Raw genomic sequence first — 52,928 nt, 5'->3', positions numbered from 1 at the left:
GTCCTGCAGCAACTGTGCCATGCCGAGAGCCGCTGGCACGAGCTGCACGCGCGGTATCAGGACGAGCTGCAGCGCCTGCGCGAGCGGCAGCGCACGAAGTGCGAGCACTGCGGCGGCATGACGCGCATCAGCGGGCGATGAAGCGCACCGGCATCCGGCGGAAACCCGGAGCCAAAGGCCTCACCCGCAAGACCCCGCTGGAACGCCACAGCTGCCTCAAGCGCAGCCGCCCGAGGACCACCCCGATCCGCCAGTCAGCAAACGGCGAAACCTGCACGCTGCGCCTGCCCGGCGTGTGCTGTGGAGGCACCGAAACTACCGTGTGGGCGCATTCCAACCGATCGAGCGACGGGAAAGCCAAAGGCCTCAAGGCCCGCGACGACGCCGGCGCGTATGCCTGCTACTGGTGCCACATGGTGTACGACCGCCAGCACCCCCGGCCGCCCGGAATGACCCTCGAATTCGTCGAGGCGCGCTTCACGGCGGCCATGCGGGAGTCGCGGCGCAGGCTCGATGCGAAAGGCCTCATATCAGCTGATCCATACCAAGCGACTGATACCGAATGACCGATACCGAATGATAGATATGTGGCAGATGGTATGAGTAGTATCACTGATACCGTATCTGTCATACGCGACATACAGAGGTGGGGATTTTTCTCCCCACCCCTCTCCAGTTTCAGCCCCCCCGGCCAGCGCACCGCGAAGGAGGGGGGAGAAAAATCCCCCCTCCGCCCTCTTGACGCTGCCGCACAGGTATGTCTGATACCCGATGTTTCACATGAGACATTCCATATCTTTCGACTAATACGGTATGACTGATACCACACATACTATTCATATCATCAATACCGTATGAGACATATCGAACCATTCGAATCAGACCGTATAAAACATTGCGTTGAACGCAGATCGTAGGCATGATCGCAAGCGTCTCACACCACACAAACCATATTGGGGAAACCATATGAACGTGCTTTTTGCCTCGGGCAAGGGCGGTACCGGCAAGTCCACGCTGGCCGTACAGATGGCGCGCGAGCGCGCCGCACAGGGCAGGGAAGTCCTGCTCATCGAAACCGACCAGCAGCAGAGCGCCGCCATGTGGGCGGCGATCCGCGTACGGTCGAAATTCATGCCGTCGATACCGTGTATCTCGCTTTTCGGCGAAGGCGTAGCCGACCAGATCCGCGCACAGATGCCAAAGTACGACGACATCGTGATCGACACGCGCGGCACCGGGTCGACCAACGTCGAGATGTATGAGGCGATGACCGTCGCGCACACGCTGATCTCCCCGATCAAGACCTCCCTGTTCGACAGCGCGGCCACCACGAAGATGGACAGCCTGGTCAAACTCGCGCGCGGCTTCAACCCGGCCCTGAAGGCTTTCATCCTGGTCAACGGTGCGTCCACCAACGCGAAGTCGACGCGCGAGCAGAAGATCCGCGAGGCGCTCGAGGGGCTCGAGAACTACGACGGCATCCTCAACACGCGGATTTCCCACCGGCAGATCTTCGAACTGGTCGCCGAGGAGGGCAGGGCGGTCAGCGAGTTTGGCCGCGATCAGAAGGCCATCGCGGAACTGACGGCCCTGGCGGCGGAGGTGTGGGCATGAGCGCGACGACCGAAAACAAGCTGAAGCCACCACCCGACATGCAGGCGTTTCTGGCGCAGGCGAGCGTTAACCCCCCGGCCGTTTCCATCGGGGCGGTGAAGGGCGAGAAGCCCGAAGCGCCAGAAACGCCCCAGACGGCCCTGGAACCCGCCGGGCCGGCTGCTGATACCCCGAAGGCACCGCCAGCGGCCCCAGCGGCCCGCAAAAAGGCCCAGCGGGCGACCAAAGCACCGCCGAAGCCTGCTGCAAAGCAGAAGCCCGCCGCAGAAGCCGCCACCAAGCCACCGGCGCAGCCGCCCCGGCAGGCCTATCCGTGGGAGGGCGCGACGCCCCGTATCAAGCAGACGTTCAACCTCCGCATGCCCGAGGATGACTACCTCAAGCTGAAGTGGCTCGGCGACACGCAGTACGGCGAAACCATGCACTCGATCGCGTTGGCGGCAGTGTGCGAGGCGGTCAACGCACGGCTGAAGGCGCTCGGCATCGAGCCACCGAAGCCGGAATGACAGGCAACCGGAAAGAGGTGAGGGTTTTTAGGGACCTTCCTAGATTTCCTCACCGACTTAGCCACGCCTGATCGCATGCGAGTCTAGGCCCGGCGCGCGCTTACCCACTAGACTGACAAATCCCAAACCCCCCGTCCTGCAAGGCTTTCCGGGTGATCTGTTAGGACACGGCTTAGTCAAAATGACGAAGCCGGTGAAGAAATCGTCCCATTTTTCTCACCTTTCTAGCGCTCCACTGCGCATGCCCAGTTCGGCCGACCAGGCTGCCCCGGCCGGCAGGGGTTGAGCGATAGCTCTCTAGCACACAGCCCCTTTGTGCTTTTTTAAAGAAGGTAAACACTTAAACCTTAAAGACATTGCAGCACGCGGGAGCCGCGCCAGGCAAGGCTTAGCGAGAATAATGGTGAGGGTTTCGGGACGGTTAGGTGAGGGTTTTGGGACGGTTAGGTGAGCAGTTTGGGACGGATGCGGATCGAAGGTGAGACTTTTGGGACGGAAAGGTGAGCGAATTGGGACGATTCGAACAGGGGCAAAGCGAAAGGTGAGAGATTTGGGACGTTTCGTCGAAAGGTGAGAGATTTGGGACGGGCGATTAACGGTGATTTATTGAATTGAATTTTTTCACCATATCGAATACCGTACACGCCATGCAGCCGAACAAGACATCAACCAACTCTGGCGACACGATCGTCGTACGGGCCAACCCGACGCTCGGGGTGATCCCCGAAACCGGCACGCTGACGCCAGTCACGCGCCGGCTTTTCAACGTCCTCATCTCCATCGCCCAACGCGAGGAACCCGAGCAGACAAAACACCAGCGACCGCTGCGGGAAGTCCTGCGACACATCGGTCACCGGAACGATTACAAAGGCATCCAGGACAGTCTACGTGACCTCGTGACGACACCGATTGAGTGGAACCAACCGACACAGGAAGGGGGAACGTGGGCCGTGAGTACGATGCTGGCGCACGCCAAGATCGTCCAGAAGAAAAGCTCGTTCATTCTTCAATGGAGTTTTTCGGAAGCGCTGCGCGAGGAAATTCTTAGGCCGAAACGAAACTTCACAAAGCTGTCCCTCGTCATTCACACGCGCATCCGGTCCGGCGCATCGGCCGCGCTCTTCGAGTACTGCCAGAGGTACGTGACCTGGAATGACGGCGTGATGAAGAAACAGCCGTGGGGGTGGTGGGTCGCGATGCTTTGCGGCACGAAAGATCACGGCGTAACCGAATACAAGTACTTCAAGCGAGACATCCTGCGCCCGGCAATTGCCGAGGTAAGCACGCGCGCGGACTTTACGGTCGAACTGGTCGAGCACAAAACTGGCAGACGCGTCACCGACCTTCAGTTTGTGGTGACGCCCAAACCTCCTAGCTGGGATGCGGACTCGGGCTTGCCGCCTTACGACGAGAAGCTGATTCTCTCGCTGGTCGACCTTGGCCTGAGACAGCACAAGGCCAAACAGATCTGCGAGTCACACGATGCCGTCGTGATCGAGGACGCCATCGAGTACACGAAGGCACGTGTCGCCGACAGGAACCAGCCGCCGGTCAAAAGCATCCCTGCGTACTTCATGAAAGCGCTCGCTGATCGCTACGGGAAATCCAAAGGCGCAGCAAGACCACAAGCCGAACTCGACCTGGCAGATCCGACGGCGGAGCAGGCCAAGCTTCGTGAGGCTTACGCCGCGCATCAGTGGCGCGAAGCATATGGCTACTGGATGGAGCTAGACACCGAGCCTAAAAATGCGCTCATCGCCGAGTTCCTGACGACCGACGTGCCGGCGGTGACCGCCCGCGCGATCAAGAAAGACCTACTCAAGACGATGCCCGCACGTACCGCATTCTCGACGTGGCTGGCGGCAAAGCTGTGGGGCGAACCTACGACGGATGACCTTCTGACGTTCGCGCTTGCGCGGAAGCCAGAGCGCGCTGACGCTGCCGTCTAGGCTCCTAGACAACCCCCCTAGAGACCCTAGACGACCCCTTCGTGCAGATTCGTCTAGCGAAAAGCAGAATGCCCGTGTTAAATTCTGCGTCACACACAAGAAAAGTGACCCCCGGGGAGTACTCCAGCCCAGAAGGCATGTAGCGCATGAGAGTGGAAGAACGGGAGCGGCTCGAAGCCGCGCGCGACGTACAGATATGCGCCGAGAATGGATTTCTTCGTTACACGCGATTTACAAATGGGCGTGACGCTGCGTTGATGCAATTGGCATTCAGCGTGGCGATCATTGCCGACCTCACCGAATGGGGTCACGGCGACCGCTGGTGCTACCAGACCTTCGACGATGCGCGCGCGGCACTCGACGCGTGGAGCGGCGAGGAGGGCACCGAGCCCACCGGCTGGACAAGGCATCCGGACACAGGCCGTAGGCGCCCTGACGGCGACGCCGGGCGCGAGTACTTCAACCCGTGAACGAATACACCGTCGACACCGCGCGCGTCGGACTTGGTCCGACCGGCATCTATGTGCGGGCGACGTTCGATGGTAAGCGAGGCAACTACGATATCGCCGAACTCGATCGCGACAGCCTGCATTGCTGGCTGCGCTCGCGTGGCGGCGAAAACCTGTTCGCCGAGAACGTCGTCCTGCTGCTGCTCGGACATCCATCTGAACCCCGCGGCGCGCCCGTTGAGGATACCCACGCATGATCATCGAAAGCCCTGACGGCAAGCTATGCATATGGACCGTGTACGAGCGGCCGGCCGACGCGCCAGACCAGTACGTCGCGCGCCTGTTCGAACTTGACCAGCCCACCTCGACGGCGTTCTGCTGCGACACGCTCGAGGAAGTGCGGGCGTTGATCACGCGCCTGTATCCGGGCCTGACGTGCCTGCCACGCAGCCCACAGGACGAGCCGCAGATCGTCGAGGTGTGGCTATGACCGAACCGGCCATAAGCGACCTCCAGGTCGCACGGCGCGCCTGCGCAATGCTGAACGACCTCGCCGACGTACTACGTGCGCGGCTGCTCACCGAGGCGGATCCGGAGGAGCGCAAGTTTCTGGAGCATTGCGCCAGGCAGATACCGAATGTCTCAATGCTGCTCGGCATGGCGATGGCAGCGCAGGACCCGAATGCGGCGATCAGGAGGGGCCTGTGAGCGTCACGCCGCTGTTCATCGGCCCCGACGAGCGCGAGGCGCTCAAGGCGCTGCGCGAGCTGGCCCAGCGGCAGCCGGTCGACATGGCCGTCCTGACTGAGGCACTGAAGCACCCCGCCGGCAAGGCCGCGCACAAGGATCAGATGACCTCGCAGTCCGTGCGGCTGCCGACCCACTTTCTGGTGACCTTCAGCATCGAGAAAGGGCATCCGATCGGCACCTGTCGCCATATGAGCATGAGCGTCGGCAAGCCGGACCGCGTACCCAATCCGCATGCAATCTGGATGGTGGCAGAGGAACTCGGCTTCGTCGGCGGACTGGACCAGTGTGTGCACTGGAGCGAGCTGCTCGAGGGCCACGGCACGGCGATCAACGTCGTGCAGCCCATCGCGCAGTGACCGAGCGACGCGTTCTGCGCGTGAGTGCACCACACCTCGTCGCAGGCGCCGTGTGGGAGAGAAACAACCTGCGCTGGCAATGCGTGAGGGCCGCGCCGATCCTGCACTGGATGGTCGGCGCGTCACCCATCGCAGCGCTGGCCGAACTGAAACGAAAGCGGTATTCATGGGAATGGCTGACATGACTGACGAGGTATGCGTGCATTGTTCCGAACCGATCCGCTACGGCGACGCCATAGAGCGGTACTTCAATGGCGTGGCTCATTGGGAGTGCGCAGTGCGCGCCGTCGTCGGTGGGCTGAAACCACCTGAACGGCCTGTGTTCGTGCTGCGGAGGCGACCTGCCACCGGATCCTGCAGGCACCACCCGCAGGCAGGCAGCACACATGGCCGCGCTGGCATGGGTGGCCCGTAACCCGGCGAACCGCCAACTATGATCAGGAGAGAACCATGGCGCTAGGGCCAGGCAAATACGATGAATTCTGCACCGACGCGCGCGTGCGCACCAAAGCTGAGGGCGCGATCCTCCTCATCCTGAACGGCTCCCGCGGCTCCGGATTTTCGGTGCAGGCGGACCTCATGACGCAGCTGCGTCTGGCGGAAATTCTCGAGACGATGGCACGGCAGATCCGCGCCGACCTCGCGGGTGCCGCATGAGCAGTTACCAGATCCTCGAGGCTGGCCGCGCCATCCGCTGCCTGCGCTGCGGCATGACCTCCTGGAATCTGAATGACGTGAAGTACAGGTATTGCGGGAAGTGCAAGGTTTTTCATGACGACGCGCACGTAATGCGAGGTGTCCTGTGAAGCATTACATTCTGATCGACAGGCAGATCCGCGAGGCGTCGCTAATGGAGTGGGCGCGCTGGTACGAGCTGACCGCAAAGCAGGACGACGGCATAGGCGACCGCCGGGTGGCATCAACCCATGTGAGCAATATCTGGGTGTCGACGGTCTTCCTGGGGATTGACCATAATTTTTTCGGCGATGGGCCGCCTATCCTTTTCGAAACCATGTGCTTTATCGACGACGAAATGGCCGACCCCAGCCAGATGCTCCGGTATTGCACGTGGGACGAGGCGCACGCCGGCCATGAACGGATCGTCGACTCGCTACGCGTACTCGAGAGCGAATCAATCAGGATTACCGAAGCGATGCTAGGCATCGTGCGCGCCGGGGCAAGGAAGCCCGCATGAGGGGCTACGCCGTCACGTACCGGCTGCGCTTCATTGACCGGACTTGCGCGGCAAGCCCCGTCCTTCAGGGCGGGGAAGGATAGCGCGGACGGCGCAGCCGTCCTTCTACGGCTTCGGCGGCTTGGCGCGGTCGATTAGTGCGCGCAGCCAGTCGCGACCATACAGGTCGATCTTTTCCCATTGAGCGGGCGTCAGGCGAATCGAGCGCAGCACCAGGCGCTCGCTTTCTGGCTTTGGCGGCCGACCGCCCGGGTGTTTAGGTTTCTCGTCCATGCCGGCATTGTACACCTCAGTAGATGAGGCACAAAAACCGCTTGCGTTGACCAAGTTATTGAGCCACACTATCTACACTATGGAAGCCACCAAGACCCTCAAGTTTCGCATCAAAGACAAGCACGCCAAGGCGATGCTTGCGATGGCGCGCGACGTGAATACGGTCTGGAACTACGCCAATGAAACGCAGTATCGCAGCCTGAAGCGCTATTGCAACCGCCCGAAGGTATGGCTGTCAGGCTTCGATCTGTGCGCGCTCACGGCTGGCTTCAGCAAGTGCGAAGGCGTTGCGGTCGGGTCCGGTACAGTTCAGGAGACGTGCAAGGAATTCGCCACACGCCTGAAGCAATTCAAGCGCCAGAAGCTAAATTGGCGCGTGAGCAATCGCAAGTCGCCTAAATACTCGCTCGGCTGGGTGCCGTTCAAGGGCGCGCACATCAAGCACAAGGCCGGGCAACTTCATTTCAACGGGCTCAAGATTGGCCTTTGGGACTCGTACGGCCTGTCGAATTACGAACTGTGCAGCGGCTCGTTTAACGAGGACTCGCGCGGTCGCTGGTACGTCAACATCGCCGTCAAGGTCAAAGTGGATGAGAAGCGCGTCCCGGAAGGCACAACGACCATCGGCATAGACCTTGGCCTAAAGACGCTGGCCACATACAGCGATGGCACGGCGTTCGCGCCGAAGAAGTTCTATCGCGCGGCAGAGCAGGCGCTAGGCATCGCGCAGCGGGCAAACAAGAAACGTCGCGTGAAGGCTATCCACGCCAAAATCGCGAATCAGCGCAAGGATGCAATCCACAAGGAAACGTCGGCGCTGGTAAAGAAACATGCAGCAATCTTCGTGGGCAACGTTAACGCGAAGGCGTTGGCAAAGACGAGCATGGCCAAGTCCGTGCACGATGCCGCGTGGACGATGTTTCGGACAACACTCAAGTACAAAGCCATAAGGCAATGTGTGGTGTTCGCAGAGGTCAACGAAGCGTTTTCAACCCAGACGTGCTCGTGCTGCGGGGTCATTCCCGCTTGCAGTCCGAAAGGTAGGGCATGCCTTGGAATAAGGCAATGGACGTGCAGTTCGTGCGGGTCAGTCCACGACCGCGACACGAACGCAGCGCGGAACATTGCCCGCTTGGGACATCAAGCGCTAGAAGTAGGAATCCCCGGTCTTTAGGCCGGGGAGGATGTCAATTCCTGCTGCACGAGTACGCGGCGCGCCAAAGGCGGACAGGCTGGTCATCGCACAGGACTGACAGAGTAATCAACGCACAGGGAGGACGGAAGCCATGACATTTTTGGAAAGCTTGCCCCAGGCAATGAAGGCGAACGTCGTCCTCAGTTCAATAGACATTACCGGGCAAACAATGATGAGAAACCGCGAGCGCCTCGCCACGATTTACCAGGCCCGGCGCCCGGGACTTAATGATGACCTTGCAACGAAGGCCGTCGACATTGCGCTCGAGATCCTCGCGCTGCTTGCCACCGACGCCGATGAAAACGCCCGCACGGCGGAGGCTGAATGAGCCACGCAGCCGCCACGATTTTCGGCACCACGCAGCCGCAACCACAGCAGCCACGCAAGCTGATTCCGCTGGCTGACGCGGACCGGGTCGCAGCGGCCCGTAATGCGCAGCTCGCAGCCGAGAAGATCCGGCCACGCATACCCGGATGGAACGTCCGCATCCTGAAGCTGATTAACGGCACCGAGCCGGTCCGCGCGCGCCTGCGTGGCCTGTACGTGATCGCCGACGAGATGACGGCCGCCGCCGCCCCATATGCCGCGTGCAAGCGCGGCTGCAGCAGCTGCTGCCATATGGCGACGATGGTGTCCGAGCCGGAAGCCGACGTGATCGCGCATGCGATCGGCGTGAAGGCGCGCAAGCCGAAAACGTGGCCATTTTTCGACCCGCGAAGTGGCATCGAGCGACCTGCGCTGACAGGGTTCGTCGAGTCATTTCACGGCGGCATCAAGCCGTGTCCGTTTCTGCGGAATAACGCCTGCAGCATCTACGAGCACCGGCCGCTGGCGTGCCGCGTTCATCTGAACATGGCCGCGAGCGCCGAGAGCTGCAAGATGGACGCGCCGCGCGAAACCGCCATGCTGGACCTGCGCAAGCTCGATGAAGCCTACGCTCTGATTGGCCGCAGCGCACGCATGACGGACATACGCGAGTACTTCCCGAATGGGCTGCGCAAGTAGGGGGTTACCAGTGATTCGACAGCAATGGCGCTTCCTGCGCAATTCCGGTTACAACATGTTCGGTTGCATCGTGCTTACAACGTTCGCCGTTCTAGTGTCGCCCTTGCTATGGCTTGCCCAGCGAGAGCGGAAATGAAGATCTAACGATGGCAAACGGCAGCATTACTCTCGGGGCAGTCGCGGCACGCGCGAGCCATATCGAAGTGGCCTGTTCCCGCTGCGAGCGGCGCGGCCGATATCGCCTGTCGAAGCTGGTTGCTTCGCTTGGCGAGAACTTCCCGATGACCGATCTGGGCGCGCAGATAGCGGATTGCCCGAAAAAAAACCGTCCGGTGTGGGAGCGATGCGACTTGTACTATCCCGGCCTTCGCACGATCATGAGCGGCGACGAATGAGGACACGCGACGCCAGAAAACGCAGCACCGGCAAACATACCAGTCCGGTTGATAACTTCTATTATGTAAAATTAGCATAGGAGTACGAATGATAAAGGCACGCGCGGGCGATACGGTCATCCTCGGCCTGTCGCGCCTGAACCTGAAGAAACTGCAGGAAGGCAAGCCGATCATGTTCGACGGCGCGGAGGTCGGTCTGAGCGGCCAGCGTTTCGTCATCGTATTCGGTGAGACTGAATCCGCGATCATTGCGGAACTGAATGCCGTGGGCCGGGAGACGCACTGATGCCGCAAGGGTCCGCATTCGTCTGCCCGCATTGCGGCAAGACGAACGACACGCACGACAACATGCGGAGTGACGCGAAGCCAAAGCATGGCGACGCTTCGCTGTGCATTGGCTGCGGCCAGCTATCGGTGTTCGACCTGCTTGAGAACTGCCTGCGGCTGCCGAGCGACAGCGAAAGCCGCGAGTTTGATCAGGACCCGCAGATCCGGATGTTCAGCATCGCGTGGCGCGCGGTCGTCCGCAAGACACGCCATTAATTACCACCACCACAGGAGCACACCAGACATGCCGATCAAAAAAAACGTCGACAAGCGACTCGCAGTACTCGAAAAACGCATTGCGGTCGAGCACGAGAAGTTCAAGGTCGCCATCGGCGAAGCGATCCATGCATTTCTCGCGGATATCAATCTGACGCCGGATGATCTGGTGCTGCCGGTCGCCCCGGCAAAGAAGCGTGCTGTGGCGAAGAAAGCCACAGCGAAAACGGCCACGCCGAAAGCCACCAAAAAGCGCAAGGCGCCCTTCAAGGGCAAGCAGCCGCCGAAGTACCGGGACCCGGAAACGGGAGCCACCTGGAGCGGTCTGGCGCGTCCACCGTCGTGGATTGCGGGTGAAAAGAACCGCGCCCGTTTCCTGATCCAGTAACGGGCCGCAGAGGCGTGCGATGAACGATGAAAGACTGGCGTCGGCAGCGCGCGCCCTGCTGTCCGACACAAGGCTGCTACAGATCACGCGCGCGCATCGCAGCGCGCGGCCGACCGAGCGCAACCCTGCATGGCTGAACACGCATAACGACCTGGGCTATGTTTTGCGGCTCATTGAGGTACTCGGGAAGGAAGCGCAGTGAGGGCGGAAGCTGCCGCTTCATGTCTCGCTGGTCATCGAAAAGCGGCCAGTGAACGTGCCATCGGGCGGTGCCAGTTTGCCGATTTCGGCACGCCGCGGGTTATCCAGGATCGGACAGATGCCCATGGTCGAATACCCGTGAGTATGCAACCCGATCCACACGCATTCAGTGCGGTCAGGCATGGCTTCCACCGAACCGTATTTCTCATACTCGGCTTCGACCTGCTCCTTCGTTTTGCCCTGGCGGTTATTTACCCAGGCTTCGTTGACCTGCACGAGGACATCCGGCGGCGACGCACCATGCTTGCGCATCGCCTTGCGCATCGGCGAGTCTGGCGTCAGAAGTAGCCGCAGCAGCGCCGCCATGGCGTCCTTGCCGTGATCGGTTTCCCGCTTGAAAAACGCATGGATAAGCGCCGGATCCAAGACGCCGAACGAGCGGACCTCGCCCGGCTCGTCCCCCAGCGTGAGCATGAACAGCTTCGGGGATACCTCGCCGTTCCTGTTGAAATCCTCGACGGCCGTCGAAGCCGTCCTCTCCCACACGGCCTCGAAGTCGGCCCGTTCAATCGCGCGTCCCATGATCAGTCTTCCGGTGTGCGTTCAGACGTCACGCGGCAAGCGCGATCTCGCCGTTGACCCACGACGTGAGCCAGCGCTTAAGCTCGCTTACGCCACCATTGCGATACACCACATGCGAGTTCGCCTTTTTTGCAGCGGCCGTATGCTGGTGGGAAATGAACTTGGTCATCAGCACGACCAGGTCGGCGTTGCGCGCCTTTTCCTCGATCGACGAGCCGCCCGTGTGTTCGACCTGTATGAAGTCGAGTTTCAGGATGCCATCCATCGCGCGTTTGAGTTCCCAGGTCTGCTGGCGCATCAGCCCGATCACCAGTACGCGTGGCAAGCGATCACGCGGTGCCGGCTTCGTCGCCTCGCCCTGCTCGAGCTGGATCGGCGGGACGCCTGGCATGTGCAGGGACATCGGCGTGCGCACGACACCGGTAAGCTGCGAGAGGACCTGCGTCTGCAGGGTTTCGACGAGCGAGCCGACCATCAGGCCCGCTGCCTTCTTCGCCACCAGCAACAGCAGTTCCTCGAGCGACGCGTTGGCCCGGTACTCCTCCACCGCCTGCTCGACCGCCTCCGCCCTTTCCTGCTCGATGCGCTCGGCCTCCAGCCGCTCCGCCGTCTCGCGCTCCTTCGCCGCGTCAATCGCGTCCTGCTCGGCCCGTAGCTGCGCTTCGCGCTGCTCTCGCGCCGCGTGGATTTCGCGCTCGGCCTCCGCGCGGATTTCGTCGAGCGTGGCCCGGAACCACGGCTCCTTGCAACTGACGATCTTGCGCTGGCGGTGATCAGGCAGGTTGTACTGCATGGACTTGCGCAGGCAGTCCAGGTCCTTCATGTCCGGAAAATCGGCCTTCAGTTTCAGGAAACCCTTCGCCACCGTTTTTCGTTCACTACCATTCCACCGCACCAGCGTCGAACCTTTCTGCCCTCCCGTCTTCTTCCTGACGGTGCCGTCGACCGGCACACTGGCCTCGGGAGGTCCCTCAGATTCGCTGTCAGCAGCGAGAACGGCATCAGCCGAAGCCGCTGCCGGCGCAGATAGCTCGGCGATGGTAGGAATGGTGGTGTTCTCGGGAAGCGCAGACGCGGAGGCGGTGGGTATTTCAGCTTCGCCGTTCATGGCATCGCGCTCAGCGGCCATCTCCTCCCATAGCGGGATGACCCATTTCGCATGAGCCATATCGATGACCGGTTTCTGACGGGACTTGTCGAGAGTCGACATACCGCGGCGAAGCGCCTCTATTCGCGAGAGGCCCGCGTCCTCTTTCATTAATCGTAGCGACTCGGCAGCAACGAGGCGCTTTTCCGCATTATTCAGATTGCCGTTGGTTTTATTGCGCGCATATGCATGAGGCATGATTTTCAGTTCCGGTCGTAGAGGGACTTCAGGTTTGAATGCGCAGCGAGAGCCTTGGCGGCCTGAAATGCAGCATCACGTTGCGCTGGTGTTAATTCGGTTCCGGCGGGGTCGGCATAAAAAAATGCACTGGCGACCAGACGCAGTGCATGTGCGAGACGCAGCGCGTCTTCACGGATGATGTTGCGCTTTTCTCTCTCGGGCATTGTTTCGGAAATCGACCCTGGGTATTGCGTTTTTGATTAGTACGCAGAAAAGGCGTCGCACGCAGAAATCGTATGGAGATAGTTACATGTTGTCCATTAATTTAAAAATCTTGCAACAAATCTTACAATTTCTTTGCCCATACAAATAGGAGAGCGAAATGGCGGCAAACGCCTACTGGAAGGCCGCTGAGCGGGGATTCTGATAGAATTATCAGCTACCTCTGTAGACGTCATCTGCGGGAGCCGCTGTTACATTCTGCGGCGCGTTCCCCGACGCCCGCACGGTCGTCACCTGTGAGGGATTGCCCGTAATGACCGTCCCGGGCGACACCGCCGCCTCCAGGGCCGTACGCTGGTTCTCGGAACTGTCACGGGATGAGCCGAACCAGTAGGCGAGCGTCTGCTTCAGCTCGTTAAACAGATAGCCGAGCACGGTGCCGACCGTAATCGCGCTCGACGGGTCCCTGATCAGCGACTCGGAATGCCCGCTGAAGATGAACCAGACCACGACACCCGTAATGGCGAGCAGCAGATAGGTGATGATCTGCCGCGTGTAGTCCTTCGGTTGCGACGCGGCCAGCTGCCGGGCGCTGGCACGGTCCGCATTTTCTGCGGCGTACCGCGCGGTATCTGCTGCAAGCACGTTCTGCTCGCGCTGCATGGCGATCTCGGCGAGCTTCGACTGGTTATCCAGTTCGGCCTGCCGCACCTTCGCGAGCGCATCGGGATCGTTCTTCAGGGCAGCCGTAATGCTGTCGGGGTCCGCCGGCACGCCGAGCGCCGAGGCGATGATCGATGCCGCTGCGCCCACGCCCACGCCGACCACGGTGCCGACACCCGGCACCAGACTGCCCAGTAGTGGTGCGCCCTTGGCGATGGCGCTGGCGACGTCGCCCCAGGTGCTCATGCGAGTCCCATCAGCAGGTTATTTCCCACGCGTTTCGCCCACCCGCGCGAGTTCATCGGCCATCCGGCCATGTCGGTCATGTCGATCAGCCGGTACGCGTTAAAGCGCCCCGTGATGACCGCAGGCGCGAGCGCTGAAACCGCGGCAAGCGTGAGGTTACCGATCACCCCATCCGGGGTCGCGCCGACGGATTTCTGCAGCCATTTCGCCGCCTGGGAGACACCGCTATTCACGGCAGCATCAAACACCTGGAATGCGACGACCGACGGCAACTGGTCCGCATGCACCTTGTTCCAGTAGTCGCGCCGGTAGATGGCCTGCGCGTCGTCGAGCGCGAGGTTGGCGATATCAAGCGTCGGGTAGGACATCGCACTGACGCCGTACTTGGTGCCCTTCAGCTGGCCGACGCCGACCTTGCCGCTGGTCCAGTTACCGCGGTCGGTCGGGTCCATGCTGAGGCCCTGCTCAACGTTGATGAGCTTCGCGAATGCGTCGGGAAATGTGTCCATGCGCCCAAGCATGCCGTCACGACGCCTATGGCGACTGCGCGGCACCCTTTGATTCCTGAATCGTCGCGCACTGGCCGTACAGGTCGACCACCTGCTGCGCGTATGCGGCCACCTGTGCCGCCGTCGCGTGCTCCACAAGGGTCGGCAGCGGTGGACACGCAGGAGGCGGCGTAGCGGCTTCCTGCGTGGCGCATGCCCCAAACAGCAGGCAAAGCAATGCAGCGCGCATCATTTGTGCTCCCTGATCTTGCGGTTGGTGCGCTCGACCGCGCGGTTCAGGCTGGCGCGCGCCGGTTCCGGCAACGCCGCCGCTGCGCTCGAGACGGGTACCTCAACGACAGGACGACGGCGCCGCACGACAGCGGCGGCCGACTTGACCGTCTCGGCGGCCTGGGCTGACTGGTCCGCCGCGGTCGCGGCCTTCGTGCCGGCGAGGGTGGCTGTCTGTGCGGCCGACTGCACGCGCGCCGTGAGCGCCGTGAGCGTGCGCTCATTGGAGTCCTGCAGGCGTTTGATCTCGCCCTGGTGCTCCGCGTTGAGCTGGATGACGATGGCCGACAGCCGGTACTCGCTGAACGCATAGCCCGCGATGGCACCGCCGAGCGCGACGGCCGCTGCCAATGCCCAGCCCTCGGCGTAGCGGATGGCACGCATGCCCCGGCGTGCAAAGGTGGGTGTGCTAAACGGCACCTGGCCTCCCTTGCTGCCTGACCTTGTGGCGCAGCTTTGCAAGTTCCTCGTTCTGCAACAGGATGGTCTCCGCCTGCTGTTTCAGGCGTTCTTCCATCGCGGCCATCGTGCCGTGGATTGGCATCAGTTCACGCAGCATGTTGTTGCGCTCCTCGTAGGCCTCGTCCGAACGTTTCTCGGCGATCTCGACGCGCTTGTGCGACTTTTCCAGTTCGTCGGACAGGCGCTCGAGGATGTCCTTCTCGGCGCTGTCGCGATGGCGCAAGAGGCTGTCGCGGGACAGCCACTTCCGAAGCTGCAGCGCAGCGATTGCCACCGTGGCCAGTCCCCCGCCACCGATCCACCCCCACACGGGTGTCGTCGCTGTGCTGATTTCGCTGATGGGCATGCGCGTGCCTCACGTGCCGGACGGGTACGGTGGCCGTGGCGGCAGCGGCTGCGTCGGGTCGCCGGTCGTCGCCGACACGATGGACCGCAACGCCTTGCGGTAATCCCGCCATTCGGCCGGCACAGGGATGCCGGATTCATAGCATCGCATCACCGTCCGGTCAGACTCCGAAAGGGCGGCCAGCGCGTACGTCTGGCACGATGCCCAGTCAGGAAAGTGGTCCATGTCTTACTCCGGCCGATGCCGCCCTGATGACCACAGCACCCCGTCAAACTAGGACACTGAGGCGTAGGCGTTCGCGAAATTGTCGAACAGCCCACCGATCACATACTCCAGATCGCTGTCCGGGACATTCGCGCCAAGCTGGGTCGGCGCGCTGTCGATCTCACCCTGAATCGTGGTGTTGTTTGCAATGATCGCAGCCGCGAGCGCCTTGGTGTTCACCGCAGCGCGGAAATGCAACTGCGCGAAGTGAAGCCGGTTGGCGTGGTTTTCATAGGTGGGGTCTTCATTCGCCACGTTAACGCAGGACGTCATGAGGATCATCGCGACACGCGCGGCAAACGCGTCATCACGCGCCGTTGCTATACGATCGAGGACTGCCATAAATCACCTCCAAAGGTGTGGTCAACAGGGTCAAGCGGGGGCACCGGAAGCGGCGGTGGTGGGGGCGCGACGAGCATGCCGTCCTGCACTGTCCAACCCGGCTGTGCCAGACAGGCCTGCCATTCGGCGTCCGAAATATTAATGAAGCTTGTAACGCCGGCCGGCACCGGGCTGTCCACGCTGTCGTAGAAAGCGGTGATATTGCCGTTCGCGTCGTATGCTGCGGATCTTTGACCCATGTTTACCGTCCGATAACAATAAAAAATACCGTTGCGCTACTGACGGCTACGTTGTTGAGGCTTGCTGTTGCAATTGCCTGCGTATTAGAAGAATTGGTCGAAATTGTTGCTGTTACGGACTGCAGGCCGGCCGCATTCTGAAGGTAGTTCGCCACCCCAATCAGATAGGCATTGGGAAACGCTATAGGCAGCGTTAACGTGGCGACGCCCGACGAATTCGAGGGAACCTGGCCCCACTGGATAATCAGACCGCTTGGAAGCTTCTGATAGCCGTTGGTGGCGAGGGACGCCCCGCCCGTTCCAGAAATGGCGATCCAGTTACCGCCAGTTGACACAAGCTCAATCGATCCACCTATCGGAACAGAAAGCGTGGACACGTTGGAAAGCGCATTGAAAATCAACCCGCTCGGCGTAGAAAGAGTGACGGCGCTGCTGCCCGAGTTATAGAACGTCAGGCGCAGATTGGATTGCGTTGGAGCAGGCAGTGTTACGTTGTAAGCCGTCGTCCCGCCGAGATTGAAGAAGCCGCCCGTCTGCGACCCATTAATCGTCGCCGTGTTGGTGATCAAGTTGTATGCGCTGAAGTTACCTTGCGCTTGCTGCACAAACGCCGTCGTCGCAATCTTCGTGCTGGAATCAAACTGCGCGGGGCTGGCCACGCGAGGCCCAGTCACATACTGGAGCGCAGCCGTTCCGCCGACAATGTCCCACTCCGTGCCACCGCGCGACATCAGCTCCAGGTTGTCGCCAATCTGGAGCACTACCGGCTGGACATTCGCTCCGTCATAGATGAAGTCGCTACCCTGCGTTGTGATCGACAGCGGGCCGACACCATTGTTATAGAACGTCAGCGTCGAACCACTCGGCATCGTCGAGCCGACCGGAAGCGTATAGGTGATCGTGCCGCCAAACGACTGGATCGCAAAATTAGCGAGCGCATTCGTGAGCGTGGTGTTGGCGTTGTAGGCGACATAGCCAGCGAAAGCGCCGAGCGCACGCTGGACAAATGCTGTCGTCGCGAGCTTCGAACTGTTGTCGGCCACAGCAGGCGTGACGCCAAGCGACTGAGACCACTGCAACGTCGCGGAGCCGCCCGCCGCGTAAAACAGATTTCCGCCGCCGCCGACCAGGCGAATACTGTCGCCAGGCTGAAGGGCAATCGATGCGATGCCTATACCGCTCGACCGAACGATGCTGTCCGTGCCATTAGCATTGATGGTGAGGACATACCCACTACCATTAACAATCTCATACTCGCCACCAGCGGCAACCGATGCGCTAGAGGGCAGCGTCCACGTCGCAGCACTCCCGCCGTAATACTGGATCGTTTGACCGATTGCTGAGAGTGCCAGCGTCAGCGTCGCCGTCGTCGTAGCGGTAAGGCCCGAGCGACTTCCGAGCGCCCGCTGCACAAACGCAGTCGTCGAGAGCTTCGTACTGCTATCGAACTGGGCCTGAGTGGGCGCCGTCGGATTGCCAGTCAGCGCCGGCGATACGAGCGGCGCAAACTTCGACGTAATCGCGGCGGCATTGGCATCCGCGACCGAGCCACTGAATGCGAGCCAGATACCGCCGACGGCAATCAGCAATAGGGTGTCGCCCGAGCCAATGCTGACCGAGCCCGCGTTCGTTGAGCCCGTGGTAATGGTCGGATCCGTGCCCGTGTTGCGCTGAACCGTGGCGACAGAGCCGGTATTGTTCGAGAAATAGAACGCCGCGCCCGTTGACATCGTGGAGTAAAGCGGCAACGTGACCGTATATGCGCCCGCGATCTGATACGCCGTGCCCGAGTTGGCCGCCGTGAGCGTCGTGTTGGCATTGATTTGTGAGCCAGTCTGGAAGTTACCGAGGGCACGCTGCACAAACGCAGTCGTCGAGAGCTTCGTACTGCTATCGAACTGGGCCTGAGTGGGTGCCGTCGGCGCGCCGGTCAGCGGCACGTTTTGGAAGTCGGTAAACCCACTCCATACGTTATTGCCGTCGCAGACCAGCAACTGGGATTTGCCCTGCGTCACTACTGTGCCGACCCCGGATGCCGTCTTGACCGTGAGCGAGAAGGCTCCCGTGGTCTGGTTCTGAACGATCCACCTGCGCGATGCGCCGGGCACAATGACCGCGATATTTCCCGTGAGCGCGCCGGTGAACTGGAGGATTCCCGCACCCGCCTGCACCGCCGTCAGCGTGACGTTGACCCCACCAGCAACACTCAGGCTCGTCATGCCGTTGACGGTGCCCTGCACGAATGCGGTGTTGGCGATGGTCTGCGAGCTATCGCCGAGCGGAGCCGTCGGCACCGTCGGGGTGCCGGTTATCGGAGGACTGTTCAGCGGCGCGACAGTCGGCGGAATCAGCGTGCCGGACGTCACCAGCCCAAGCTGCGTGTAGAGCCACTTGGTGCGGTTGGCAAGATTGAGCAGCGGCACATTACTGACACCGCCGACGCCACCTTGTACAGGGTCGACAATTTCCAGCTGATAGACGCCGGCGTCGTAGTTCGCGATTTCCGGTTGCGAGGCCATGTATCCCTACCCCTGATCGATGGGGATAGCGTGGCGTCACGACCTGCGCCGTGACCGCGCAGATTCAGAACGAGATAACCCAGGTGCCACTCAGGGTGACGTCGGATAGCTTGCTCAATGGCAGCGCCCGCGTTTTGCGCGCATACAGGACGCCGCCCGTGGTGAGCAGGCCGAACTCGGAGATGGCGATACCGTTGGCCTCGGCGGTGCCGAGCGCGAAGCCGAAGCTGACCTGATTCGATGCGGGATAGGTGGGCGCCGCCAGATTGTTGACGTACGCGCCAGTGAGTGCGGTATTGCCGAACACCTCGGTGGTGCCGCTGGTGCCGAAGCCGATCTGCGTCACGCTGCGGCCCGTGACGTCTCCCCCGAGCAGATGCGCGTGCGTAACCTGCGAGCCGATAACGATCAGGTTGTGGTCCTCAACCTGCTCGACCAGCACGCCGCGGTGATAAACGCGGTAGGACAGTACGCCCGTGGGCGCCCGCAAATCGTCGTCGAGTCGAATCAGCACGCCGAACCTCCGAATGAACGGATTCAGTCTGCTGTCACGACCTTTTCAGAGCGACTCGGTAACGACCTGCCCGCCCATATGCGGGACGACACCGTTGTAGGAGTGCACCCCGTTGTACTGGTAGTTGTAGGTGATGATGATGGTCTCGGCGTCCGTCGGCTTCGTGAACGTGTCGGCGAATGGCGCGACGGTCACCGGCATGGGAGCAAGCGCATCGGAGGGTGGCGTCAGGGCGTCCGTGCAGGCCATTCCCATGTGGAACGCGAGCGGACCGTCGTCGGTTGGCGGCGTCAGCGTATCCGTCAGGATGGTGCCGGTCAGCGCGATCGAGCGCATATGGGTGCCCGCTGCGCGCAGGGTTTCGATCAGGCCGACGACGATCTGCTGGAACGACGACAGGTCGCCGCCATTGATCAGGTCGTAGCCGTAGGTCACGTCAAACAGGCCATAGATCGGGCCGTTGACCGCGTCGTACAGGATGGAGCCGTCGTGCTTGCTGTTGCTGTTGTACAGCGGCGGATTCGCGCCATACAGCACGACATCGGTGACCTTGGCACCCTGCCCTGTGTAGATCTGGATCGCCGCCTCGAGCGCGACGTTGTTACTGGCTGGCCGCAACACCTGCGCGATGATGCGCGGCGCGTAGGTCGAGTCCGGCTCGTTCTGCAGGCGAGGCACCTTGTAATAGGCCCCCAGCTGGTCGAGCCAGATCGAATCTGCGGTGGTTGTCGCCATTTCGAGCGGCAGGTTCTGAATCTGCGCCTCAACGAGTTGCAGCTCGGCCGCGTTTGCCTCCATATACGACCACAGCACGTTTGCGTAGGCGTACAGGTGGTCCCCATTGGACAGGGAAATGTCGTTGGACCCATCAAGCAGCACAAGGGCCGAGAGGCCTGCGCGCGTCGAATGGTCGGCGTACGGCACCGTGTACCCCGGCTGCGCGGCCAGATAGTCCACCAGCTGCCCGACCGTGTACTGCGACAGGTCGACCGACAGGCTGGCACCCGGGCCATCCGTCACGGTGGTGGTCAGCATCCCGTCGGCGATCTGCCACGACATGCCACCGGCGTACTGCAACTGGATCGCGAGGTATGGCAGCGGGCTCTTGTTGAAAACCCGGTTCAGGAAGCCAAGGAGCTTCTTGGTGAGCTGCATGGTCAGGTAATGGCAATCGTGCCGGGCATGATCTTCGTGCTCGGCGTTGAGGAAGTGTCAGCAACCGGCGCGGTGAGCGTGAAGTTCGCGACGCCCGTGATACCCATCACCAGCGCGATCATTTCGGAAAACAGCGCGCTCGTGCCGATCGGCAGGCTCTGCAGGTAGGTAAAGATCGCGCTCTGCGCCAGCGTGCACAGCGTGGGCTGGTCGTAACCGGCGAGCGCCTCGAGGGTGCCGGTGACCGCGAGCGGCATCTCGGTCGCCGCGCTGATATCCACCTTCACGCCTGCGGCCTTCCACCCCGGCACGGGCGTGCCGTCGGGCAGGTAGTAGCCGTAGATGATCTGGTTGGCCTGCGCGACCAGCGCGCTTGACGTGCTCCCGACGCCGTTATGGATAAAGCACTGCACATAGGCGAACGGCTGCGTGTCGTCGTTGAGGTACGGCTCGACGATGCTTGAAAACACCACCCGCTCGGTGACATTGCCAAGCGCATCGGTCACCGTCGTCAACGACAGTCCATACTTCAGCGCCGCCACCGTGCCGCGGGGCAACGTCGAGATGAAGTTGTTAAAGCGGATCTGCTGCTCGGGGTCCGTTTCCGCATTGATGCCGTTATCGAACGCCGACAGGTTGGTCGCGCTGATGAAACCGTCAGGCGACGGCGTCATCGAGAACTGCGTGTTCGCGGGCAGGTTGGTCGCGGCGCCGGTGGTCGTCGCGGCCACCGGCACATCGGCGTAGGTGCTGCCAGCCGGAATGATCACGTCCGAACTCGACGCGTAGGCAACCGACGTGGTGGTCGCGGTGAACTGCGTGCCACCGGACACGAGCGATGGCCCGGTCTGCGCAGTGATCACCACGCGCACGAGCCCGGTCGCCGCGAGCGCGGTGAGCGCCGGGAAGCTGAACGACGTATAGACCGATACCGGAATCGCCGCGTTGACGAGGTTAAACGCCTGCTGGTACAGCTCGTCAATTTCTGCGGCAGGCGCCTCGACCAGCGTGCGCCCGAGCGCGCCGACGTTGAAATCCGTGAGCTGCGTCTGCGTGGCCTTCATCCGATTGATCATCGAGGCCGCGATGCTCACGAAGTTTTTTAGCTGAAAGGACGCCATGCGTGTGGCCTCCCTACAGATCCGCCGTGACCGGCAGCGTGGAGCCCGTCACGGGCTCCGCCTGCACGGTCACGGAGATCACGTCGCCGCTGATGGTCGCGCTCGCGTCCTGTACCGCCTTCACGCGCGTATCAGCGGCCACCGTCTGACCGGCATACTCGGCTGCGAGCAGCCCTGCGGTCGGCCCGTTGACCGTGCCCAGGATGCGCCGGATGAGCGAGCCGTAGTCGCCGTGGTACAGCAGCTCGCCCTGGTCGGTGGTGAGCGCGTTCCTCAGGGCCTGCACAAGGTTGTCCGCGCCGGACACCACCGCGAAGTCGGTGCCGTTGGTGGCGAGCAGGCCGTCTGCGGTCAGCAGCAGATCCGTGCCGAACACACCGTTCGGATCGGGGTTCTGCGCCGACGGCGAGGCGGCCGGGATGACCAGATAGCCGCCGTTGAGCACGACCTGACTGGTGACCGCGTCCGGATCGTCGGTAAGGTACGGCGGCAGCAGGTTGTTCAGCGCGACGATCTGCGTCCAGCGCGATGCGTCGCCGAGTTCCCGCGCGGCGAAGCGCTGCAGCGTGTCGCCGTACTGCGTCTGCACGAAGCGGTAGCCGACCAGTGGGGTATCGAACGGTGTCGTCATGCGACCACCACCCCGCTGTTGACCGTCGCCAGCGTGCTACCCAGCACGGACGTGGACATCGGCGAGAGCACCGTGTCGGTGTTGTTGATGCGCTGCAAGCCGACCTGCGACTGCGTGGTCACCGAGATCGGTGGCGTGCTGGCGTTGCCAACGACGTCGTAGAACGGGTTCGTGCCGCTGATCATGTAACTGCTGGCCGGACTGCCCCCCGCGGTCGACGAGCAGTTACTCGCGCCGAGCAGCGAAATGTAGTTCTGGAAAATGCGCCGCGTGTTGATGGCGTTTTTCAGCACACAGAACACGTTCGAGTACGCGCCTGCGACCGCCATCACCTGCGCGGCGATATTGGCCGGGATGTTCGCGATGGCCGCGATGGTGTGGAACACGTTCAGGCCGCACTGCGCGATGGCCTGCGCGGTGCCCAGCACCTGACTGACGGCACTCGTGCCCGCATTGACCACCCGGATGACCTGGTTGAACGCGGCCACCGACATGCTCATGAAGGCCTTCACCGGCGCAACCAGGTCGCTCTGGATGAACTTGTTGACCGAACTGATGGCGCTCGAGATCGAGTCCACCGAGTCGGCGAGCGACCCGAGCCCGATGGCCTCGAGCGCCGAGTCGAAATCGCCGATAAACGAGTCCGCCGGCTTCGGCAACCCGAGCGAGATCAGCGAAATCTGGAACTGCATGAGCAATGGCCGGGACTTCGAGCGGCGCAGCACGAAATTCACCGGCGCGACCACGTCGGTGGTCGAATCAAGCGCATCGGCAAACACCAGCTGCACACCGGCGGGATCGAGACCCGCGGCGCGCGCGGCATTGCGCCGGGTGTGCCAGTCGCTGAAAACCTGACTTTTCAGGGCGGCGAACAGCGCCATGCCGTCCATCCCACCTGCGCCGCGCCAGCCGGTGTGGCCGGTGATGTTGATCGACGCGAGGCCCGGCCCGAAGTCGTCGGCCCACGCCCCGCCCAGCGTCTGCTGGACGGTCATGCGCGAGACATCGGTGCGGGTGAGTTCCTCGGGCCGGATCGTCAGGCTGAAACTGGACGTTTCCCCGGTGGTCTTGTCGACCAGCAGGAAGCTGATCGGCCGGTCGCCGCCCTTCTGGCTGGACGGCGCGAAACCGCCCGCCAAAGACGGGATCTGCAGCGACGGAAGCGCGAGCGTGGCCATGCCCAAAATCTTCGCGTCACGACCCTACTCCCCGGGGTTCTGGAGTAATCTGCGTAAAACGCAAAAAGTGCCGTTATACGGACCATGGCACCACCGGGGGAACCTCATGAAACCAATCTGTAAAATTGCCGCCGTCGCCCTTCTGGCGCTCGCGACCCTTAGTACTGCATACGCAGACGGCTCATACCCGCTGCCCGAGACGCAGGAGCCGCCCGGCAAGGGACTGACGCCCGATCAATACACCGACCAGCTGAGAGCGAAAGTAGGAGGCAGGCTGCACTACGATTCGCGAGAGGCGCGCTCGTTTGTCAAGGCCACCAACATCAGGTGCGGTACCCATACGTACGTCCCGCTCGAAACTTTTCTTCTCGTCGGACTCGCCGCATACAAAGGATCAACGTTCGAGCAGCGCTATGTGCAATATGCGGGCGGTGAAATTCGGGTCATCGCCAGGTTAAGCAACGACACCGGCTACACCAGCGAAGAAAGCGTTGTGTTCCTGACGGCCAACAAGTGGGGCGAAATACGGTCCCGCGTTCTTACTGACCAGGCGATGTATGCGTTATGCACGGGGATGGTAGGACCGGTTATGAGGAGCACCATCGGAGGAGCGCCGAAGCCCTCTGCGGGCAGCGACACTGACAAGCAGGCTGCCAAACCTACGGGCCATTTCGCGGTGGCTTTGGGTCAGTTTGACAGTGGAGAACGCGCGCAGGAATGGGCCGACGAACTCAGAAGCAAGCTGCACGTACCAATCTACGTCGAACGCCAGGAACTGCCCGAACCGGTTCAGTATCTGCTCCGCCTGGGGCCTTTCGAGAGCCGCGATCAGGCGCAGGCAGCGATAGCGCAGGTACGCGCTGCCGGATATCTGACTGGCGCGTTCAACCCCGCCGATCCGGGGCAGAACGCCCTCCACAAGCCGGAGTAGCCAGTCCTAGACCGGCGGATCGGTCTCGTCGCCACCCTTCTGAACCCCGCCGTGCTTGTGGCCGTGCACGCTCGTGCCAGCCGCTGTCAGGTCATTGACGACCGTCACCGGACCCTGCATCGTGGCCGTGCCGCCCGACGCGCCAGTGCCCTGCGCGAGGGAGCCATTGATCAGCACCGCTGCATTCATCGTTATGTTGGGTGCCGTCAGCGTCATGTCGCCCGACGAATTCACGCTCGTGGTACCGCCCACTGTCGCGGCCAGATTGCCGCCGACGTTGGCTGAGAGATTGCCGTTGGCCTGCACGGCGATATTGCCGCCCGGATCAATATCAATGCTCGCCACCGGCGATCCGGCATTGGCGACCGTCAGGTGCACATGCGGCGCCGCGCCGGTGTTATTGCTGATCTTCCACCGCTTGTCGAAATCCTGTCCATCAAGCACCTCATGCGCCGGCGACGTACCCACACGCCAGTACGTCCCGCTCGGGTGGTACACCTCCATGTTGCCCGCGCCATCTATCGTCGAATAGACGTCGGATGCATGGCGCTTGACGCGAAAATTCTTCCGTTTGAACGTGACCTGCGTGACCTGCGGCAGCAGGAAGCCGATGCACACCGGCACACCCTGCAGCGACGCGACGATGCCACGCACGTAACGCTCCATGGGCGCGCTGAGCGACCAGCGCGAGTCATCAATCGGGCCACCGATATCCGGCAGGTCGACCGTCCCCGTTTTGTCGGAGCCGGTCCAGACCATCACCTGCACATTGGCGAGGCGGCTGCCATCGCGGAGCAGCACGTCGACCGACTGGCCCTCCGGATAGGTGGCGACCACCGCGCCGAGTTCGAGGCTGCTCCCGATCATGGCTGCGTCACCAGTTCGTCCCAGTACGCCGAGTCCGGCCCGGCGCGCTGCACGCGATCAATGAAGCCGGTCCCGCGTTCGAACTGCACCTCGGTCAGGTAGTTACCGAACGGGGTGAAGTCGTGCGTGACCGCGACCACGTAGTAGAGCGAGCGCATGTTCCCGTGCGTAAGGCGCACGTACGTGCCCGCCCGGATGTTCTCGTTGCCCTTCGCGCGCATCGAGCCAGTCTCAAGGATCACGTTGTCCTTGTTCTGCCCGTACAGCTGCTCGCGGCGCAGGTTCAGCCAGTCGATCGCCGAGATGCCATTGTTCGTGCGGGCCTCACCGGCGGGCGTGCCGTTGCCGTTGTTCGTTTCGCCAATGTTGCTCTGGTTGGTCGCCTCCTCCATCTTGCGGGTGCCGTACAGGGTCGGGCTCACGTTGCCGTAGTCCCGCACGTAGAACGGAGCCGCCTCATGCGTCTGCGCAGCCTGGTAGGCGAGCGCCCTGATATCCATGTCGTAGTTCATCACGAACCGCGGCGACGATGCCCAGAAGTAATTCGCCACATTGGCGTCGGAGCGCGCCGACGTCATGCTGATCACGTCCGCGCGGCTGAGGTCGGTAACAGCGGGCGACGTCACGCCGGGCATGATGAAGTCCCGGGTGAGCGCATCCATGAAAGGGTTCGGCCGGTACACCGCATACGGCCCATCGGCGCGGTCCTCAATGAAAAATTCATTCCATGGGCCGATATCGCCATACGACTGGATCAGGGCCGAGATCGTCCCGCCGCTCCATCCGCCGGTACCGAACGGCGATACCTTCGCGCCAGTCACCTGAATATCCGTCTTGAACAGCAGGATCGGCGAGGCGCTCGAGGAAGCCTCCTGCGTGCTGCGCAAGGAGATGACGTATGGATTCACCACGCGATCAAACAGCAACTGAGTAAACGCACCTGCCTCAAAGTTGTTATCGAATTCGCCGAACTTCGAGAAGAACGGGAAGCTGGTAATCATGTTCGCCGCGTCGGGCGCGTTCGGCATGTAAAAGACCTGATTGATCTGCAACAGCTTGCCGTAGTCCTGCCCGCTGATGACCACCTGCCGTGAAGGCTTGCCATCGGCACCCATGCCCTCCATGCGCTGCACGCCGGACACGAAGCCGCGCATCATGATCGGTGGCCACGCGAGCGCATCCGGCGACAGCGCGTACGACACCACGCCCTCACCCGAACCGTCCGGACCGGCCACCATACCGCCCGCATCAAGGGCGGGCGCGAAGCCGCTGCCGGACATGCGAATCTCGATGAGATCCATCGGCTCGACGATGGCGTACAGCGTGTCGAGCACGTCGGCATCGATCTGGTCGGACAGGCTGATGGAGAACGCACCGGCTGGCTCGCGTACCGACTTCATCACGCGCACCGCCGAGCCATCGGCGAGGTATGGCGTCAGGTCCACATCGCGCTTCTGGCCGACAAACCGCTGCGACACGGGCACCTTGCCGTCGAGCGTGACGCGCCCGATGGTCTTGTGGAGCATGACCCGGATAGCAGGCTTTCGGAGATCGATCAGCATCGTCAGTTCGAGATCGTGGCCCGCTGCACCCCGGAACCCCGCGGCACGTCAAACGAGGTATTCACCTGGTGCACAGTGCTCGAGCCGCCACCGTTGCCGGAGATCACGTTCATGTTGATGTCCAGGATGACCGTGTCCCGGGCGGCTTCGGTCTGGCCGCTGCCGCGCGCACTTTTGGCCTGCTTCGAGACGCTGCCCGTATACGACCGCCCTGAAGGATCCCGCTCGGGTGGCAGTTCGACAATCTTCGGATCAGGGTCGAGCCCCTGTGCGAACTGGTCCTTCGTGCCATCCTTCGAGACGCTGCCCGTATACGACCGCCCTGAAGGATCCCGCTCGGATGGCAGTTCGACAATCTTCGGATCAGGGTCGAGCCCCTGTGCGAACTGGTCCTTCGTGCCATCAAGTTTGACGTTGCCGTTGTGCTGCACCTTGGCGATGTAGTCGTTGCCAGCAGCGATGTTCTTTTTCACGCCATCGTAGTCACGCAGCGCCGCCTTCACGTCGCCGTGGCGCCGCTTGATGAGGTCACTGAGGTAGTGCCCGGCACCTTCCTGCTCGGAGTCGAAGTCGCCGATCTTCACGCCGTACCGCGCTGCCGTTTCCTTCATGAACTGGAAGTGTCCCTCTGCGCCTGCCGACGAAACACCGGTGTTCTTGCCGAAACTGGACTCGGTGCCATACACGCCGCGCAGCAGACCCGCAGGCAGGTTGTATTTGCGCTCGGTCGCATTGAGCTGCGCGGCGCGTTCGGGCGTGAAGCTGGCGGGTGTCTTGCTGGTGGCGGGCGTCTTTCCGCTGGTGGTATCGGCGTCCGGGACTTTCGCGGAGCCAGCGTCAACGGTTTGTGGCGACAACTGGCGGTTGATATCGTCGAGTTCCTTCTGCCGTGCCGCGCGCGTTTCCTCGGCGTTCAGTTCGCGACCGGTGGCGGGGTCCTTCATGGTCTCGCCGTAGTGGAACCAGTTCGCCGCCTTGCTCATCTGCTCGACCAGATCCGCGCGCCGTGACTTCAGGTCCGACACCTGCTTGTCGGACAGGCCACTCCCCTTACCCGTCGGCCCCTCCATCAGCTCCGGCGACACGCCCATGAACTTCGCGATCTCGACCACGTAATCCTTCATGGTGGTCATCGCCGGGTAAATCTTTTCGCCGAGGATGCTCTGGATCGTTTGAAGCGACGCGGCGGCATCGCGCGCGTCCGTGGCCTGCGTTTCCTCCTGGTCCTTGGTGGCCGCGATCTTGGCAAGCAGGGTCCTGAAATCCTCCGTGTTGCCGCCTTTCGCCGCCTCGAGCTGGCGCCGGTCGTCGTCAGTGAGCGCGCCCTTGCCGGTGCGGGCGGCCATGTTGCCGTAGACCCCGAGCAGGTCATCCTTCGACGTCGCCCCGCTGATCTTCGCGAGCGTGCGGATGCCGCTCTCGTTGACCGAGCCGATATCGACGCCTGACTTCTGCAGCAGCTGCCCGAGCCCGCCCATATCTTCGGAGCGCATGCCCATGAGGGCCGATGCCTGCTGCGGCGACGACAGGCCGAACAGACGCTGCATCGCGTTGAGTTCAAGCTCCGGGCGTCCCTTGAATTCCTTGTCGGCCAGCCGACGCACCGCCTCGAAGTTGGTTACATCCGGCTCCGAGCCAAGCAGCCCCTTAACGTCGACGCCGCGGTCGGAGAGATACTGCCCATACTGCGTATACGGGCTCTCCTTCGTGCCGCGCCCATAGATGCTCGCCCGCGTGGCGAACATGCCGCCTGCGGCCTGTGCGCGCGCCTCAAGCGGGTTGATGACACCACCGGCCTGATTGAACGCCTGCAGCATGAAGTTCTGCCCCGCTTCACCAGCCGCGCCCAGACCCGAAATCGATGCGTTGGCGCGCCCCAGGATGCTCGCGACGTTATCGGCAGTCATGCCGGGGCCACCCTGGTTGAGCATCCCGGCATAGGCACCGGTGAAGCCTGCGAGATTGGGCGATGACAGGCTCAGACGTGCGGTCGACGCAGCAAACGACTGCACCGCCTGCAGCACGTCCGAGGCGAGCGCGCGGCCACCGGTGCGATCAATGGCCTCGGCGAGCAGGAGCGCCAGCTCGCGATTGTTCTGCCGCGGGTCCATCGCGCGCATGCCACCGAAAAAACTCACGCCCGCGCCAGGCTGCATGCCGTACGCGCGTGCGAAACCTGTGGCACCGCGCGTCTCATCGGCGAGTGCGGCCGGCGTGCGATCAGCGCCGTGGCTGGCCTGCGTGAACTGCTCGGCGAGCTTCGCAAACTCCCGCGCGTCGACCCCCAGACCCTGTGAGGCGGTTTCGCTGGCTTCCTGCAACTCCCTGAAGCTCACGCCCAGATCGCCTAGCTGGCGCTTGAGCGCGTCGAGCGTCAGGTCGCGCTCCTTCGCCATGTCCGAGCCTTCGGACAGCATCTGCGCGCCCTTGAACGCACCGACGGCCAGCGTCGCGATTCCCGCGCCCTTAAGCAGCCCGCCAACGCCTCCCACGAAGCCGCCAGAGCCTCCTTCGGCCGCGCCTGCGGCGGCACCCGCACGCGCCCCTGAAATCGCCTCAGAACCGATCTGTGCGAGCGGACCGCCAAAACCGCTGACAAAGGCACCGCCGGTGCGGGTGACAACGCCGCCGACGCGCCGCGCCATCGTGGGGCGCTCTGGCGGGGGTAGGTGGGCCGGGCGGCAATGCGGGCACATTGGTCTGATCCCACGCTGTGCCGCGGGAGGCGTACGCGAACGCGCGCGAGCGGATCCGCTGCGCTGCCTTGGCGTCGGGGTGGACCTGCGACCAGTCGATATTCAGGATGCCGGCCTGCGCGTTCTGCCCGGTGCTTTTGAGCGCTTCGCGCAGCGCGCGCGAGCGTTTGAGCGCTTCCTGAAACTGGTCGTTCAGCCGCTTAAGGTCCTTCTCGGCCTGCTCGACGCCGACCGGTGTGAAAGGCTTGCGGCTGGTTTCGGCGACGGCCTTACCCAACTTGTTGACCGCCTCGGTCATTTCACCGATGACGGCCTTCGCGGCGTCCGGATTACCGCCAACGCCGATCTTCACCTCAGCCAATTTTCACCTCCTCCCAGTCATCGTCGCCCGTTGCAGGCGGCGTACCGTTTGCCTGGGCGGCTTCGCGGGCTTCGGCCTGTGCGCGGATACGTTCCTTCTCGGCCTCGAGGTCGAACTCGTCGTCCTCGTACTCTTCCTGCGCAGGATTGGCCTGGTAGTGGTAGGCCCAATACTCGGCCTCGATTTCCTCAGCCGTTGCCTGCAGAAAGCGAGGGTCCGTCGGGGCCAGACGGTACTGCTGGCGAAACCACAGCGCGTACGTTCGCGCCATCTCGCGGCCCCGCTGCCTTGCCGCCCTTGGCCGGTTTTGGTCGAAAGGACAACTCCTTTTCACGGAGCGCCGCAAAGACCGAAACGATCTTCTGGTCGTAGTCGTCATCAACCAGCGGGTCGAGGCTGTCCAGGTCGAAGCCGTCCGGTGCCTCAACGAGCAGCGTCTGGATCGTCACGTAGCCGAGCGCGGAGAGGTCGGCCATGCGGCCTTCCTCGTCGTAGAAACCGCCCGTGACCTGGTTGTAGCGACCGCGAATCTTGTAGACGTCACCGATCGAGCGCCGCGCAAAACAGAAGCGGCCAAGGCCGTCCACGTCGACGTGAAAATCCGAGGCGTGTGGAGCGCGGCTCATACAGCGGTACCCGCAACATCAAGCGCGTTGAACTGGCCGGTCTGCATCACGATCGCGTGCTTGGTGATTTCGAGATCGCCCGACGCATACGAGCAGCCAACGTACTTGCGCAGCAGCGTGCCGTCGTCCTTCGAATACATCTCGATATCGAACACCAGCCCCTGCAGCACGGCGTCGCCGTTCTGCATCGCCGCGCCCGCATTGATCAGCGCGCCGACGTCGAGCACCATGGTCTGGATGCTGAGCGTGTGCCGCGCCATCGTTGGTACGTACTCCTGTACGTGTATGTCCCCAATGCCGCTTGCAGGCTCGGGCGCATAATCGTCATTGGCCCGCACCGACTGCAGTAGCCCGACCTGCTGGCCACCGAAGGTGATGATGCAGCGGTTACCGGACCGGGTCTTGAGATTGACCTGCGACTGGATAGGCATCAGCTACTCCTTAGGCCGACACAGTGCCGGTGAACGGCACGGCGTAAATGGTGACGGCGATGTAGTTCGCGGGCAGCACCGGCGAGCACTGGAACGACACCGCAATCGCGTCGCCGACCGTGCTGGCGGTGATGTTCTTGTAGGGGGGGTTGGTGGCGTCGCCGGCGAGCACGCCAGGACCCTGCGGATCGGGAATCGCCAGCTGGCGCAACTGCGACTCAGTGATGCTCACCGAGCGCGCAAGCGTGATCTGGTTGTTCTTCGCACCACGCAGCACGTCCAGTGCGTTGCGCACGTTGTGCGCGACGAAGTCCAGCGCGGAGCCGACCGACTGCTCGACCTTGTCGTAGTTCGTGTTCGTGAGCCACGTTGAGATCGACTGCACGACCTTGTAGCCGGTGCGCGTGTTCTCGATGCACAGCACGCCACCGGTGATCAGCGGATCGGTATCGGTCGGGTTCAGCAGGTCGCGCTCGAGGCCCCGGAACGTCAGCGACTTGTTGGTCAGCGGCGTGCCCGGACTGACGCCCGAAAACGCGCCCGAGACTGCGGCGGCCGACAGGTACGGCGGGTTCAGCTGAAGGCCCGGCAGGATGCCCGTCGGGTCGTAGTCGTAGTAGCCGATGTGCACGAGCGACGTGCGGTCGCTGTTCAGGCTCCTGGCCTCGGCGAGCGCGAGATCATCGGTCGTGCCGAGCGGCATCCCGACCACGGCGCGGCGCTCGGCGCGGCCAATGGTCGACATGAACTGCACATGCGCGTCGGTCATCGCATGGATGCCCGGGTCCGACGTGACCGGCGTCACCCACTGGATCGCCTGCCCCTGCAGGACCGTGAGCGCATCCGACCATTGCTCATTGGTCGTCACGCCATCCGAGCCGCCCGACAGATAGGTCACCGGCAGCACCGCGGGCAACGTACCGGCGCCGGCCACACGCGTGGCGGTCACCAGCGGCTGCGCCGACCCGTTGAGCCAGTTCACCACGGCCTGCAGCACGGCGGGCACGTCGAACGGCGCCGTCTTGATGTCCTGCCCGGTCACGTTGTCGAGCCCGTTCAGGGTCGGCGCGTTGCCTGCGCCGCCATTGATGACCGCCGTGAAGCCCGCGAACGAGTTGATGTTGTCGACCAGCTGCTGCACGGTCGGAAACGCGTTCAGGTCGATCGTGGCGACATTGGTGCCGGTCGGTGCCTCGAGCGTGAGCGTCGAATTCGTCACCGACAGCGACGCGCTGGCCGCAGCGCCGGTGTACTGCACCTCGAACGGTGCCGAGTACAGGTTGTCCTGCGAATAGTTCGCAGTCCCCAGCGCCACCGTGGCCTTCAGGCCCTGCGCGGTACCTACCCCGACGGAGAGGTTGATCTGCTTCGTGTAGAGGCCGTAGTCGGCCGACTGCACGTTGATCACCGGCGCGGCGGCTGCATCGAGCAGCGTGAGCGTCGACGGCAGCGCCGGATTCACGCGCACGCCCACGACCGATGCCGGACCGCCCGTCTCGTTGCTCGGGTTGAACGCCTTCAGCACCGCCGTCAACAGCTCGCCGCTTTTCAGCGTGGCCTTGGCCTGTGCCGGACTGCCGAACGTGAGTGCCGTGTTCGGCTCCCCACCGGTTGAACGCCCAACGTACGCCGCGACATTGCCAACCGACAGGTTCTGGTTGTTCATGGCGTCGTCGTTGATCGCCGACATCGTGGCCGGCGAGATATACAGGCGACCGTTAAAGAAATATGGCATGACGGCGGTCCTCAGACGGGGGATTTGATGAACGCGTCATAGCGGGCCTGGAACGCCGATTCGACGTCCTTGAAGTGCCGTGCCTGCTTTTCCACAAACACGAAGCCATTCACCAGGCCGACTCGCTTGTCGCGCTGCGACAGCTCGATCGCGAACCGCTCGAGCGTCATTTCATGGGGCGTGGCCGCCTTAGCCGCTGCCGCTGCCGGAGCCGGTGCTGGCGTGTCCGCTGATGTTTCGTTTGCCATGTCGAAGGTCCTCAAGGTGCGGTGGGAACGGTGGGCTGGTCACTGGATGGCGGAGGCACTGCCGAGGCGGTGACGCTGACGTCAGTGACCGGACCGACCTCACCGAGCACGACCGCAGGCGCGACGCACGTGAAGGTGCCCTCCGACGCGTAAAGCGGCGGCTGCTGCGACATTTCGTTGACGTCGGTCTGGGTGAAATCGATCTGGTCCATGCCCGCAGCGTCGAAAACCGCGAGGTTCCCGATCACCAGGCGCCGGATTACCTTGCGCAGCGCGATGCGTTCGTCGGCGTTCTTCGACCAGCCGATGACCGATAGCTGCGTGTGCGCGAGCCAGCCCTCGGCGTCCGTGAACTGGCCGGTAAGCGCGTCGCGCTCGTCCTCGGAAACCAGCTCGCCGATGGCGCGCAGGCGACTGCCGTCCGACACCACCTGCACGGTGACGACCGGAAAGCGCGTGTCATCGAAAGCGGGCGGCGCATTGAGTACGGCGATGGCACCGCTCTGCGGGCTGAGCGAGCCGCGCGCGACCTCGATCTGCAGGCCGACATCAAGGCGCTCGCGCACAAGCGAGAGCACGTCGGTGGTCTGGTCGGAATAGGTCGCGGTAGGTGTGGCTGTGACGACGTCGCTGGGCGTCCACGACGTGCCGTCGAAATAGAACGCGCCGTAGGTGTAGGGCGCGTCATTGACAAGGCCGTCCGTGTCGACGAGGTACTTCTGCTGGTCGCCCTGGAACACCACGACCGCGTTCGGGTCGTCCTCGTCGACAAACGACGTCTGCGTCGTACGCAGCACCCGCCAGAGCAGCGCCGACGGCGGCGGCTCGAGGAAAATCCTCAGCGCGTTTCCAATCGGCAGCGGCGAGAGCTTCGAAATCGTCATGCCATCGACAATGGCGTCACGACCTCCGCCTGCGGCGTGACGCTACGCTCTGGAAAAGGAGTTTTTTTCGATGCCGAACTACCAGATCACCCTCGAACTGCCGTCCGTCTCCGACATCGAGCACGTCGTCAATGAGGCGGTATTTCCCCTGCTCGCGCAGGCGGTGCGCGCGATTGCGCAGGAAGCGCAACTGAACTGGATCGAGGCCGTCAAGAACGCCAAGCTGTGGAGCGGCGAGAAAACCCCGTATATCGACTCAATCAAGGTGAACTACCTGTCGGACTTCAGCGCCGAGGTGGTAAGCGACTACAAATACGCGTACGAGATCGAAAACGGACGCGCAGCAAAAGACCTGAAGGCGATGCTCAACACCGGCACGAAGGTCCGGCGCACGCTGAGTGGAAAGCGGTTCCTGGTGATTCCGATGCGGCACAACACACCGAAAAACAGCGCGCTCGCACCGCCGATGCCCGCCAGCGTCTATGCGCTCGCGAAACAGATGAAGCAGAGTTCTGTCACCGGCCAGGGCACACGCAGATCAGGCGAGGTCACGATCCTGTCGCCCACCACGGGGATGAGCGCTGCACCGCGACAAACCCCCTTCCTGACCGACCTGACGCGGCGCAATCCGTATACCGGCAAGGGGATGAACTATCTGGTGTCGCAGAGCAGCTACAAGTGGGGCGGGCACCTTACCCGCGCGATGCTGAAAGATGAGGCGCCGGATATCCGCAAGCGATACGCCGGCATGGTCCGCATGAAAGTGTCCACGGGCGGGAGTGCTTATTTGACGTTCAGGACGATGATGGAGGGCTCGAGCGGGTGGGTGGTTGGAGCAAAACCGGGGCTTTTTCTGGCAAAGAATGTCGCCGAGCACCTGCAGCCGATCGCCACCCAGGCGATTGAGGAAGCGATGCGCCAGGAAGGCTCGACTAGCGGTTAAACAGGTCGAAGTCGCGCAGGACCACCTTGCGCGGCAGACGCAGACCCTGCTGCATGTTGCGGTTTGATGGGAAGTTTCCGAAGCAGAAGTAGTCCATGAACTTCGTGCCCGAGATCGTGTACTGCGCGCCGGGCGGAGGCTGGCCACCGGCGGGCCACGATAGCGAGCCGTCAGCGGCCACGACGGGGATGCCCCCCTCCACCACCGCAGTGCCATCCAGCGTCAGCCAGAACACCCGCGTAATGGCCTGCGTGGCGAAGTACAGCCGCTCGGCCCCGCTGCCGCTGACGAGCACCTGCGAAAAGTGGTTGGTCGCATTGAGCGCGGTCATCCGGTCGTACTGCCCGATTTCATAGATCGGCGTGTTCTCCGGAATGGTCATGACGACATCACCCTGCTCGTAGACCCCGAACTGCGCCCACTCGCGCTGCGACGACTGGCCAGACAGTGCGGCCACGCCCGTGACCGGCGCTGCGAACTGCCGGCCGCGACCGAAACACAGCGGACAGCCCGGCTTGCCCATGCCCGAATGCCGGTCGGCGCACGGACACGCGTCGGAGCTGTACCACTGGTACTGCTGGCCGATGTTGCCGGAGCCACCGAGAAAGCGGTTGAACGCGTCGGGATTGAACTGCATGGCTAGAGCACGCCGAGCTGGATACCGTGAATCGACGTATACAGACCACCGTTTGACCCTTTCGGTCCGAACAGCGTCTCGTTGATCCCGTCCTGCCACTTGTCGTAGTCAAAGCTGTTCGACTGCGACAGCCCGTCTGCGGAGATCGATGCCGAGCCCGGCAGGAACGACGTGCGCATGAGCTTCAGGATCGCCATGCGCTTGATGACGTCGACAAGGTCGTACCAGTGCGGCGCGAAGCTGGTGCTAAGGGTGCCGTTCGCGTTGACGATGCCGCAGCGGTAACGCACCTGGATCGCCTGCGGGTACGTCTGCCCACCGCCCATCACCTGCAGCGCGTACGCGCCCACTGGCGACACCGCCGCGGTCGTGGTGGGCACCAGACGCAGATCGCCGTACTTCCGGTCGATGCGGATCCAGTCGGAGGGCACGGTGAAGTTCTGCAGGAACGGCGAGGGAAAGGCGACCACGACCGAATGGACCGCCTGCACCGGCTGGAACGGCAGCCGCATGAGGCCCCACCGCTCGCCCCGGAACATGCGCGGGTCATAGTCGAAGTTGGCAATGAGCGCGTAGCGCGTGGATGCCGCCTCGAGCCGCGTCGATTTCCGCCTGCGGCGCATCGTCCGGCACCACCTCGACCGGGCTGAAAAACACCCGCAGGCTGCGCTCCGCTTCGGCCTCGGCCGCGAGCAGTTTGTCCCACAGCATGTCGTCGGAAACCGCGCCCATGTTGATGTACTGACCCGCGCCCATCGCGAGCAGCGCGCGCAGATCGGCGAGCGCTGCGGTCCGGTCGGTGAAGATGACCGAGGGCGCAGACGCGTCAGCTACCGGGTCGGCCACGACACCCTCACGCAGAGGTTTGACCGGCCCCGGCCGCCGCAGGCGATTCCGCATCCGGTGCCGCCGGCTTGGACGACGACGCAGGCACCGCGCTGGCCTCCTGCGTGTCGGCCTTGGGCGGCAGCACCTTGACGTAGCCCTCGATCTTCAGGAACAGCGCAGCGACATCGTCCTCGATCTCTTCCGAGATCACGCCGAGCTTGTGCTCGAAAAACTTAACGCCGTTGATCACGGTCGCCGCGTTCGGCAGCTTGCAGAGAATCTTCATCTGCCACCCCTTAGAAGGGTTTCCACACGGCACCGCTCGGGACGATGTTCTTGATCACGACGTGCTGGTTGCGCTTCGAGATCCGCAGGTAACCGCAGATCATCTGCAGCCACGGGATGATCGGCGAATTCACCGCAGCCATCGGAATCTTCATCATCGGCAGGTACTGGCGCCATGCAATTGCATGGTCCGATTCCGACATGTTCAGCACGAACGAGCAGGTCGAACCCGGGATATCGGCGTTCTCGTCGACATACGTGGTCGTGGCACCGCCGCTGGCCGGAATGCGCGCCATTTCGCGCAGGTCGGTGAGCGCGTTGGTCCCGTTGCGGCGACCGCGGTAGATCACATAGCCGGTTTCAAGCCGCGAGGCCGACGCCGTGATCAGCAGGCTCATCGAGCCGCCGACGACAACTGCGGCCTGCCCCGACAGGACAATCTGCGACTCGCCGTTCTGCGTGATGCCCGTTACGCCGTAGTAGTAGTTGCCGTCCTGGTTGGTGGCCCACTTCGAATTGACATCGACTGCGACCGGAGTCGCGGCGATGCTCGCCGGCTGGAATGCGTTGTTCGCCACCGCGACCTGCAGGTGCATCGGGCTGCGCAGTTCGAAAGGCTTCTTGAGCTTCTCGTCGCGAATGAACACGTCATTACGGGTCTTGATCTCCCCGTATGACGTCTGCACCCCGGTCACTGCCGTACCGCGCACCGTTGCGTTGGCCTGACCGTTCAGGATGATCCGGAAAGCCGGATCGAGGTCCATGTTCAGGTCGGTCTGGACCGACGGCGGCAGATAGATATCCGTCGCGCGCCCGAAGTTGCCGTAGCCGAAGATCACCTCGGCGGCCTTCGCGATCGGGTCGATGGCGTTCAGCGCACCACCCGCCAGATCGATGACATGGTCGTCCGAGCCCAGGCTCTCGATCTGCTTGCGGATGCCCGGGAACGCGAGCGGCGTGACCGTATCGTCACCTTCAAACAGCGTCACCTCGATATCCGTGAGGAGCTGCTTGGTCCCGTTCGTCGTTTCGATGGTGACCGCGTCGACCTGGTTGTTCTGGCGTTCGAGAACGATCGGGATCTTGCGGTAGGTCGACAGATATTTGACCTTGCCGACCATACGCGTGTACTGGCCGTTAGTCTCCATCGCCGCGCCGTCCTGCGCGTTGAACGTCCCACCGAAGAAGCCGCCGATATTCGACTGCTCCGTCCATTCATCGAGCACTGCGGTTGCGGGCGGCTTCGGCAGCTGGTTAAACAGCGCGAAGTGCTGGTTATCCTGGACAGTGGCCTGCAGGTTCAGATCGAGCGACTGGATACGAATTGCAGAACCACCCTGCATCCCGGCGACATCCGACTCGTAGCCCGCCGTGAGGGACTTCTGCAGTTCCTCGAAATCGTCCGCGCCCATCGCACCTGCGGTGGTCATGCCGGAAGTATTGCCGGTTTGGAATTCCATGATGCTTATAACCTCCGAAAGAAACCGTCGATGCGATCAAGCGGCGAAAATGCGTTCAAGAAGCTCTTTTTGTGGGACCGTGCCCGCGTTCAGCGCTGCCTCGACCCTGGACGCCTCGGTGCCCGTGATGCGCTTCGCCGTCAGGGCGGACATGGCCTTCGCGAGAATTTCCCGCTTCGTCGGCAGCTCCTGCTGCTGCCTGCGGTTCGCGTTGGGCTTGTCGAGCACGGTGACCGTGCTCACGCGCCCGCGACCCTGCGAGCCGAGCGCCTTCAGCGACTTCTGAAGCGTCTCGTTGGTGGTCTTCAGCGACTCGATATCCTTCTGCGCCGCTTCGAGGCTCGTGCGTGACTCGGCCACCGCCGTCGTGAGCGACTTCACGAGTTCGAGCGTCGAGCCGAACGACTTCATGTACATCTCGTTGTCAGCCACGCGCGCGGTCTTTTCGGCCTTGACCTGCGCGGTAAGCTGACTGACGAGCTGCGAGCCGTCGAACGCCTCCATTTCGGTGCCGTCCTCGAGCGTCAGCCGGAACGACTTACCCAGCTGCTCCTCGCCGTCGTCGTCACCGTCGCCGTCGCCGCCATCACCGTCGCCGCCCTTGCCACTGTCGTCGTCGTTCCCGGTGTCGTCGTCCTCGGAGCCATCTGCGCCGCCAGCGGATTCGCCATCTGCGGCAGCCGCCGCGATCTTCTTGTCGTCCTTCTGTTCGCCAGCGGCAGACAGCGACTTGGCAAGCACCGAAGCCTCGGCGATGGCGCGCGTCAGTTCTTCGAAATTCATGAGGTTTGCTCCTTGATGCCGCGTTTGAGATCGTCCAGGAACCGCTCCACGTACTGCGCAGCGGCGTCGTTCGACAGACCGAAACGCGAACCGGCCTCCCGTACCATGGCCTGCTTGTCGTCGGCGGCAATCGCGCCGATGCCGATTTCATGCGCCAGCGCTTCGCGGAACTCCGCGTAGGTCATGGCGACGCCATCAAGCGACTGCATGCGCACTGCGCTGCCGCCCGTGAGGGTTGCGGAGTCGGTGCCGTAGCCCGCCTCCAGCGACTTGCGCATGTCGATGCCGTGTGCGCCCCAGCACTTCGCAAGCACACCGAACGGCACCGTCGAGCAGACCGGCAGATTCGGATTCACGGGCGTTAGGCTCATTCCGATGTTTGACCAGCGGACCTTGTTGATCACCGGGTACCGGCTGCCCGTCTCGGAATCGATCTCGATGGACTTCGCCAGCACGGCGCCGCCGATCGACGGAAACCAGCGCTTCGGCGGGTTCAGTTCGGTAATCGACGACCAGAACCGGTTCGCCCGGTCCGCTGTTGGCCCGCTGCCTGCATGAATGCGTGCCTTCACAAAGGTGCGGTCGACGTCGAGCCGCACGTCAACCGGACGGCCTATCTCGTAGTCCTCGTAATCGGGAATACCGGCGAAGCCCGTCTTCGGGTTGGGCCGACCGATCAGCGAAAAATGTTCGAGGTCGACGTTGCCGAACTGCAGGTAGTAGTCGGCCGACTCGGACAACGCCTTCTGCAGCACGATCTCGTTCTGCAGGTCGCGTGTCTCGTTGGATGCTTCGAGGTAAATGAAGCGTTCGCCGCCCTCGGACGCGGGCGTGGCCTTGAACAGATCCCCGATGCTGATATAGCTCGGGGACGCGTCCAGAAGCGCCTGATCGGAAGTGGCGAAATCACGATTCATGACGGCAGCATGGCGTCACGACTTTTTAAGGCGGAAGGCCTGCAAGCTTTTTTTCAGGTCTGCGCGAGCGCTTCAGGGGTCTTCCGGTGCTTCGCAAAGTGAGCGTCGAGCCACGATGCAAACTTCGGGTCGTCGGTGGGGCGGGCCTCTTCGAGCACGGTCCATATTCCCCGACAGTGGGGATGGACGGTGCCTGCGGGGATGCTCCACAATTCTGCGGGCGTGCGCTCGACCAGCTCGTCGTCCACGCGCTTGCGCTTCGCACCCGAGCGGCCGATGTTCGATTTACCGCACCAGACCTCGGTATCCCAGTCCTTGTCCTTCTTGTCGGGCGACACCACCGTGAGCACGGTGCCGTTGATCTTGCGGCAGAACGGACACGCGCCGCGGTACTGCTCGATGCGCCGCACGCGCGTGCCGGGTTTGAGCGAGGCAATCAGTCCATTACCGGCGTTGTCCCCGACCTCGGTCACGGCAATGCGGCGCCAGTCACGGTTAAGCGTGGCGAACTCGTCGAACAGCTGCGTCTGCAACGCCTGCGCAGGAGGACGCGCACCGAGCCGCGCCTGCTCCTCATGGGCCATGATCACGCGCTTAAGCCGGTGCCGGGTGCTCTCGGTTACTGCCTGCACGTTATCTGCGCAGCGCGCATAACCGTAGTCGAGCACCGACTGCACGACCGGCGGCGGATCGAACGTGCTGCGTGCGGCAGGCAGCGTGGTGGGCAGCGCCGCGAGCAGCCTGTCCGCCTGGACCACCGGCAGCTTCTCGACGTTCGCCTGAATTTTCCCCATATACACCGACCGCACCGCGAGCCACTCGGCCTCGGTCTGCAGCGCATCGAACGGCATGTAACGGCTGACGAGGTAGTCGATGAGCAATGACCAGTCTGCGGCACCAAACTCCGCCGGCGGAATGTTCTCGAGATAGATCTTCACCAGCGCAAGTTCGTGCGCATCAAGCCGGGCCGGGTTAAGGGGCGCAGGGGCGGCAGGGGTGCTGGTGCCGGGCGTGTGGTGCTTGCCCTCAAGCCACGCGTTCAGTTCGTCCCTGACCTTCTCAAGACGCAGCAGACCACGCGAGGAGAACAGCTCGATCAGCGAGCGCACGAACGGACTCTCGTGCTGCGCCCAGATATCCGGAGCGTCGCCCTCCTCGCCCGAAATGGCCTTGGCAAGCGACTCGAGCGCATGGTCCGTGCAGCCGCAGGACAGCGCGCCGATATCGAGGAACACCGACTTATGCAGCATCGTCGTCCCGGTCCTTGCCCTTCTTCCTGCCCTTCTTCGTGTCGACATGGCCGGTCACTTCATGCCAGTGCACGCGGTGGTCCCGCGCGTCGTCGTCCTGCACCGTGAGGCCATCCCTGCCGGTGGCCGCGACCTTGCCAGCACCGACGAACGATCCGGCCTTGAACGCCACCGTGTGCCCTTTCTCGACGTTGTGCGGGCCGAACTTGCTCTCGGGGTTGTGCGCGGCCAGCATCGCGAGCAGACCGGCGAACTTGCCGGTGTCGGGCGCTTCGCTGTCGTCTGCGTCCTTCGTCACCTTGACGGTGGGCGTTGCAGCCTGCTCGCGCCTGGCGAGCGATTTAATGAAAAGCGGCGTCACGTCAGATCCTCCAGCGAATACACCGGCGGCAGCCCGAATGCCTTTCCGAAGTCGGCCGCGGGCGGCTCGCCGAAATCCGGCTCACCCGCCGTTTCGTCCGGCGCGTCGTCGGTCGTCTCGGTGTCGTCTGCGTCCGGCGCGTCCGGCGCATCCGGATCGTTGGCCGCATCTGCGTCGGCACCCGGGATACCCTTGTTGTCGCCACCTTCCTCCCCTTCCGCGCCTTCCTGTCCTTCCGGCTGCGGTGGGGGATTGAACTGGAGCCACGCCTGCAGCGCTGCGGGGTTGGCGACCGGCGCGTCGCCGAGTGGACCCTTCACGGCCTTTTTCCCTTCCTCGGCCCTGATTTCATTCCAGGAGAGCATGAGCTTGCGCATCTCCTGCTTGTTCTGCGCGTCCTCCGGATCCAGCCCGGTCCAGCGGAACACCAGATCCTCGGAATACTCGCCGATGATGAAATCGCTGATGAGGTTCTCGTACTGCGCGAGCAGCGGACGCAGCCCCGAGTCCTTCGACGCGGCCAGCTTTTCACCGGTGTCCGAGCCCGCCAGCGGCGACGTGTTGCTGCCCGAGAAGCTGTCGAAGTTGATCTCCGACGGCGACATGCCATACAGCGCGCAGATGATCGACGTGAGGAACGTCATCCACTTGGCGAAATACATCTCGTTGAACTCGACGCCGAACCGCTCGAATGCGGCCTTCGACTCCTGGTCCTTGCTGACCATGACGGGGAGCGCCCAGGAGTTGTTGATGCCCTGGACGAGCGCATTCCAGTAGCGCCGGAAGGCCCGAATGTCGTTATCGTCGTAGTTGCCGGTGAGGTGCAACATGCCCTTCGGGATCGAGTTCGAATCGAATCCCTTGATGTTGTACGTCATGGCGTTGAGGTAGCCCGTCACTACGCGCACGAGCAACTCCGTCTCGGACACGCCATAGCCCGCGCCGTTGACGTCCGTGCGGGGATTGCGCGGCTCGTAGATCAGGTCGTTGTGGGTGTAGGCGGCCCGGATCGCCCCCTCCACCACCTGCAGCGCAAAAATCTCGTCGTCGCCGCGATAGCCCTGCTCGGTGCACAGCCGGATGGTTGCGCCATCGACCGCATAGAAGCCATCAATGCCGAGCGCCCGGTTGCGTTTCCACTCCGTCTCGATCGGCGCAGAATCCATCGTGAGCGCGTCGCGTACGCTTTTCGCCATGAACTGCGAGAACGAATCGCGGTGCAATGACTTGCGCAGCCGCGGCCTGAACTGCCAGCCGTTGTTCATGATGAAGCGGTTCAGCAGCCCGATCGATTCGGTTTCCGACCTGGTGAGCTGGTGGGCGCGGTCGACGTGGCGGATTTCGAAGCCCGGCACCTCGTTGCCTTTTTCCGCGATGCGGCAGAAGCGCTGCACCTGCCGGATGCGGGTCATGATGACGCCGTTCAGGATCGGCGTCTGGCTGACCATCATGCGCAGCGAGTCGTACGACAGCACCGACGGGCGCTCCCAGAACTCGCCCTGCACATTGATCTTGTTTTCATCCAGGATCACCGACTGCATCCCGCGCTTATGCTCGCGCGCGGCGAGCGACGGAAACGGCACGACGTTATCCGCCACCGCCTTGACCAGCGGCTCGCTGCTGAACTGGTGCATCGCCTCATCAATGATGCTGCGCACATGCTCGGGCGGCAGCAGGTCCGAGGCCGTCGGCATGTGTTCACGCTGCAGGCCAGCCAGTGCGTCGACCCGCTCGTCCGCAGGCGCGGCAGGATCAAAGGCGGCCGAGGTGGCTTTATCCGGCATTGAAGAACCCCTATGGTTCCCGCCAGACTAGTGTCACGACACGGCCCACCCGATCTGCTTACGGCGCATAATCGACTTGAACAATGGCGGGTGACCGCTAATATTCCAGCTTGACGAGCAGAAGTTTATCAACCGGTAACCACGGGAATCTGATGCCACACGTCCCCCCTGCTGTCGCGCAGGCCCAGCGGTATGCCGAGGCCCAGCGGTATACCGAGGCCCGCAACGCGCAGCGGTACCGGCTGCGGCCCGACACCTGCCGCAACTGCGCCCACCTCCAGTACGAGGTCGAGCACATCAGGGGCACGAAGCCGTGGGACCAGTACGAAGTGAGGCCGGTGCGGACGAACCCGCGCTGCGGCCTCGGGGATTTCCCCGTCGTCACCAACGCCGTCTGCGACCGGCACAAGTCGCAGTAACCCCCTTTACTCATCTACTCATTTACCCATCCAGCTATGAGCAAACGATCCAGGGAAAGCCATGCACGCCTTGAATTTGACGACGCCGTTGATGGCAACCACTCCCTGGCGGAGGCGCTCGAAACCGAACTGCGGCACGAACGGCAGCGGGCGCAGATTGCTGAGGCCGCGCTAAGGCGCGCACAGGCCGCCGTTGCCTTCGCTGGCCGCGTGTTGAAGGAACACCGCAACGACGGCATGCCGGACGACGTGGACGGCGCGTGGCTGCAGGAAACGGCCCTCGCATGCGGGCTGCTCGTACAGCGCGAGATGGACGGCCCCTGCATGGAGGAAGCCTGCGCATGCGCCGAGGTGAACTCCGGCTGGCCGGTAACGTGTTTTTTCCTGTCGGAGACAGGCGCCGAAGCGATCCGTGCGGCCGACGAAACCGAAGGGAACGCCCATGCTGCCTGACAATGACCTGTTCATGTCGATGCTGAAGGACAGCGAACGGGTCATCGCCACGATCCTGAAAGACTTCGAAACGTCCAGCGCCAACATGAAGGCGTTCGAAAAGCTGGCCGACCTGTACCGCACGAACCCGGATGAGGTCAGCACCGAACGCGCGCTGGCTGCGTGCGCGAAGTCCCTGCGCCACCTCAACGACGTGAACCGCCGCATGCTGCTGCTACTGCTCGTCTATGCGAGCGGTGGAAGCTACGAGACTGATACGGCGAAGGTGCTGATCAAGCTGGGACGTGGCGAGGATGCGCTGCGCGAGATGATGCGTAAAAAAATGGGCGGTCAATGAAGCTTGCAATCCCCACCTGCGAGGAAGTACGTGCGCTGCGCCGGGCCGCGCGGCTGAGCCAGTCAAAAGCCGCCGCCCTGGTGCATCTGAGGTCGCCACGCATGTGGTCGGCCTACGAGCGCGGTGAGCGCAACATCGATGCGGCGCGCTTTGAACTGTTCCTGATCAAGGCCGATCTGCACGCCGGTTACTGCCGCCGCGCCTGACCTATTCCGGCACGTACAGCGGGCACGCCGCGTCGCTGGCGCGCACCAGCACCTCGCGCTCCTGGCAGTAGCCGTGCTGCCGGTCGAACGACGCGCATCCGCCGCAGGTTGACGCGTCGGCCGCCTCCGTCTCGACGAGCAGCCGGTTAAGCAGGTGATTTTTAGTGCGCGCGCCGGGCAGCGCCACGACGTCCTGATTTCTGGGTTCGTCGGGCAGCAGGAACGAACTGGTGCCATAGGCGCGGCACCACGCCGAGCACGCCATCATGAACGAGTAGCTGAAGTGCGGATCAATGCCGATCTTCAGCACCTTGCGGCGCATCTTGTGCTCGTCGTCGTCGGTCATGGTGACGAGCGCCGTCTTCATGAAATGCTCGAACAGCACGTCTTTCAGGATCGCCACCGTGCGTGGCTCGCCGCGGTCAATGATCTGCTGCGTGAGCGCCTGCGGATCCGGGAACAGGATCATCTGCTTCTGGATGCGCCCGAACGCCCACGACATCATCTTGTACTGGTCGAGCGTGACCGTGTAGCGGTCGCGGTACTCGGCAGCCGTGCGCCGGTCGTTTTTCGTCACCACCGCGTCGCCCCAGCGCAGCATGTCGTCCTCGATGATGGTATACGACGCGACGAGAAACACCTTGCCCGAGTGGCGCGCCGCGAACTGCTTGGCCGAGTCGTAGTTTGGCAACTGCTCGCACACGGCCACCACGACGCCGTACTCCACCATCAGGTCATCGAGCCGCGCCCACGGATTCAGGCCGTGAATCTGCTCGGCGTGGACGAGTGCCATGCGCCCGTCGGCCATCCGCTCGATGATCACCACGCACGACATGCCGCCCATGTTGTCGATGCCCATGAAGGTGCGCCGCGCCGTCTTTTTCCACACCAGACCGGCGAGCATGCCGAGCCGCGCGCACTCGTTCAGCGCAGCCAGCGTGATAGGCGTCTGGCGCGGATCGACGTACGGCTTGCCGAGCTTCCGGTTATAGAAGTTCTTCATGTCGTCGGCGTTGTGGTACGCCTCGATGATGTTGCGCGCCGAAATCGTCGTGGACAGGAACTGCGGGAAGTGGACCGACTCGGGCATGACCTCGCCATCGTCAGACAGCCAGCGCCGGCGCATCGGGTCCCAGGTCCCGGCGCGGTTGCGCCACTCGCCGTCCTGTGCGTCATTGATCCACGCGCCGCAGCCGACACACACGTACCGGTAGTCGAGCGTCTCCGAGTCGTAGCGGATGCACTCGGGGAAGTGCTCATCAAGCACATGCGAGACTCCGCACGACCGGCAGCGCGTCCAGAACTGATGCATCGTGCCGCGCTGGTACAGGTAGTGGATATCCCGATCCGGCCAGTTCGCGGTGGAGCCCGCCATCGTGAACTTGATGCGCGAGGCGGACAGACGCTCGCTCACCTTCTCCATGTCCTTGACCTGCATCTCCTGCACCTCGTCCAGCGCAAGCAGATCGAGCGGCACCGACTCGGTCGCGCCCTTGCCCGAGGTCCACAGGAAGTAGAACGACGACGATCCCAGGTTGCGGATCATGACGTTTCCCTCGCCGGCGCGATGGCTCGCTCCGTCCGGATCGACCATCAGCCGGTAGGCCGAGGGAATGGTGCGCAGCAGGGGCACGAAGCGCTGGCTTGACTTGATGCGCGCGAGATTCTGGTCCGGCAGATACAGGCCGACGGCGGCTGGCATGAACTTCAGCGCCATGTAAATCTGTGCGAGAAGCTCCATGATCGTGAAGCCCACCTGCGAGCACTTCATCATGACGACCATGCGCTCATACGCGTCCTCGATGGTCGACGGGATGAGGTCGTAGATGAACCACATCGCGGGCCGGTCATCGAGCGTGAACGGGTGGCCGTCCACCTTCAGCCCGTCTGCGGCCAGCCGGTTACACCACTGCCGGAAGGTTTCGTCGCGCCCGATCAGCGTCTGCCCGGCCGACAGTTCGATCGGCGTGCTGATGAACTCGCCGTCGCGCTCCTGGGCGAACACCTCCGGCAGCATCGCTGCCCGGTCGGCTTCCACCTTCGTCTGGTCCAGATAGGGGTTGTCCGAGGCGCGCAACTGGAACGTCGCCCAGCGGTCGTCCGACCCGGCCAGCCGGGCGATTTCATGAAAGCCGTTGCGCACCCCGAGCGGCTTGGAAAAGAACCAGGCATGCCCGCGGTGTTTCGCAAGCATCGGCTCGAGCACGTCCGACCAGATATCGTGGATGCGTGGCACGAGCGCCGCATCGTCGACCACCACGAGCGCCAGCTGGTCCCACAGTTCGATGATCTGGGCGTCGAGCGAGAAAAAGAAAATCGAGCCACCGTTGATGAGGTCGACGCGCGAGCGGTCGAGGCGCCCGGTGAGCAGCGGCTGTACGACCTGGAACACCCGGCGCTTGGCCGTGAGCAGCGCATCCGCATCCGGCACGAACAGACCCACCGGGTAGCCGTTGAGCGCCCCGTATTGCGACGTCAGCAGGGTGTCGACCGCGAGCGTGCTCTTGCCCGCCTCATGGCCGCCGTGAACCACGTTAAAGCGCGCGGTGCTGGCCCGGATACGCTCCTGCTCGGTGAACAGTTCGGGGAAGTCGATCTCGAATGCGGTCTGCACGATGAAAAGCCTCGAAAACCCGGGGAGAGTTCAACGATGGCGTCACGACGCAGAATGCAAAACGCCAGCGCGAGGCTGGCGTCAGGGCTGGTTCAGGCGAGGACCGTGTGTCCGTTGCCGTTCGGGCCAAAGTCCCATCGCCACATGCCGTCACCGGCGGGGACGACACGGTGCCCTTCCTGGGTCGACCAGCGGGCGAGTAGTTCAGCCGCGGTGTCGCGCGGCACGCCGGCGGCCACGACCAGCGCCATGGCGTCGAAGCGTGCGTCCTCGTCGGCGGGCGTGTTATCGCACACATAGACCCAGGCGTTCAGTTCGAGAGTGTCCAAGAGTTTCTCCATCACGTTAAAAGCGAAACCCATGTTTGCATCGGCGTACGAAGCACGTCACGAACTATAAAAACTCATTTACCGCTGCGGTGCTTCTTCGCTTCCTCCATCGAGTCGGCATGCACGCGGTGCTTGTCGTCCTTCCAGACGCGATGGTCCGACTCGAGATGGCGGTACTCGGAGACAGGCGTGCCGTCATGCATCGACTTGCCCTCCTTGCCCGTTTTCCAGTATTCACGGCCACCGAACTCCATCGTGTGATCGTCCTTCACCTTCGCCTTGCCGATCACGCTCGGATGCGGATCGAGCGCGGGCTTGGCCTTTGGTTTCGGTTTGGGCTTCGGCTTGTCCGCAGCCGGATCCTTGCCCTGCGGTTTGCCTGTGACCGCGCCGACGACGTCGGGGGCCTTTTCATGCGCCTGCGGCTTGTGCCCGAGCGCGTGATCGCGGTCCCAGATATCCTTGATCTCGTGCGGCTTGTAGCCCTTCTCCTTGAAGTACGCGTGGTCCGACGGCTCGTACATCGGGTGCTTCTTCAGCGAAGCATGCGTCACGGTCGTACCGGCGGTCGCCGCCTGCACCTTCGTGTCGTGCGCGGCGACCACCGCGCCATCCTTGCGCGTGTACGAACCGACGTGGGCCTTCAGCAAAACAACGGGCTTGTTCATGGACGTCTCCGGGTGCCTGTCGCCACGGTAGCGTCACGACGCGCGCGAGCCGCAGCACATAAAAAAATGGGCATCCCCGAAGGGATGCCCCAAACACACACGCAGCCTTAAAACGACCGCGTGACCTACACACTTATACCGCCCGCCGTTACGTAATCATTTGGCTACTCCGGTGATCTGCATCACAGTGCATGCACTTACCGTCGCCATAATGCGTACCCCTTCAAATTGCTCGTAGTGACTCGCCGCTGTCGGGTCAAGACTGACCAGGCCGTCATCGGATATGATCAGTAAGCCCGCATCGTAGAGAGCATGAAGGTCTCGTCGCAGCAGAATCCCGTCGTCCGATGTGTTGTGCCCGTCGCGCCAATTCCGTCCTGCAAGGTGGGCGGCTTCAACCGCTTCCGGCACGTCACACCCGCTGATCACGCACATCCCTTGACACGCGCGATAGACCGCTTCGCGGAAATCTGCCTGGTCCGGGCGCGCCTGGACTTGATAGAAACGCTCGAGTTTGGCCTCAAATCGACTCGCCGAAACCACCATTGCTGGTGCAGCCCGGTCGAGGTCAAGCGCCAGCGGGATAAGCCGCTCGGCGCGGGGCATTGATACTTCAAAGCCCGCTTTACGAATCTCATCTACAAGCTGCTGGATGCGGCGCTGCTCGCATGCATCGCGCATGCCGCGCATGATCTCTACAAGCACTGAATCATCGACGCGCGCCCGATCAATACGCGCGCGGCGGAAATACAATTTGTCCGCCAGGTCTCTCGTCCAGAAGCCGCCATCACGATCAGCGCGATCATCTGCCTTGTCCGCACAATCTGTCACGAGGCGGCTCACCCGCTGCCGGCTCACCTGGTAGCCTCGGTCGCGAAGCGTTTGCATCATCCTGTGCGGGTTGGCCTGGTCTTCTGCAGGCAGGTCGAGGACCAAAATGAGCATGTCTGTGTCATTCGATACGCGATTCAACAACATGATTTCAGGTCCTTTTGTTGTATGTGCACGCGCGGCGGGTCGATCACGTCGACATGCGATGCGGCCAGCGTCACCGGGTCATACATCCCGAACATCACCGCGAGCCGCATCGCGATTGTCGGACGCCCGAGCTTCTCGAGATAAATGATCGCGCCAGCGCACATGCTCTCCCGCCCACTCGCGCGGTAGCTCCCCTCCTCGTCCCATTCGCCGCCTGTGCGGTCGTTGTGGACCGTTTTATGGCAGTGGAAGGTACTGGAGTCGTCCATTAGCAGGCCGGTGACGATGCCCTCCAGTCGACCGGGCGCGAGATCAATCGCGCCCTCCTTGCGAAACGGGCAGTTCGCGCACGGGCGGCGCAGCGCAAAGAACGTGTCAAGGATCGTCTTCACTTCACCTCCAGATCGTGTGTCTCAACGATAAACGGTAAAACGCAATGCCGATCAGGATGACCAGCCACAGGACCTTAAGCACCTCGGGAAAGGCGATAGCGAACAGCAGAAAAATGACAAGAAACGCGAACATGGTTATTCCCCCGACGCTTAACCCGGTTGCTGGCCCTGATCAGGTCAGTAGCGCGAGGCGAGGTGGCCAGCAGGCAGGCACTGCACGTCGACCGGCACCGGCACCAGCTTGTCGCGCCAGCGTGCCTTCGCATAGACGACCGTGGCACGCTGCCCCGCGCCTTCGCACTCCTGGATCGCGGCCGACACCTCGGAGCGCGACATGTAACCGATTTCCTTGTCCTCCACGATTGGCGTCGAACCGCAGGCCGCGAGCAGGCCCGCGAGCAGGCCCGAAATAATGATCGTTTTCATGGTTTGATTCCCCGTTTCGTTTATTCAGTACGACTCAAAACCCGCCTCAACCAGCCGTCTCCAGAAGGCCCTGCATTCGGCGCGCGTATAGATGCCGTTCGGTTCGTCCTCGCAGCGCCAGTTAGTCGAATGCACACGCATCCATTCCGGGTGGCCCTCGACAGGGCAGAAGGAAACGCTGATCGTGTGGCCCTTGCATGGGCGGTCATCAACATACTGGAGGCGGCGGCTCTGCTGGTCCCACCACAACGATGCGTGCTTGAACAGGCACGCCGACGTCGGCGTGTCATGGTTGAAGCGCGCGACGAGATGGGACGCGGCCCGGTGCGAGAGGCGATTCATGGAATCGCCTTCAGGGACAGAGCGAGCGCCTCCTCGAACGGCAACTCGTTCAGTACTACGGCACCCGGGTGGCGCTTCTTGAGGTCCGCGAGCAACAGCATCGGATCGGTCCCCCTGGTGCGCGGCTTGCAGAAAAACTCTTTGCCATCCTCAATGAACAGAAGGCGGTCCTTCATTTCGCGCTTCAGCCGCCGCGAAAGGATGCGGGCGACCTCGAGGTCGTTGACCAGGTTCTCCACCACGACATCGGGCGTGTGCGGCATCGTCTCGCCATAGGCCTCATACGTCCCGAGCGAGAGGCAGTACGCCCAGAACGCACCCTCCTCCGGCGTGCCACGCATCGTGACCGGCTGGTCCTTGTGATCCAGCGCCGGGAATTCCACCGGGACCTTTCTCGAATCCAGCCAGCTAAAGCGCGACGGGCCACCGTGCGCGTCATCCATCACCGCCGCGACAGGCGCGCCGTTGCGCAGCAACGTTGCGTTAAAGCCGAGGCCCTCGCGACCATTGAAGGTCTTCACCTTCGAAACCGAGTACGTGTCCATACAGACTCACCGTTGAATGTACGAAAGGCCGGGCGTACCCGGCCTTCGAAGGCAGAAGGAGATCAGCGCACCGGGTGCTTGTTGAAACCCTTGCGCGGCTCGGTGCCGTACGGCGGGACTTCCTGCAGCGCGGCCATCGTGGACCAGATGCGGACGTAGGCATCGTGCAGCGAGGCGTCGGCCACCGAGTCCTTGAAGTTGCCGTAGTCGATGTGAAACAGGTGCGAGGCAATCGCATCCGACACAACCCCGCGCGGCAGATGCGCGCGGAACTGATAGTCGCGGCGCGACAGCGTGACGACCTCGGTGCTCTGGCCGAACACGGCCTCGATGTCGCCCTTGCGGCGAGCGCGCACGGTGAGGGTGGCGGCGTCGCCAGGCGTGGCGACGATGGAAAGGAAAGCGTTATTCAGGCAGATCCACATGGCGGGTTCCCCGTTTTGTTGAGTAGGTGAACCCATACTGCCATCGGTTTCGCGACGCACATAGTACTTTCTGCGTCTAACGCAGAATTTAACCCTGAAGCCCCATCAGGTAAGCGCGCCGGGCGATCAGGGTTTGCGCCAGGCGCTTGCGCTCCTCCTGGGTGCCGGGGCCGTATTTCGCGCAGAGCGCCGAGATCTCCTCCGGCGTGACCGCCGCGACCCGGGCAATGCCCGCCTGCAGTTCGTCATGGGTAATGCCGCCGAACACCGACGCCGACTGCGGGTTCTTGCCGCTCGTCAGGGTGTCCAGCTCGCCCACCTCGTCACCGAACGCCTTGCCCTTCGGGGCACCCTGCGCGCGGAACAGCAGCGAGCCGCCGACGTCGACGCGCATCGCATTGCCGTGCGGATCCTCGAGCAGATTGTCGTGCTCGAGCCCGACCACATCCCAGTTCGCGAGCCATGCGTCGACCGCGAAGCCGTCCATGACGCCGCCAATGCTCTGCGCGTCGCCCTTGATCTTCTTCAGGCCCGGCACGACACGGGACGCGATGCCCGTCTTGCCCCCGAGCGTGACGTGTTTCAGTTCCGGCACCGCGACACCGGCGGCCTCGTACAGCTTCGAGGCGAGAACCTCGTTCTTCGCGATCGCGGTGGACTTCGGCACCTTCACGTACCAGGGCACGCCGTCGGGGTCGGTAAAGAAGCCGCCCGGGTTCGAACCGGCCGCCTTGCCGGTTTTCTCCCAATCGTCTGCGGTGTCCAGCAGACCGGCGGGCGACTTGATACCGGCGAGCGTGGCCACGCCACGATCCACGCTCCGGTTCAGTTCGCCGTGCACGTCCGCGCGCGGCGCGAGCACCGCAGCCTGCGTCTCCCAGCCCATCGCCGACGGCGTGCCGCCAACGCGGCGAGCGCGGTAGTAGCGGGTCATGGTCTGTCCGCGCTCGACGTCGCCGATGAAACCGGTGATCTCCACCTGCAGGCCGGACTCCTCGAATGCTTCCTTGATGGCGGTGGCCTGCAGCGAGTGACCCTCGTCGGCGTGGCCCTTCGGGAAGGTGGTGACGTAGCCGGCGAACGCGTTGGAGGGCTTCACCATCCACACGCGACCGTCCGGCTCCTCCACGACGACGCCAGCGGCCGGTGCCTTGCCCTTCGTCTCCATGTCCGGCTCTTCGAGGTCGGGCATCTGACCGGGCACGAACGCCCAGCCTTCGTCGGTCTTGGGATGATCGGTCCACGGCGCGAACGCAACACCGTTCAGGGACGCCGGTGTCTCGCCTGCCGGCACGAACACCGCGACAGCGGCAGGATCGGTCCAGGTGGCCGGTGCCGACGGCGAGGAAGGCTCGTTGACCTTGAACGGCTTGCCATCCTCGCCACGCTGCGGGTGCGTGACCGCATTCGGCCAGGAGGGCTTGCTGAAGAACGAGCCCTGCGAGCCGCCCGTGAGCTTCGGCGAGGGTTTATGCGTAGTCTTGCCGGTGGGCGCGGGATAGGGCCAGCCGGTCTTGTCAGCGGTTTTGGCTGTTTTGGCAGTTTTGGCGGGAGCCGCAGGCACCGCCGTGACGGGTGCCGTGTCGCCCAGGTCGAGCGGCTGCTTGGTGTTCCACCCCGGCCATTGGGCGGTCGTGGCCTTTTTGGCGGGCTTGATGACCGCCGGTTTGGGCTTGGCGACGACCTTGGTCTGGTGTTCGGGAACGAACACGCCATCCTTGCGGAAATAACCCTTTACACGCGATTTGAAAAAGACGACGGCCATTGTGGCACCCGAACGGGAATTGTTCGGGCGG

General features: G+C 62.9%; 73 protein-coding genes (1 of these 73 running past the window's edge). 26 read left to right on the top strand and 47 right to left on the bottom strand.

The genetic code is table 11. The features are described 5' to 3' along the window. From OKW39_RS43955 to OKW39_RS43900, 12 genes are all read left to right on the top strand, one after another. Positions 1-141 carry the 3' portion of a hypothetical protein gene (locus OKW39_RS43955; RefSeq protein ID WP_429565713.1) on the top strand. Its footprint begins 183 nt before the window's first position, so the window shows 141 of its 324 coding nt (coding positions 184-324); its start codon lies off the left edge, out of view; the stop codon is at positions 139-141. Then, positions 138-566 carry a nuclease domain-containing protein gene (locus tag OKW39_RS43950; protein WP_429565712.1) on the top strand — a complete coding sequence of 143 codons (429 nt, stop codon included), beginning with the start codon at positions 138-140 and terminating at the stop codon, positions 564-566. The genes OKW39_RS43955 and OKW39_RS43950 overlap by 4 nt, the downstream gene beginning before the upstream one ends. Positions 567-966: 400 nt before the next feature. Further along, the gene (locus tag OKW39_RS43945; RefSeq protein ID WP_429565711.1) at positions 967-1,614 is read left to right on the top strand and encodes an AAA family ATPase; all 648 of its coding nucleotides are present in this window, start codon (positions 967-969) and stop codon (positions 1,612-1,614) included. Then, positions 1,611-2,120: a hypothetical protein gene (locus tag OKW39_RS43940; protein WP_429565710.1), complete on the top strand. Its 510-nt coding sequence runs from the start codon at positions 1,611-1,613 to the stop codon at positions 2,118-2,120. Before OKW39_RS43945 ends, OKW39_RS43940 begins: the two co-directional genes overlap by 4 nt. A 611-nt stretch (positions 2,121-2,731) precedes the next feature. Continuing rightward, complete coding sequence (locus OKW39_RS43935; protein WP_429565709.1) at positions 2,732-4,069, top strand: replication initiation protein; 1,338 nt, start codon at positions 2,732-2,734, stop codon at positions 4,067-4,069. A 257-nt stretch (positions 4,070-4,326) separates the two neighbouring features. Then, the gene (locus OKW39_RS43930) at positions 4,327-4,539 is read left to right on the top strand and encodes a hypothetical protein (RefSeq protein WP_429565708.1); all 213 of its coding nucleotides are present in this window, start codon (positions 4,327-4,329) and stop codon (positions 4,537-4,539) included. Next, a complete protein-coding gene (locus OKW39_RS43925) occupies positions 4,536-4,775 on the top strand; it encodes a hypothetical protein (RefSeq protein WP_429565707.1) in 240 nt (79 codons plus the stop codon). Before OKW39_RS43930 ends, OKW39_RS43925 begins: the two co-directional genes overlap by 4 nt. Continuing rightward, positions 4,772-5,008: a hypothetical protein gene (locus tag OKW39_RS43920; RefSeq protein WP_429565706.1), complete on the top strand. Its 237-nt coding sequence runs from the start codon at positions 4,772-4,774 to the stop codon at positions 5,006-5,008. Before OKW39_RS43925 ends, OKW39_RS43920 begins: the two co-directional genes overlap by 4 nt. Next, positions 5,005-5,226 carry a hypothetical protein gene (locus tag OKW39_RS43915; protein ID WP_429565705.1) on the top strand — a complete coding sequence of 74 codons (222 nt, stop codon included), beginning with the start codon at positions 5,005-5,007 and terminating at the stop codon, positions 5,224-5,226. The genes OKW39_RS43920 and OKW39_RS43915 overlap by 4 nt, the downstream gene beginning before the upstream one ends. Next, entirely contained in the window at positions 5,223-5,624 is a 402-nt protein-coding gene (locus OKW39_RS43910) for a hypothetical protein (RefSeq protein ID WP_429565704.1), read from the top strand. The genes OKW39_RS43915 and OKW39_RS43910 overlap by 4 nt, the downstream gene beginning before the upstream one ends. 450 nt (positions 5,625-6,074) lie before the next feature. After that, positions 6,075-6,281 carry a hypothetical protein gene (locus OKW39_RS43905; RefSeq protein WP_429565703.1) on the top strand — a complete coding sequence of 69 codons (207 nt, stop codon included), beginning with the start codon at positions 6,075-6,077 and terminating at the stop codon, positions 6,279-6,281. A gap of 145 nt (positions 6,282-6,426) precedes the next feature. Next, positions 6,427-6,819 (top strand): hypothetical protein, encoded by a 393-nt coding sequence (locus OKW39_RS43900; RefSeq protein WP_429565702.1) that lies wholly within the window; start codon positions 6,427-6,429, stop codon positions 6,817-6,819. Between the two features lie 105 nt (positions 6,820-6,924). Here OKW39_RS43900 and OKW39_RS43895 read toward each other — a convergent pair whose 3' ends face one another. Beyond that, positions 6,925-7,092, bottom strand: coding sequence for a hypothetical protein (locus tag OKW39_RS43895; protein WP_429565701.1), 168 nt, complete (start codon positions 7,090-7,092; stop codon positions 6,925-6,927). Between OKW39_RS43895 and OKW39_RS43890 the strand changes: the two genes are divergently transcribed. The 8 genes from OKW39_RS43890 to OKW39_RS43855 all read left to right on the top strand — a co-directional run bounded on the left by OKW39_RS43890 (position 7,091) and on the right by OKW39_RS43855 (position 10,820). Then, positions 7,091-8,266 carry an RNA-guided endonuclease InsQ/TnpB family protein gene (locus tag OKW39_RS43890; protein ID WP_429565700.1) on the top strand — a complete coding sequence of 392 codons (1,176 nt, stop codon included), beginning with the start codon at positions 7,091-7,093 and terminating at the stop codon, positions 8,264-8,266. The genes OKW39_RS43895 and OKW39_RS43890 overlap by 2 nt on opposite strands. A gap of 112 nt (positions 8,267-8,378) precedes the next feature. Beyond that, positions 8,379-8,615, top strand: a complete 237-nt coding sequence (locus tag OKW39_RS43885) for a hypothetical protein (protein ID WP_429565699.1) — start codon at positions 8,379-8,381, stop codon at positions 8,613-8,615. Then, a complete protein-coding gene (locus OKW39_RS43880; RefSeq protein ID WP_429565698.1) occupies positions 8,612-9,292 on the top strand; it encodes a YkgJ family cysteine cluster protein in 681 nt (226 codons plus the stop codon). Before OKW39_RS43885 ends, OKW39_RS43880 begins: the two co-directional genes overlap by 4 nt. Before the next feature lie 146 nt (positions 9,293-9,438). Beyond that, positions 9,439-9,687 (top strand): hypothetical protein, encoded by a 249-nt coding sequence (locus tag OKW39_RS43875; protein WP_429565697.1) that lies wholly within the window; start codon positions 9,439-9,441, stop codon positions 9,685-9,687. Positions 9,688-9,775: 88 nt separating this feature from the next. Beyond that, positions 9,776-9,973: a hypothetical protein gene (locus tag OKW39_RS43870; RefSeq protein ID WP_429565696.1), complete on the top strand. Its 198-nt coding sequence runs from the start codon at positions 9,776-9,778 to the stop codon at positions 9,971-9,973. Then, positions 9,973-10,230, top strand: coding sequence for a hypothetical protein (locus tag OKW39_RS43865; protein ID WP_429565695.1), 258 nt, complete (start codon positions 9,973-9,975; stop codon positions 10,228-10,230). The genes OKW39_RS43870 and OKW39_RS43865 overlap by 1 nt, the downstream gene beginning before the upstream one ends. Before the next feature lie 28 nt (positions 10,231-10,258). Beyond that, entirely contained in the window at positions 10,259-10,618 is a 360-nt protein-coding gene (locus OKW39_RS43860; RefSeq protein WP_429565694.1) for an H-NS family nucleoid-associated regulatory protein, read from the top strand. Between the two features lie 19 nt (positions 10,619-10,637). Continuing rightward, positions 10,638-10,820: a hypothetical protein gene (locus OKW39_RS43855; RefSeq protein ID WP_429565693.1), complete on the top strand. Its 183-nt coding sequence runs from the start codon at positions 10,638-10,640 to the stop codon at positions 10,818-10,820. A gap of 17 nt (positions 10,821-10,837) precedes the next feature. On the opposite strand, the gene OKW39_RS43850 is transcribed toward OKW39_RS43855, so the two are convergent. The 16 genes from OKW39_RS43850 to OKW39_RS43775 form a co-directional block, all read right to left on the bottom strand. Further along, complete coding sequence (locus OKW39_RS43850) at positions 10,838-11,401, bottom strand: hypothetical protein (protein WP_429565692.1); 564 nt, start codon at positions 11,399-11,401, stop codon at positions 10,838-10,840. Between the two features lie 28 nt (positions 11,402-11,429). After that, on the bottom strand, positions 11,430-12,746 hold the full coding sequence (locus OKW39_RS43845) for a hypothetical protein (protein WP_429565691.1): 1,317 nt from the start codon (positions 12,744-12,746) through the stop codon (positions 11,430-11,432). A 5-nt stretch (positions 12,747-12,751) separates the two neighbouring features. Then, complete coding sequence (locus tag OKW39_RS43840) at positions 12,752-12,952, bottom strand: hypothetical protein (RefSeq protein WP_429565690.1); 201 nt, start codon at positions 12,950-12,952, stop codon at positions 12,752-12,754. A gap of 211 nt (positions 12,953-13,163) precedes the next feature. Beyond that, on the bottom strand, positions 13,164-13,859 hold the full coding sequence (locus OKW39_RS43835; protein WP_429565689.1) for a hypothetical protein: 696 nt from the start codon (positions 13,857-13,859) through the stop codon (positions 13,164-13,166). Further along, positions 13,856-14,368 (bottom strand): glycoside hydrolase family 108 protein, encoded by a 513-nt coding sequence (locus OKW39_RS43830; RefSeq protein ID WP_429565688.1) that lies wholly within the window; start codon positions 14,366-14,368, stop codon positions 13,856-13,858. Before OKW39_RS43830 ends, OKW39_RS43835 begins: the two co-directional genes overlap by 4 nt. A 25-nt stretch (positions 14,369-14,393) precedes the next feature. Then, positions 14,394-14,600, bottom strand: a complete 207-nt coding sequence (locus OKW39_RS43825; protein ID WP_429565687.1) for a hypothetical protein — start codon at positions 14,598-14,600, stop codon at positions 14,394-14,396. Next, positions 14,597-15,022 (bottom strand): hypothetical protein, encoded by a 426-nt coding sequence (locus OKW39_RS43820; RefSeq protein WP_429565686.1) that lies wholly within the window; start codon positions 15,020-15,022, stop codon positions 14,597-14,599. Before OKW39_RS43820 ends, OKW39_RS43825 begins: the two co-directional genes overlap by 4 nt. Positions 15,023-15,047: 25 nt before the next feature. Beyond that, positions 15,048-15,446, bottom strand: coding sequence for a hypothetical protein (locus OKW39_RS43815; protein WP_429565685.1), 399 nt, complete (start codon positions 15,444-15,446; stop codon positions 15,048-15,050). Between the two features lie 9 nt (positions 15,447-15,455). Further along, positions 15,456-15,671: a hypothetical protein gene (locus OKW39_RS43810; protein WP_429565684.1), complete on the bottom strand. Its 216-nt coding sequence runs from the start codon at positions 15,669-15,671 to the stop codon at positions 15,456-15,458. A 48-nt stretch (positions 15,672-15,719) separates the two neighbouring features. Further along, positions 15,720-16,052: a hypothetical protein gene (locus OKW39_RS43805; RefSeq protein ID WP_429565683.1), complete on the bottom strand. Its 333-nt coding sequence runs from the start codon at positions 16,050-16,052 to the stop codon at positions 15,720-15,722. Between the two features lie 241 nt (positions 16,053-16,293). Further along, a complete protein-coding gene (locus tag OKW39_RS43800; protein WP_429565682.1) occupies positions 16,294-18,810 on the bottom strand; it encodes a beta strand repeat-containing protein in 2,517 nt (838 codons plus the stop codon). A gap of 64 nt (positions 18,811-18,874) precedes the next feature. Beyond that, the gene (locus OKW39_RS43795; RefSeq protein ID WP_429565681.1) at positions 18,875-19,324 is read right to left on the bottom strand and encodes a hypothetical protein; all 450 of its coding nucleotides are present in this window, start codon (positions 19,322-19,324) and stop codon (positions 18,875-18,877) included. A gap of 45 nt (positions 19,325-19,369) precedes the next feature. Further along, positions 19,370-20,479, bottom strand: a complete 1,110-nt coding sequence (locus OKW39_RS43790; protein ID WP_429565680.1) for a hypothetical protein — start codon at positions 20,477-20,479, stop codon at positions 19,370-19,372. 2 nt (positions 20,480-20,481) lie between these two features. Continuing rightward, positions 20,482-21,600, bottom strand: coding sequence for a baseplate J/gp47 family protein (locus tag OKW39_RS43785; RefSeq protein ID WP_429565679.1), 1,119 nt, complete (start codon positions 21,598-21,600; stop codon positions 20,482-20,484). A gap of 13 nt (positions 21,601-21,613) precedes the next feature. Continuing rightward, complete coding sequence (locus OKW39_RS43780) at positions 21,614-22,231, bottom strand: hypothetical protein (protein WP_429565678.1); 618 nt, start codon at positions 22,229-22,231, stop codon at positions 21,614-21,616. Beyond that, positions 22,228-23,409 (bottom strand): hypothetical protein, encoded by a 1,182-nt coding sequence (locus OKW39_RS43775; protein ID WP_429565677.1) that lies wholly within the window; start codon positions 23,407-23,409, stop codon positions 22,228-22,230. Before OKW39_RS43775 ends, OKW39_RS43780 begins: the two co-directional genes overlap by 4 nt. On the opposite strand from OKW39_RS43775, the gene OKW39_RS43770 reads away from it, so the two are divergent. Beyond that, the gene (locus OKW39_RS43770; RefSeq protein WP_429565676.1) at positions 23,408-24,340 is read left to right on the top strand and encodes an SPOR domain-containing protein; all 933 of its coding nucleotides are present in this window, start codon (positions 23,408-23,410) and stop codon (positions 24,338-24,340) included. The genes OKW39_RS43775 and OKW39_RS43770 overlap by 2 nt on opposite strands. 6 nt (positions 24,341-24,346) lie before the next feature. Here the strand turns inward: OKW39_RS43770 and OKW39_RS43765 are convergent, their stop codons facing one another. The 10 genes from OKW39_RS43765 to OKW39_RS43720 form a co-directional block, all read right to left on the bottom strand. Continuing rightward, positions 24,347-25,207: a hypothetical protein gene (locus OKW39_RS43765; protein ID WP_429565675.1), complete on the bottom strand. Its 861-nt coding sequence runs from the start codon at positions 25,205-25,207 to the stop codon at positions 24,347-24,349. Continuing rightward, complete coding sequence (locus tag OKW39_RS43760) at positions 25,204-26,769, bottom strand: hypothetical protein (protein WP_429565674.1); 1,566 nt, start codon at positions 26,767-26,769, stop codon at positions 25,204-25,206. Before OKW39_RS43760 ends, OKW39_RS43765 begins: the two co-directional genes overlap by 4 nt. Positions 26,770-26,771: 2 nt before the next feature. Beyond that, a complete protein-coding gene (locus OKW39_RS43755; protein ID WP_429565673.1) occupies positions 26,772-29,261 on the bottom strand; it encodes a transglycosylase SLT domain-containing protein in 2,490 nt (829 codons plus the stop codon). Between the two features lie 64 nt (positions 29,262-29,325). Continuing rightward, positions 29,326-29,826, bottom strand: a complete 501-nt coding sequence (locus tag OKW39_RS43750; RefSeq protein ID WP_429565672.1) for a hypothetical protein — start codon at positions 29,824-29,826, stop codon at positions 29,326-29,328. Next, complete coding sequence (locus OKW39_RS43745) at positions 29,819-30,097, bottom strand: hypothetical protein (protein WP_429565671.1); 279 nt, start codon at positions 30,095-30,097, stop codon at positions 29,819-29,821. Before OKW39_RS43745 ends, OKW39_RS43750 begins: the two co-directional genes overlap by 8 nt. After that, entirely contained in the window at positions 30,015-30,413 is a 399-nt protein-coding gene (locus tag OKW39_RS43740; RefSeq protein WP_429565670.1) for a hypothetical protein, read from the bottom strand. The genes OKW39_RS43745 and OKW39_RS43740 overlap by 83 nt, the downstream gene beginning before the upstream one ends. A gap of 35 nt (positions 30,414-30,448) precedes the next feature. After that, the gene (locus OKW39_RS43735) at positions 30,449-30,883 is read right to left on the bottom strand and encodes a hypothetical protein (protein ID WP_429565669.1); all 435 of its coding nucleotides are present in this window, start codon (positions 30,881-30,883) and stop codon (positions 30,449-30,451) included. Between the two features lie 10 nt (positions 30,884-30,893). After that, positions 30,894-32,618, bottom strand: a complete 1,725-nt coding sequence (locus OKW39_RS43730; RefSeq protein ID WP_429565668.1) for a hypothetical protein — start codon at positions 32,616-32,618, stop codon at positions 30,894-30,896. Positions 32,619-32,629: 11 nt separating this feature from the next. Further along, complete coding sequence (locus OKW39_RS43725; RefSeq protein WP_429565667.1) at positions 32,630-32,866, bottom strand: hypothetical protein; 237 nt, start codon at positions 32,864-32,866, stop codon at positions 32,630-32,632. Between the two features lie 11 nt (positions 32,867-32,877). Next, a complete protein-coding gene (locus tag OKW39_RS43720) occupies positions 32,878-33,750 on the bottom strand; it encodes a hypothetical protein (RefSeq protein ID WP_429565666.1) in 873 nt (290 codons plus the stop codon). 70 nt (positions 33,751-33,820) lie between these two features. Between OKW39_RS43720 and OKW39_RS43715 the strand changes: the two genes are divergently transcribed. Continuing rightward, on the top strand, positions 33,821-34,693 hold the full coding sequence (locus OKW39_RS43715; RefSeq protein ID WP_429565665.1) for a hypothetical protein: 873 nt from the start codon (positions 33,821-33,823) through the stop codon (positions 34,691-34,693). Here the strand turns inward: OKW39_RS43715 and OKW39_RS43710 are convergent. From OKW39_RS43710 to OKW39_RS43665, 10 genes are read right to left on the bottom strand one after another with little or no spacing between them, the layout of a single operon-like run. Continuing rightward, positions 34,683-35,330, bottom strand: a complete 648-nt coding sequence (locus OKW39_RS43710; RefSeq protein WP_429565664.1) for a hypothetical protein — start codon at positions 35,328-35,330, stop codon at positions 34,683-34,685. The two genes, OKW39_RS43715 and OKW39_RS43710, sit on opposite strands and share 11 nt — an antisense overlap. Positions 35,331-35,332: 2 nt before the next feature. After that, positions 35,333-35,953, bottom strand: coding sequence for a hypothetical protein (locus OKW39_RS43705; RefSeq protein ID WP_429565663.1), 621 nt, complete (start codon positions 35,951-35,953; stop codon positions 35,333-35,335). Further along, complete coding sequence (locus OKW39_RS43700) at positions 35,877-36,176, bottom strand: hypothetical protein (protein ID WP_429565662.1); 300 nt, start codon at positions 36,174-36,176, stop codon at positions 35,877-35,879. Before OKW39_RS43700 ends, OKW39_RS43705 begins: the two co-directional genes overlap by 77 nt. Before the next feature lie 7 nt (positions 36,177-36,183). Further along, positions 36,184-36,444, bottom strand: coding sequence for a hypothetical protein (locus tag OKW39_RS43695; RefSeq protein WP_429565661.1), 261 nt, complete (start codon positions 36,442-36,444; stop codon positions 36,184-36,186). A gap of 10 nt (positions 36,445-36,454) precedes the next feature. Continuing rightward, positions 36,455-37,903 carry a hypothetical protein gene (locus OKW39_RS43690; protein ID WP_429565660.1) on the bottom strand — a complete coding sequence of 483 codons (1,449 nt, stop codon included), beginning with the start codon at positions 37,901-37,903 and terminating at the stop codon, positions 36,455-36,457. Between the two features lie 36 nt (positions 37,904-37,939). Then, complete coding sequence (locus tag OKW39_RS43685; protein ID WP_429565659.1) at positions 37,940-38,686, bottom strand: hypothetical protein; 747 nt, start codon at positions 38,684-38,686, stop codon at positions 37,940-37,942. Continuing rightward, entirely contained in the window at positions 38,683-39,603 is a 921-nt protein-coding gene (locus OKW39_RS43680) for a hypothetical protein (protein ID WP_429565658.1), read from the bottom strand. Before OKW39_RS43680 ends, OKW39_RS43685 begins: the two co-directional genes overlap by 4 nt. Before the next feature lie 53 nt (positions 39,604-39,656). After that, entirely contained in the window at positions 39,657-40,853 is a 1,197-nt protein-coding gene (locus OKW39_RS43675; RefSeq protein ID WP_429565657.1) for a hypothetical protein, read from the bottom strand. Then, the gene (locus OKW39_RS43670) at positions 40,843-41,214 is read right to left on the bottom strand and encodes a hypothetical protein (RefSeq protein WP_429565656.1); all 372 of its coding nucleotides are present in this window, start codon (positions 41,212-41,214) and stop codon (positions 40,843-40,845) included. The genes OKW39_RS43675 and OKW39_RS43670 overlap by 11 nt, the downstream gene beginning before the upstream one ends. Next, on the bottom strand, positions 41,211-42,998 hold the full coding sequence (locus OKW39_RS43665) for a phage portal protein (RefSeq protein WP_429565655.1): 1,788 nt from the start codon (positions 42,996-42,998) through the stop codon (positions 41,211-41,213). The genes OKW39_RS43670 and OKW39_RS43665 overlap by 4 nt, the downstream gene beginning before the upstream one ends. A gap of 152 nt (positions 42,999-43,150) precedes the next feature. Between OKW39_RS43665 and OKW39_RS43660 the strand changes: the two genes are divergently transcribed. The 4 genes from OKW39_RS43660 to OKW39_RS43645 are packed head-to-tail and all read left to right on the top strand — an operon-like array spanning position 43,151 to position 44,413. Then, the gene (locus OKW39_RS43660) at positions 43,151-43,417 is read left to right on the top strand and encodes a hypothetical protein (protein WP_429565654.1); all 267 of its coding nucleotides are present in this window, start codon (positions 43,151-43,153) and stop codon (positions 43,415-43,417) included. Between the two features lie 36 nt (positions 43,418-43,453). Further along, entirely contained in the window at positions 43,454-43,870 is a 417-nt protein-coding gene (locus tag OKW39_RS43655; RefSeq protein ID WP_429565653.1) for a hypothetical protein, read from the top strand. Between the two features lie 13 nt (positions 43,871-43,883). Continuing rightward, complete coding sequence (locus OKW39_RS43650) at positions 43,884-44,207, top strand: hypothetical protein (RefSeq protein WP_429565652.1); 324 nt, start codon at positions 43,884-43,886, stop codon at positions 44,205-44,207. Continuing rightward, complete coding sequence (locus tag OKW39_RS43645; protein ID WP_429565651.1) at positions 44,204-44,413, top strand: helix-turn-helix domain-containing protein; 210 nt, start codon at positions 44,204-44,206, stop codon at positions 44,411-44,413. The genes OKW39_RS43650 and OKW39_RS43645 overlap by 4 nt, the downstream gene beginning before the upstream one ends. Before the next feature lies 1 nt (position 44,414). On the opposite strand, the gene OKW39_RS43640 is transcribed toward OKW39_RS43645, so the two are convergent. From OKW39_RS43640 to OKW39_RS43595, 10 genes are all read right to left on the bottom strand, one after another. After that, positions 44,415-47,027 (bottom strand): phage terminase large subunit family protein, encoded by a 2,613-nt coding sequence (locus OKW39_RS43640; protein ID WP_429565650.1) that lies wholly within the window; start codon positions 47,025-47,027, stop codon positions 44,415-44,417. Positions 47,028-47,119: 92 nt separating this feature from the next. Beyond that, on the bottom strand, positions 47,120-47,356 hold the full coding sequence (locus OKW39_RS43635) for a hypothetical protein (RefSeq protein ID WP_429565649.1): 237 nt from the start codon (positions 47,354-47,356) through the stop codon (positions 47,120-47,122). A 74-nt stretch (positions 47,357-47,430) separates the two neighbouring features. Further along, on the bottom strand, positions 47,431-48,024 hold the full coding sequence (locus OKW39_RS43630) for a hypothetical protein (RefSeq protein WP_429565648.1): 594 nt from the start codon (positions 48,022-48,024) through the stop codon (positions 47,431-47,433). 156 nt (positions 48,025-48,180) lie between these two features. After that, positions 48,181-49,002 carry an HNH endonuclease gene (locus OKW39_RS43625; RefSeq protein ID WP_429565647.1) on the bottom strand — a complete coding sequence of 274 codons (822 nt, stop codon included), beginning with the start codon at positions 49,000-49,002 and terminating at the stop codon, positions 48,181-48,183. After that, on the bottom strand, positions 48,993-49,394 hold the full coding sequence (locus OKW39_RS43620) for a hypothetical protein (protein ID WP_429565646.1): 402 nt from the start codon (positions 49,392-49,394) through the stop codon (positions 48,993-48,995). The genes OKW39_RS43625 and OKW39_RS43620 overlap by 10 nt, the downstream gene beginning before the upstream one ends. 177 nt (positions 49,395-49,571) lie before the next feature. Beyond that, positions 49,572-49,820 carry a hypothetical protein gene (locus OKW39_RS43615; protein ID WP_429565645.1) on the bottom strand — a complete coding sequence of 83 codons (249 nt, stop codon included), beginning with the start codon at positions 49,818-49,820 and terminating at the stop codon, positions 49,572-49,574. A gap of 24 nt (positions 49,821-49,844) precedes the next feature. After that, entirely contained in the window at positions 49,845-50,162 is a 318-nt protein-coding gene (locus tag OKW39_RS43610) for a hypothetical protein (protein ID WP_429565644.1), read from the bottom strand. Further along, positions 50,159-50,707, bottom strand: a complete 549-nt coding sequence (locus OKW39_RS43605; RefSeq protein WP_429565643.1) for a hypothetical protein — start codon at positions 50,705-50,707, stop codon at positions 50,159-50,161. Before OKW39_RS43605 ends, OKW39_RS43610 begins: the two co-directional genes overlap by 4 nt. 62 nt (positions 50,708-50,769) lie before the next feature. Then, complete coding sequence (locus OKW39_RS43600; protein ID WP_429565642.1) at positions 50,770-51,132, bottom strand: hypothetical protein; 363 nt, start codon at positions 51,130-51,132, stop codon at positions 50,770-50,772. 88 nt (positions 51,133-51,220) lie between these two features. Next, positions 51,221-52,928 (bottom strand): NUDIX hydrolase (locus OKW39_RS43595; RefSeq protein ID WP_429565641.1); only part of this gene is annotated, 1,708 nt, incomplete at its 5' end.

It is taken from the genome of Paraburkholderia sp. MM6662-R1, assembly GCF_050436245.1.
Lineage (GTDB): Bacteria > Pseudomonadota > Gammaproteobacteria > Burkholderiales > Burkholderiaceae > Paraburkholderia > Paraburkholderia tuberum.
Note: the sequence above shows the minus strand (reverse complement) of the source record. Positions and strands in the feature narration are given on the sequence as shown.

Bases quoted from the DNA above. Each gene is read 5' to 3' on its own strand.
- OKW39_RS43940 (WP_429565710.1), top strand. From the start codon at position 1,611: ATGAGCGCGACGACCGAAAACAAGCTGAAGCCACCACCCGACATGCAG.
- OKW39_RS43630 (WP_429565648.1), bottom strand. From the start codon at position 48,024: ATGAACAAGCCCGTTGTTTTGCTGAAGGCCCACGTCGGTTCGTACACG.
- OKW39_RS43685 (WP_429565659.1), bottom strand. From the start codon at position 38,686: ATGAATTTCGAAGAACTGACGCGCGCCATCGCCGAGGCTTCGGTGCTT.
- OKW39_RS43605 (WP_429565643.1), bottom strand. From the start codon at position 50,707: ATGGACACGTACTCGGTTTCGAAGGTGAAGACCTTCAATGGTCGCGAG.
- OKW39_RS43765 (WP_429565675.1), bottom strand. From the start codon at position 25,207: ATGATCGGGAGCAGCCTCGAACTCGGCGCGGTGGTCGCCACCTATCCG.
- OKW39_RS43865 (WP_429565695.1), top strand. From the start codon at position 9,973: ATGCCGCAAGGGTCCGCATTCGTCTGCCCGCATTGCGGCAAGACGAAC.
- OKW39_RS43805 (WP_429565683.1), bottom strand. From the start codon at position 16,052: ATGGCAGTCCTCGATCGTATAGCAACGGCGCGTGATGACGCGTTTGCC.
- OKW39_RS43655 (WP_429565653.1), top strand. From the start codon at position 43,454: ATGAGCAAACGATCCAGGGAAAGCCATGCACGCCTTGAATTTGACGAC.
- OKW39_RS43905 (WP_429565703.1), top strand. From the start codon at position 6,075: ATGGCGCTAGGGCCAGGCAAATACGATGAATTCTGCACCGACGCGCGC.
- OKW39_RS43840 (WP_429565690.1), bottom strand. From the start codon at position 12,952: ATGCCCGAGAGAGAAAAGCGCAACATCATCCGTGAAGACGCGCTGCGT.
- OKW39_RS43930 (WP_429565708.1), top strand. From the start codon at position 4,327: ATGCAATTGGCATTCAGCGTGGCGATCATTGCCGACCTCACCGAATGG.
- OKW39_RS43680 (WP_429565658.1), bottom strand. From the start codon at position 39,603: ATGAATCGTGATTTCGCCACTTCCGATCAGGCGCTTCTGGACGCGTCC.
- OKW39_RS43815 (WP_429565685.1), bottom strand. From the start codon at position 15,446: ATGCCCATCAGCGAAATCAGCACAGCGACGACACCCGTGTGGGGGTGG.
- OKW39_RS43745 (WP_429565671.1), bottom strand. From the start codon at position 30,097: ATGGCGCGAACGTACGCGCTGTGGTTTCGCCAGCAGTACCGTCTGGCC.
- OKW39_RS43875 (WP_429565697.1), top strand. From the start codon at position 9,439: ATGGCAAACGGCAGCATTACTCTCGGGGCAGTCGCGGCACGCGCGAGC.
- OKW39_RS43720 (WP_429565666.1), bottom strand. From the start codon at position 33,750: ATGACGATTTCGAAGCTCTCGCCGCTGCCGATTGGAAACGCGCTGAGG.
- OKW39_RS43790 (WP_429565680.1), bottom strand. From the start codon at position 20,479: ATGCAGCTCACCAAGAAGCTCCTTGGCTTCCTGAACCGGGTTTTCAAC.
- OKW39_RS43695 (WP_429565661.1), bottom strand. From the start codon at position 36,444: ATGAAGATTCTCTGCAAGCTGCCGAACGCGGCGACCGTGATCAACGGC.
- OKW39_RS43870 (WP_429565696.1), top strand. From the start codon at position 9,776: ATGATAAAGGCACGCGCGGGCGATACGGTCATCCTCGGCCTGTCGCGC.
- OKW39_RS43850 (WP_429565692.1), bottom strand. From the start codon at position 11,401: ATGGGACGCGCGATTGAACGGGCCGACTTCGAGGCCGTGTGGGAGAGG.
- OKW39_RS43945 (WP_429565711.1), top strand. From the start codon at position 967: ATGAACGTGCTTTTTGCCTCGGGCAAGGGCGGTACCGGCAAGTCCACG.
- OKW39_RS43735 (WP_429565669.1), bottom strand. From the start codon at position 30,883: ATGCCTATCCAGTCGCAGGTCAATCTCAAGACCCGGTCCGGTAACCGC.
- OKW39_RS43690 (WP_429565660.1), bottom strand. From the start codon at position 37,903: ATGGAATTCCAAACCGGCAATACTTCCGGCATGACCACCGCAGGTGCG.
- OKW39_RS43800 (WP_429565682.1), bottom strand. From the start codon at position 18,810: ATGGCCTCGCAACCGGAAATCGCGAACTACGACGCCGGCGTCTATCAG.
- OKW39_RS43950 (WP_429565712.1), top strand. From the start codon at position 138: ATGAAGCGCACCGGCATCCGGCGGAAACCCGGAGCCAAAGGCCTCACC.
- OKW39_RS43675 (WP_429565657.1), bottom strand. From the start codon at position 40,853: ATGCTGCATAAGTCGGTGTTCCTCGATATCGGCGCGCTGTCCTGCGGC.
- OKW39_RS43725 (WP_429565667.1), bottom strand. From the start codon at position 32,866: ATGGCAAACGAAACATCAGCGGACACGCCAGCACCGGCTCCGGCAGCG.
- OKW39_RS43730 (WP_429565668.1), bottom strand. From the start codon at position 32,618: ATGCCATATTTCTTTAACGGTCGCCTGTATATCTCGCCGGCCACGATG.
- OKW39_RS43710 (WP_429565664.1), bottom strand. From the start codon at position 35,330: ATGCAGTTCAATCCCGACGCGTTCAACCGCTTTCTCGGTGGCTCCGGC.
- OKW39_RS43810 (WP_429565684.1), bottom strand. From the start codon at position 15,671: ATGGACCACTTTCCTGACTGGGCATCGTGCCAGACGTACGCGCTGGCC.
- OKW39_RS43660 (WP_429565654.1), top strand. From the start codon at position 43,151: ATGCCACACGTCCCCCCTGCTGTCGCGCAGGCCCAGCGGTATGCCGAG.
- OKW39_RS43600 (WP_429565642.1), bottom strand. From the start codon at position 51,132: ATGTGGATCTGCCTGAATAACGCTTTCCTTTCCATCGTCGCCACGCCT.
- OKW39_RS43915 (WP_429565705.1), top strand. From the start codon at position 5,005: ATGACCGAACCGGCCATAAGCGACCTCCAGGTCGCACGGCGCGCCTGC.
- OKW39_RS43645 (WP_429565651.1), top strand. From the start codon at position 44,204: ATGAAGCTTGCAATCCCCACCTGCGAGGAAGTACGTGCGCTGCGCCGG.
- OKW39_RS43855 (WP_429565693.1), top strand. From the start codon at position 10,638: ATGAACGATGAAAGACTGGCGTCGGCAGCGCGCGCCCTGCTGTCCGAC.
- OKW39_RS43785 (WP_429565679.1), bottom strand. From the start codon at position 21,600: ATGGCGTCCTTTCAGCTAAAAAACTTCGTGAGCATCGCGGCCTCGATG.
- OKW39_RS43705 (WP_429565663.1), bottom strand. From the start codon at position 35,953: ATGCGCCGCAGGCGGAAATCGACGCGGCTCGAGGCGGCATCCACGCGC.
- OKW39_RS43615 (WP_429565645.1), bottom strand. From the start codon at position 49,820: ATGAAAACGATCATTATTTCGGGCCTGCTCGCGGGCCTGCTCGCGGCC.
- OKW39_RS43895 (WP_429565701.1), bottom strand. From the start codon at position 7,092: ATGGACGAGAAACCTAAACACCCGGGCGGTCGGCCGCCAAAGCCAGAA.
- OKW39_RS43820 (WP_429565686.1), bottom strand. From the start codon at position 15,022: ATGCGTGCCATCCGCTACGCCGAGGGCTGGGCATTGGCAGCGGCCGTC.
- OKW39_RS43780 (WP_429565678.1), bottom strand. From the start codon at position 22,231: ATGACGACACCGTTCGATACCCCACTGGTCGGCTACCGCTTCGTGCAG.
- OKW39_RS43880 (WP_429565698.1), top strand. From the start codon at position 8,612: ATGAGCCACGCAGCCGCCACGATTTTCGGCACCACGCAGCCGCAACCA.
- OKW39_RS43845 (WP_429565691.1), bottom strand. From the start codon at position 12,746: ATGCCTCATGCATATGCGCGCAATAAAACCAACGGCAATCTGAATAAT.
- OKW39_RS43760 (WP_429565674.1), bottom strand. From the start codon at position 26,769: ATGCTGATCGATCTCCGAAAGCCTGCTATCCGGGTCATGCTCCACAAG.
- OKW39_RS43775 (WP_429565677.1), bottom strand. From the start codon at position 23,409: ATGGCCACGCTCGCGCTTCCGTCGCTGCAGATCCCGTCTTTGGCGGGC.
- OKW39_RS43920 (WP_429565706.1), top strand. From the start codon at position 4,772: ATGATCATCGAAAGCCCTGACGGCAAGCTATGCATATGGACCGTGTAC.
- OKW39_RS43890 (WP_429565700.1), top strand. From the start codon at position 7,091: ATGCCGGCATTGTACACCTCAGTAGATGAGGCACAAAAACCGCTTGCG.
- OKW39_RS43830 (WP_429565688.1), bottom strand. From the start codon at position 14,368: ATGGACACATTTCCCGACGCATTCGCGAAGCTCATCAACGTTGAGCAG.
- OKW39_RS43610 (WP_429565644.1), bottom strand. From the start codon at position 50,162: ATGAATCGCCTCTCGCACCGGGCCGCGTCCCATCTCGTCGCGCGCTTC.
- OKW39_RS43825 (WP_429565687.1), bottom strand. From the start codon at position 14,600: ATGATGCGCGCTGCATTGCTTTGCCTGCTGTTTGGGGCATGCGCCACG.
- OKW39_RS43860 (WP_429565694.1), top strand. From the start codon at position 10,259: ATGCCGATCAAAAAAAACGTCGACAAGCGACTCGCAGTACTCGAAAAA.
- OKW39_RS43835 (WP_429565689.1), bottom strand. From the start codon at position 13,859: ATGAGCACCTGGGGCGACGTCGCCAGCGCCATCGCCAAGGGCGCACCA.
- OKW39_RS43885 (WP_429565699.1), top strand. From the start codon at position 8,379: ATGACATTTTTGGAAAGCTTGCCCCAGGCAATGAAGGCGAACGTCGTC.
- OKW39_RS43770 (WP_429565676.1), top strand. From the start codon at position 23,408: ATGCCCAAAATCTTCGCGTCACGACCCTACTCCCCGGGGTTCTGGAGT.
- OKW39_RS43625 (WP_429565647.1), bottom strand. From the start codon at position 49,002: ATGTTGTTGAATCGCGTATCGAATGACACAGACATGCTCATTTTGGTC.
- OKW39_RS43665 (WP_429565655.1), bottom strand. From the start codon at position 42,998: ATGCCGGATAAAGCCACCTCGGCCGCCTTTGATCCTGCCGCGCCTGCG.
- OKW39_RS43715 (WP_429565665.1), top strand. From the start codon at position 33,821: ATGCCGAACTACCAGATCACCCTCGAACTGCCGTCCGTCTCCGACATC.
- OKW39_RS43650 (WP_429565652.1), top strand. From the start codon at position 43,884: ATGTCGATGCTGAAGGACAGCGAACGGGTCATCGCCACGATCCTGAAA.